The sequence below is a fragment of the Acinetobacter sp. Swhac1 genome, from assembly GCF_013390985.1.
GTDB classification, from domain to species: domain Bacteria; phylum Pseudomonadota; class Gammaproteobacteria; order Pseudomonadales; family Moraxellaceae; genus Acinetobacter; species Acinetobacter towneri.
This window is the reverse complement of sequence record NZ_JACASN010000011.1, coordinates 1-57,671: the sequence shown is the minus strand read 5'-3', so window position 1 is coordinate 57,671 and position 57,671 is coordinate 1. Positions and strand designations below refer to the sequence as shown.

Sequence of the window (57,671 nt, the reverse complement as noted above, 5' to 3'; positions counted from 1 at the left end):
GTCAGCGTAAAAAACAGGGTAAATCTGCTGCAAATTTAACGCAATATTTAGATTTGGTGGCTTTGGGCACCTATGCCGATGTCGCTAGTCTGGATTATAACAACCGTATTTTGGTGGATGCAGGCTTGAAACGGATACAGCAGAATTTATGTCGTCCTGGGATTAGCGCATTGCTGGATTTGGCAGGACGTGAACCCGCACAGCTCAAAGCGCAGGATTTGGGTTTTGTCTTGGGGCCACGTATCAATGCTGCAGGGCGCATGGAAACCATGGACATTGGAATCGAGTGTTTACTGGCAGCGGATATGCAAAGTGCCTATGCTTTGGCGCGTCAGTTAAATAGTTTGAATCAGGAACGCCGTCAGGTTGAAGGGCAAATTAAACAAGATGCGCTGGCAGAGTTGGAAAAGCTGCAGTTAGATCAAAGCGATTTACCGCATGCCTTGATCATGTTTGAAGAACATTGGCACCAAGGTGTGATTGGAATTGTTGCAGGACGCTTAAAGGAACAGTTTCATCGCCCTGCGATTGTATTTGCTGCCGATGAAGATGGTGAGCATATTAAAGGCTCTGCCCGTTCAATTGAAGGGGTTCACATACGTGACACCATTGAATTGGTCGCAGAGCAATATCCATATTTGGTCAGTCATTTTGGTGGGCATGCGGCTGCGGCAGGTTTGACCATTAAAAAGGCGCACTTTGCAGAATTTAAACAGGTCTTTGAACAGATCATTGCGCAAATGGATGCGGATTTATTTCATGCTGTGCTATGGACAGATGGTGAATTGCCGCAAGAAGCTTTTGATTTACACACGGTAGATTTATTACAGCATTTGGCGCCGTGGGGACAAAAGTTTCCGCAGCCTGTGTTTGAGGGACGGTTTAAAGTGGTTGATTTTAGATGGTTGAAGGACAGTCATTTAAAATTGCGTTTGGCATTGGACAATGGGCAAGTGGTTGATGCGATTGCGTTTGGTGCTAAAGATAAATTTGAATTTAACCCGATGCGGGATGATGTGCGTTTGGTTTATGAGTTAGAGCGCAATGTGTTTAATGGCAATGTGAGTTTGCAGTTGCAGATTGTGCATTTGGAGCAGTAATCCAAATAAAAAAATCCGCTCAAATTTGAGCGGATTTTTTTGCTTTTAATGTAAGGGATTAGAAGCGATAAGCAGCACGAAGACCGAAGACATTTGCATTTTCTTCAAAGTCAATAGAGCCTTCTAGGCTGACTTGTTGATTGAAGAATTTTTTAGCACGAATTTGGAAGGTATCATCTTCACCGTCATCGGTATAACCGAGGCCAATGCTAAATGTTTTGTCGAGATATAGATCAGTACCTAGGGTGAAAATTTCATCATCAGCAAAAATAACGCCACCTTCAAAGTTCATGTCGTATGCACCGACTTGAGTAACATATTTAGCGCGTAATGTTGCATCAGAATCATCAGTATTATCGTTATCAAAACCAGCAATACCCGCTGCAATGAGTAAACCTGAAACTGGAAGGTAACCTAACTCAGCTGTATAACTTGTAGTGTCAAAATCCTCAGAACCATCTTTTTCAATTGTTGATTGACCAATGCTAGCACTTACATAGAAGTCTGTATTTGGAACAAAATATTCAACACCGATACCAAAAGTTGTGCTTTCGGCTACATCAAAATCCATATAACTAATAGCGGCACTAACGTTGCTCGCACGATTTAAAAACGCAGCTTCATTTAATGGTGAGTTCTTCACTTGAACTGGATTAAAGTAAAAAGTTCCATCAAGCGCAAAACCTGTAGACGTATCTGCATTTTCATAATCAGGATCAATCACTAAAAGTGATCCAACAATTTCAGCTTGATACGCATGAGCAGTACTTAAACCAGCTAGAAGAGCAGTTGCAAGCGCAAGTTTTTTAAACATTATTGAGATTCCCTCTGTTATAGAAATATGACTGTTTTGTTACAGTTGTTGCTGATTGTACGGAAAATACTCAGCACGTTAATGCACTATTTCTACCTAACTGCTTTATTTTAGGGCATAAAAAAAACACCCTTCCGAAGAAGAGTGCTGTTTGAATATCTAATTAGGCTAAACTTAGAAGCGATATTTTGCAGCGACACCAAAGCGGTTATAGTCATTGTTGCCAACTTCACCAAAGCCAACACGGCCTTCGAGGCTGATTTGCGGGGTAAAGAATTTACGTGCATTAATACCAAATTCGTTAGTATCACCGTAGTCACGATCTTTACTGTAGTAGTCTACACCTAGACTTAAGGTTTTATCGATGAAGTAATCTGCCGCAAGATTATATTCGTCTAAATCACCAAAACCTGCGCCTGCTTCTAAGTTGATATCTTTACCATTGCTTAGAGAAGTGACATATTTAGCGCGAAGCGTAGGATCGACACCGTCGTCATAATCGTTGTCGTAGCCTTTTAGACCTGCAGCAATTAATAAACCTGGTGCGGGTAAATAACCGACTTCAGCGCCATAAACAGTCTCATCAAAATCGCCACCGCGGTCAAATTTCATATCGTCGCGACCAACATTACCACTCACATAGAAATCTGAGTTAGGAATGTAAACTTCAGCACCTACGCCGTAACGATGACGTTCATCATTACCGACTTCGTCATATTGGTATTTGGCATTTACGTTGCTAGCACGATCAAGGAACGCTGCTTCTGCCAAAGGTGCATTACGGGTTTGTACAGGGTTAAAGTAATAAGTACCATCTACACCGAATGAACCGCTTGAACTGCCGTTGTCTGGATCAATCAGTCCTGCTGATGCACCAATTTCAGCTTGGTATGCGTTCGCAGTACCAGTGATAGCCAAAGCTGAAAGTAGGGCGGATGCGATTGCTAATTTTTTCATGGAAAGTACCCCTCTGAAATCTGGTTAACAGTTAAACTTTTTGTTACAACTTTTAGTCTAGGCGAAAAAAAATCAGCGTCAATCACAGGAAAGTTGCCGCTTTGTTACAAGCGTAAATTTGTGTAATATTTTGAGTTTAAGTGATTGAAATAAAAATGAAATAATTAAATGTTTTGTTTTATTAAAACTATGTGTATTTTGTGAATTTTACTAAAGTTGATCATTAAATCATCAAACTTGTTTCATCTTTGTTTTATTTTGGCGGGTTGAAGCAATTGCCATACACCACTTTTTAAGCATGTTTTCAGCTAAATGTGTCAGGCAAAAACTCAGGGCGATGGATCAGCCATTAAGATAAACATCGGTGTTAATCGAGCATGCTATTTTAGGTTGGATATCATCAGGCTTTCACTTTAAAAGTTTAAAGCGATCTTTATTTTTAACCACATTTAGCATTCAACCTATAAAAGCTGAAAAGTTATGCTGGAATTTACAGCAGGGTAGAAATGCCAGAACAGGTCTGTGCTACAATTATCAGCTAATAAGCTTCATTGTTAATTGAGAGAATTTACGTGGAAATTAATCCTTATCTAAACCAATTAAAAGACTTGAACGAACGTGGTCAAACACTACGGGGGTATCTTTGACTACGATCTGAAAAAAGAGCGTTTAGAAGAGGTTCTCCGCGAGTTAGAAGATCCTGCAATTTGGAATGATCAAAGTCGTGCGCAAGCCATGGCCAAAGAAAAGGGCGAGCTTGAAAACGTGATTCATGTCCTAGAAGGTTTGGCGACACAGTTAGAAGATGCCCAAGCCATGTTGGACTTAGCCGTTGAAGCCGATGATGAAGATTTATTGGTGGATGTGCAGTCTGAATTGACTTCTGCTGAAGAAGAACTGGCGAAATTAGAATTCCGCCGTATGTTCAGCAATCCAATGGATCCAAACCCATGCTATGTCGAAATTCAGGCAGGTTCGGGTGGTACAGAAGCGCAAGACTGGGCATCGATGCTGTTGCGTATGTATATGCGCTGGATTGAACGTCACGGCTTTAAAGCAGAATTGATGGAAGAGTCAGATGGCGATGTGGCAGGGATTAAATCTGCAACCATTCGTGTAGAAGGTGAGTATGCCTATGGTTGGTTGCGTACTGAATCAGGCGTACATCGTTTAGTGCGTAAATCGCCATTTGACTCAGGTAACCGTCGTCATACGTCATTCTCTGCGGTGTTTGTTTCGCCAGAAGTTGATGACAACATTGAAATTGATATTAACCCTGCCGATGTTCGTACCGATACTTACCGTGCTTCAGGTGCGGGTGGTCAGCACATTAACAAAACTGACTCTGCGGTACGTTTAACCCACGCACCTACAGGTATTGTGGTGGCATGTCAGAACCAGCGTTCACAACACGCCAACCGTGACCACGCATGGAAACAGTTACGTGCCAAGTTATACGAACTGGAAATGAGCAAACGTAATGAGGCGGCTCAAGCACTGGAAGACTCGAAGTCAGATATTGGTTGGGGCAGCCAAATTCGTTCTTATGTATTGGATGACTCGCGGATTAAAGACTTGCGTACAGGGGTGGAAACCTCAAATACGGGTGCAGTTTTAGATGGTGATTTAGACAAATTTATTGAAGCCAGTTTGAAACAAGGCCTGTAAGTTTAAATTTACAGGACCCAATAAGTCTGCCCAATTCGGTTGATCTGCTTAAATTGTTTAAACAATTTGTATAAATCGTAAAAAAGCGATATTAATATCGAAAAAATACGATATATTAAAGGCAGCTGCTGAATTGGGCTTATATTTACGAATATGTGTCTGAATGATGGATGTCGATTTAATATTTAAAGCCTTAGCCAATCCTACCCGTCGGCAAATTTTAGAATGGTTAAAAGCACCAGACCAATTTTTGTCGGTAGAAGAGTGTGGCGACTTTAAGCGTGGCGTATGTGCGGGACACATTGAGCGTTTGGGCAAGGTGTCGCAATCGACTATGTCAAATCATTTATCGGTACTGCAACAGGCAGGCCTTATTCGTGCAGAAAAGTATGGGCAATGGTCGTATTTTTCTCGTAATGAAGCACTGATTCAGCAATACATCGAATATTTAAAACACTCACTTTAACTGTGAGATTAGAGGCAAAAATGGCTGAATTAGACTCTCCTTTAGTTTTGGGTGATCTGCATCTAAAAAACCGTGTGGTGATGGCACCTTTAACCCGTAGCCGCGCCAGCGATGACCGTGTTCCAACGCCAATGATGGCAGAATATTATGCACAGCGTGCCAGTGCAGGTTTGATTCTTTCAGAAGCAACGGTAATTTCTGAAGAAGCCAATGGTTATTTAAATACCCCAGGATTGTTTACCGATGCTCAGGTCGAAGGCTGGAAAAAGGTCACTCAAGTGGTTCATGAGAAGGGCGGTCTGATTGTTGCCCAGCTTTGGCATGTTGGTCGTGTATCGCATCCGGATCTGTTAAATGGTGAAACACCAATCTCTGCAAGTGCAGTACAACAAGCGGGTCATGTCAGCTTGTTACGTCCAAAACGTCCATACGTTACGCCACGTCCTTTGGAAGTTTCTGAAATTCACGCGATTACCGAGCAATATAAACAAGCCGCCATCCGTGCCAAAGAAGCAGGATTTGATGGGGTAGAGTTGCATGCAGCCAATGGTTATTTGATTGATCAATTCCTGCAAAGCAAAACCAACCAACGTGACGATGAATACGGTGGTGCTGTGGAAAATCGTGCGCGTTTCTTGTTAGAAGTGATGGACGCCTTAATTGAAGTCTGGGGCGCAGGTCGAGTCGGTGTGCATTTAGCACCACGTGGCGATGAGCACGACATGGGAGATGATGATCCACGTGAAACCTTTGGCTATGTCATGCAGCAATTGGGGCAGCGTAAAATCGCCTTTTTCTTTACCCGCGAATATTTAGCCGAAGACAGCATTTCCCAAGAAATGAAAGTACGTTCAGGCGGTGTGCCATATATCGCGAACATGCGTTTAAGTCGTGCTGATGCCGTGGAATTATTGGCTTCGGGCAAGGCCGATGCGGTGTCATTTGGTAAGGCGTATATTGCCAATCCAGACTTGTATGAGCGTTTATTGGCAGATGTACCTTTAAACGAACTCAAGCTGGAAAACATGATTGGTACGGCCGTTGCAGAAGGCTATATCGATTATCCAACTTTGGCGGAAACACAACACGCTGTAGAATAAAAGCCAGTATAGCGCCACATGCAATTAACATGCGCGTGTGGCTCTGTTATATTTTGCCGATAATCTTTCTTTGGGGCGCATCTTTTGGCTACTCCATTTTGGTATAACGCAGCCTTGGCGCTGTTAAAACCGATTTATCAGTCACGTATTCGTAAACGTGCCGAACATCCTGAGCAATTACAACAAGAACTGCTTGAGCGTTTTGGCCCATTTCAGCCCGCTAAAAATTTACATGCCATTTGGTTTCATGTGGTGTCGGTGGGAGAAACCAATGCCGCGCAACCTCTAATTGAACATTATTTAAAAGTGGGACATCCCGTTTTAGTCACCAATACCACCAAAACGGGGCAGGCACGCGCCAAATCATTATTTTTAAAAGCACCGTATTTAGATTTATTTCAAGCCGTGTATTTACCTGCCGATCAGGTGCATTTAATTCGTGAGTTTTATCAGAAATATCAGCCTAAATTATTGGCACTGGTCGAAACAGAGTTATGGCCAAACTTGATTGATCAGGCGCAGCATTTTCAAGTCCCGTGTTTGTTGATTAATGCGCGGCTTTCGGAAAAATCGGCCAAAGGCTATGCCAAAGTTAAAGGATTGACTCGTGGCATGTTGCAAAATTTGCAGCAACTTTTGGCGCAAGACTCTGCCACACAGCAGCGTTTTATCGCATTGGGGATGCCTGCCGAGCGTACAAAAGTGGTGGGTAATATTAAATTTGATATTACTGCACCAGAAGATTTTGTAGAGCAAGCCGCGCAGTTGCAACAGACATGGCAATTGGTACATCGCAAAATTATTACCCTTGCCAGTACCCATGCGCCTGAAGAACAGCAATTATTGACTGCACTGAAACCTTATTTCGCACAGCATCCTGAACTGTTATGTATTGTTGTGCCGCGCCATCCAGAGCGTTTTGATGAAGTGGCTATGCAGGTACAAAAACTGCAACTTAATATGCAGCGCCGTAGCTTGGCTGAAGCGATTCAACCTGAAACACAAGTGTATTTAGCCGATAGTATGGGTGAAATGTGGTTGTGGTACGCCTTAAGTCAGGCCTGTTATGTCGGTGGTTCGCTGAATGAACCTGGCGGTGGGCATAATATTTTAGAGCCTTTGGCCTTAAATGTCGCCACGGTATTGGGCAAAAATTATTTTAACTTCCAAAGTATTGTGGATGAGTTTGTTGCAGCAGAAGCCGTGTATGTGGTCGAAAATGCTGAACAAGCTGTAAATACGTTAACGCAATTGTTGTTTGAACCTGCGTTACGTGCACAGCTGAATCAAAATGCTCAAGTGATTATGTATAAAAATCGTGGCTCTTTAACTGAGCATATTCACGTGATTAATCAGTATCTTTAAATATGAATATCGTTTTGCTTGACCCGCGACAGACCACAAATGAAGTGTGGTCTATTAGCACCCAGCGGCAAGTGCAGCATTTGCATACGCATGTTGGTGTGCAAGTCGGTGACACCTTGAAAGTCGGGATTCGTGGTGGCAAGCGTTATTTGACCGAAGTGGTGGAAGTCAGCGAGCAGCGAATTCAAGTCAAAGCCCTGCATGAAGAAGCTGTCCCAAAAAAACTGCCTGTGACCCTGATTGTGGCTTTGCCGCGCCCCAAAGTATTGCGTCGTTTAATTATGGATAGCGTGACGTTAGGTGTGGAAAAAATTATTTTACTGCACAGCTATCGGGTTGATAAAAGCTATTGGCAAACGCCATTTTTGCAGCAGCTCGATCAATATGTAACTTTGGGCTTGGAACAAGCAGGCGATACCATTGCACCTGAGATCCAACTTTATAAACGCTTTAAACCCTTTGTGGAAGATGTTTTGCCCGGTTTGATTTCTGCCGATTGTTCTGCTTATGTGGCGCATCCTTATACCGATCAAGCTATGCCACATACCATCCAACATCCATGCAGTATTGTGATTGGCCCAGAAGGTGGATTTATTCCCTACGAAATTGATTTGCTCGAAAAAAACGGCTGCCAAGCGCGGCACTTGGGCAACCGTATTATTCGTACTGAAACCGTTGTTGCTTATGTTTTAGGGCGTTTGTTTAGTGCGGGCTGAATCATCTTCATTGACTGCTGCATCACCACGATAAACTTTCACTTCCTGCACAGGATAAGGAATCGAAATGTGATGTTCGGCAAAAGCGGCAATTACCCGTTCTTGCACTTCACTGATGGATGCTGAAGTGGTGGTTTCCGTCGTATTTACCCACCAACGCACATTTAAATTAATCGAAAAATCGGCCAAGGCAGTGACATTGACGCTAAATGCAGGTTGGCTCAAGATTTTTATGTCACGGTCTAAAATGGCCAAAATAATATCTTTGGCTTTTTGCACGTCATCTTCATAACCAATACCGACCACAAACTCGCAACGACGACGGGTATAAGCCGTATTGACCGTTACCGCACTGGTATACACTGTAGCATTTGGAATCACGATGCGACGCCCATCGGGAGAGCGTAGGAAGGTAGCACGAATCTGAATATCTTCTACCGTACCTTCCATATTATTTACGATGATGTCATCACCAATTTTAAATGGCTCGCCAAGCAAAATCAGTACACCCGACAATAAATTCTGGAAAATATCTTTAAAAGCAAAACCAATTGCAACAGAGCCTAGACCCAAAGCACTCATGAGTTGGCTAGGGGTAAAACCTGGAATCGCAATCACCATCGCAATCAGAAAACCAAAGAAAATAATTGCAGAACTACCGACCCGATTCAGCACCAAAACCAGATTTTGTCGGGTATAGGAACGATTGTTTAGGGTCTTGCGGACAGACCATTTAAATACGCGAGCAAGCAGCCAAAACACAATCAGCACCACGGCTGCAATTATCAAATACGGCACACGCTCCCAAAATCCTTCCATAATTTTGTCGATGGTGGAATAGGCGTCATTGTACTTGGCCGTATGATTGATCACGGTCTGCGTAGTTTTTTCAGTGGCTTCTTGCAACAGTTGAGTGGTGTTTTCAGACACTTCACTGAGTGAGGGTTTTGATTCTGCCACAATAATTCCGAATTCAAAATGAAGTGACTATTTTGCCTGAAAAACTCAATTTGGTTAATGCTGCAACGCTTGCTTGTGAGTATTTTAGACAACTTGGAAAGATGTGATGTGTGTACTATTTTGTAGCACTTAGGCTGCTAGTTATATGTTGTTTTTACTATAAGACAGGGTCGCAGGTATGAATGATTGGCTGCGTAAAAAAATGTTAATACTCACGGTTATTAGACGATATTTTCTTTAAAAATAATGCAATGCGCAGTACAGTGGCATGTAAACCAGAAAAGTATGAATGCAAGAACATAGCATTCGGTCAATGATTTGGCATGCTATTGTTTGTATAAAGTTTATGCGACTAAAGCCGAATGGTGAGCCATAAAAAAGAAAGTTCATACTGTAAATGTGCAGAAATAATAATCAATAACGTGGCATACATCTCGTGAGAGATGCAAGAACATCAAGGAAGTAGCAGATGAAAGACGTATATCCTGTTCCAGATGAATTTAAAAAGACTGCCCGCACCACTGAGGCAGAATATTTTCAACGCTATCAACAATCTATAGATGACCCTGATACTTATTGGGCAGAGCAAGCCCAACGCTTAGATTGGATTAAACCTTTTACTCAAGTCAAAAATACCAACTTTGACCCCGAGCATTTTAAAATTGAATGGTTTGCCGATGGGCAACTGAATGTCAGTGCCAATTGCTTAGACCGTCATTTAAAAGAACATCCTCATAAACCTGCAATTATTTGGGAAGGAGATCATCCTTCTCGACATAAAGTGGTTTCTTTTGCTTCTTTGCATGATGAAACCTGCCGTTTTGCCAACGTACTGAAAAAGAACGGGGTGCAAAAAGGAGATCGGGTGGTGCTGTACATGCCGATGGTTTCCGAAGCTGCGATTGCCATGCTGGCCTGCGCGCGGATTGGTGCAGTGCATTGTGTGGTTTTTGGTGGTTTTTCTCCCGATGCTTTGGCTAGCCGAATTGAAGATTGTCAGGCCAAGTTAATTGTCACTGCCGACTCGGCCATGCGTGGTGGTAAGCCAATTTATTTAAAAGCCAATGTTGATGCCGCTCTAAAAGTAGCAGGTACTGACTGTGTGCAAAATGTGATTGTGGTGCATCGTACAGGCAATCCGATTGAGATGTTGCCTGAACGCGACTTGTGGTATCACATGGAAATTATGTCGGTGAATGATATCTGCCCACCCGAGCCGATGAATGCCGAAGATCCACTATTTATTTTATATACCTCGGGTTCGACTGGAAAACCCAAAGGCGTTTTGCATACCACAGGCGGTTATTTGACCTATGTGAACAGCACGTTTCGAGAAGTCTTTGACCTGAAACAGGATGATGTATTTTGGTGTACCGCAGATGTAGGCTGGATTACAGGGCATTCCTATGTCTTATATGGTCCGTTGTCGAATGGCACATCTACCGTGATGTTTGAAGGTGTACCGAACTATCCAAGTTGGGCGCGCACAGGGCATATTGTCGATAAACACAACATCACCATTTTATATACTGCACCGACTGCCATTCGCGCCATGATGCGGGAGGGAGATCGTTTTGTACGTGAAAGTGACCGCAGCAGCTTGCGTTTACTCGGTTCAGTCGGTGAGCCGATTAATCCCGAAGCGTGGAACTGGTATTACAACGTGGTAGGCGAAGGACGTTGCCCAATTGTAGATACATGGTGGCAAACCGAAACAGGGGGCATATTAATTTCAGCATTGCCTGGTGCAACGCCACTGAAACCCGGTTCGGCAACCCGCCCATTATTTGGCGTGCAACCTGCTATTGTCGATGCCGAAGGTAATGAACTGGAAGGCGCGACCGAAGGCAATTTAATTATGAAAGATTCATGGCCAGGGCAAATGCGCGGTATTTGGGGCGACCCTGCACGTTTTATTGAAGCGTATTTTTCGACCTATCCGGGTGCGTATTTTACAGGAGATGGTGCACGCCGTGATGAAGATGGCTATTACTGGATTACAGGGCGTGTGGATGATGTCTTGAATATTTCGGGGCACCGTTTAGGTACTGCGGAAATTGAAAGTGCCCTAGTAGCGCATGAAGCTGTGGCTGAAGCGGCAGTGGTGGGTATGCCCCATGAGATTAAAGGACAGGGGATTTGCACCTTTGTAACTTTGCAAGTTGGTACACCCGAGTCAGAGGAATTGCGTGAAGAATTAGTCAATTGGGTTCGCAAAATTTTGGGGCCTGTGGCAACGCCTGATGCGCTGCATTGGGCACCTGCTTTACCTAAAACCCGCTCAGGTAAAATCATGCGCCGTATTTTGCGGAAAATTGCAGCGAATGAATTGGATAGTTTAGGAGATACTTCGACTTTGGCTGAGCCGCAAGTGGTGGAGCATTTGATTGCAACGGTGTATGGGGAGAGGTAGGTTAAGGTTACTGTCACTGTACACAAAGAAGTTAGATAAGGTTTGTTTTTTATTTTTTTCGATGAAGTAAGGTGATTGTTTATATCATCTTACTTTATGCGACAACTCGTGTCGTCTTGCTTGGTAATTTGCTTGGGTGATTAAAAAATAACTGTAGAATAAATAACCATCATACAGATGATGTGGAATGGCATGAATATTCTAGGGTTACAGGCCAAGTATCGGCGTTTATATCATGAAAACTCAATTTGGAAATTATTAAGAGCAGATAACGCACCACATATTTTAGCGTTCATTGTTGACTTATTTGCAGAACAAAATGAAGTCCCTTATGGCCGTGCAAGAAATGTCTTGGATGAGTTGATTAAATCTAGTCGTGAGCAGGGTATTTGGCAGACAGAAAATAATGCAGCGCATTATTTAAATCATTGGATTCATTCAGGCTGGCTCAGAGAAATAGATGGCAAGCTGAGTAAAACGGATATTAGCGAAACCGTATTACGTTTTTGTCAGGGCTTGGATGAGCGAGCAACCCATACCACAGCATCACATTTAAGAATTGTGCAGGATGCGGTTCGTGATTTTGTGGTCGCATTGAGTGAAAATATTGAAGAACGAGTGGAGTTGCTCGAACAAAAAAAATTAGTGATTCAAAATGAAATAGATGCTTTGTTGGCGGGTGTTGTTACACAATTAGAAGAATCAGAACAAAAAGAAAGAATACGAGAAATTTATCAACTTGCTTCCATTCTTACAGGCGATTTTAGACGGGTCGAAGATGAGATTCGTCTACGAGATAAAGAGTTGCGTCTAGATATGATTAGTGGTGCTTATTCACGTGGAGAAGTATTGCTGAGCTTAATGGAAAAAGAGCAGTTGCTTGCCCAAAGTGATGCAGGCAGTGCTTTTGATGGGTTTTGTCAATTACTTCAGGATCAAGATCGTTCTACTGAGTTTAGAGAGCAGTTACGCAGTATTTTGAATCATCCTATTGCACAACAATTAAGCGAATCTCAACGTAAATATTTAGGTCAGTTAATGCGTGAGTTAGGACGCGAAAGTAGCCGAGTTTTCCAAGTCCGACGTCGTACAGAAGAAGGTTTGAGAGCTTATATTGAAAGTGGTGCAGCATTGGAAAACCGTTTGATTGATCAGTTGTTGTCGGAATTAGAAAAAAATGCAGTGGCATTGTTGGAATCGGAGTGTGATTTAAAAACAGAAGTACAAGTGGATTTAGCCGTGGGTTCCATCCAGCTGAATTCGCCTGAAAGTCTTGCTTTAAAAAGTCCCACAGAACATATGGATACACGTGAGGTCGAAGAGCAACAAAACAAGACTGAACCTAGTGATCAGATGCTGAAGTACTTAGACAATGTACGGGTTCGTGCTGTTGCTGAAAAAGTATATCAAACGCTCGCACAGAAAGGGGTGATGAGTATTGCCCACTTAACACATGAACATCCTTTACAAGCGGGGCTTGAAGAACTTGTTGCTTATTTGCGTATAGCAAAAGCCATTAAAGCACCACAAATGCAGCATACCGAGCAAGTTGAACTTAAGGATCGTTCAGGTGTGCATTTGCAGGCCAGTATTCCAGTGTATTACTTGAGTGCAGATTTATTTCCCAAAAATATAGATGAGCTGGCACTTTAAGGAGATCGAGATGCAATCAGAAAATAAGATACAACAGCATGACAACTTCTTTGAAATGGTACGCAGACCATCTTCAAATTCAGAGAAAAATATAGAAATCCAAGCTAATCAGCCTGTAGAAGATTCGTTTCCTACAACTGGGGCAGAGGAACAACATGCAGATAATCAAACAGAGATGGAGCATGCTCAGGATCGTGATACAGATGCGCTTATGCCACATGCAGCCCGACGCGTATTGGTCTATCTCATGCGTCAAGGGGTTATTCTTGCAGCAGAAAACTTAAAACTTTTTGATTTATTGTGCCGATATGAAGCGGAAATTCGTAGACATTTGGCAGAGGTTTATATCCAGTTGGTTTTGGATGCCAAGAAAGGTGTAGCTTATATCATCAATCTCGAAAGTATTGAGGATGAACAGGAAGATGAGAACCAGCCTTTAGATGATTTTCCTGTAATGATACGAAAACGAACTTTGACTGTATATGACACCTTAATTTTACTTATTTTGCGGAAGTATTATCAGGAGCGGGAAACTGCGGGTGAGCAAAAAATTATTATTGATGTTGAGCGAATCCAGAGCAGTTTAATTCCATTTATTCCTTTAACGAATCATGACAGCAAAGATCGTAAAAAGCTAAATGCAGCATTAGAAAAATTTATTGAGAAAAAAGTATTAACGGGACTGCGTGGTGAAGAAGGGCGTTATGAAATTACGCCAATTATCCGCTATGTCGTGAATGCCGAGTTTTTACAAAGTTTATTATCTGAATATCAACAATTAGCAGCAAAGGCCAAGTTGCAGCAATCCGAACAAGAATATGGAGAATCATCATGCAAGAAATGACCCTCTCAACTTTATTTGCACAAGGCCAAATTCGCTTGTCAGAAATTTCAGTATTTAACTGGGGCTCCTTCCATAACTTGCATACCGCACGTATTGATCCTGAAGGGACACTTATTACGGGAGATAATGGTGCAGGTAAATCTACCTTTATTGATGGTTTAATGGCATTGTTACAACCTGCAAGTAAAGCTAGTTTTAACGTAGCAGCTGCGCAGGGCGATCGCTCAGACCGTACATTACTCTCTTATATGCGTGGTAGTTTTGGTTCAGAACATGATGGGGCTGGAACGCGAGTAAAAAATAAGCGTGAAAAAGCAGTGACAACAGCATTAAGAGCGCTATATACCGCTGATGACGGTTCGATGATTACTTTAATTGGATTGTTTTGGGTTGGACAAGGTCAACATTCGCTGAGTGAAGTGAATCGTTTATATATGATTGCAAGTCGTAATGTGCAACTGACTGAAGTGTTAGAAAAATTTGCAGACGGTAATACTCGCCAGCTAAAACAACATTTTAATCCTAAAACAGATGCACGCGTGCATTATTTTGATAGCAAATTTGAAGACTATCAGGAGATGTATCGTAAATATTTATTTATGGATAATAAAAATGCACCTGCGTTGTTATCACGTGCTTTAGGCTTAAAGAAAATTGATGATTTGACTAAATTAATTCGCGAGTTGGTTTTAGAACCAAGCCAGGTTCGTGCTTTGGCACAGACTGCAGTAAATGAGTTTGCTGACTTAGAGGCAAACTATAAGCATTTGGTAGATGCGCGTGAACAAGTCCTACATTTACAGAAATTACCTGAGTTAGCTGTTCAAATAACAGCGTTAACTCTGCAACTGAATAATCTACAGCTCGAAAAACAAGCTTTTCCTGCATATTTAGGTGAATTGTATGTTCAGTTTTGGACTGAAAAAATACATCAGCTGGAGCAAGAGATACAGCGATTACATACGCAGTTTAAGCAATTAGAACAACAAGAACATGATGCGGAAAAACGACAAGAGCGCTGCCATGAAGACTATTTACAAGTCGGCGGTAATCGGATTGAAAACTTACAAAAAGAGCTAGAACTGATACAGCGTCAGTTAAAGCAATTAACCATAGAGGCATCGCGCTATCAGGAAGATGCTCAGCAATTACAATTGCAAGATGATTTAACCGAGCAAAATTTAATTGATAACCAAAAAATAGCCCATGAGCAGCTTCTAAATATTGGGCAAGAGAAAACCCAACGACAAGATGAGTTTGCTCAAGTCAGTAGCAAATACGCACAAACGCAACAGCAACTGAAAGAAACTCAAAGCGATATTCAGGAAATAGAAACCAGACCTAATAGTAATATTCATGATGTACATTTATTGCGTTTAAGAGATGAGCTTAGACAGCATTTAGATTTTGATGAACATGAATTAATGTTTATTGGTGAGCTCATTGATGTAAAAGAGGCTGAAAAAAGCTGGCAAGGCGCAATTGAACGAGCATTAGGTGGTTTAAAAACAACGTTATTGGTGCCGAAAGATCGTTATTCGATGGTCACTCAATGGGTGAATGCGCGTCATAATAAAACCCATGTGCGTTTACAGGTGATCCATCTTGATGCTACAGAAAGTGTGTATTTTAAAGAAAATGGTTTTCTGCGGAAATTGGTTTGGCGAGAGCATCCATATCGTGATTGGTTAAAACAACATCTGCTTCGCTTTGATCTGCAATGTGTGGCAGATACAACAATCATGAATACAACGCCTTTTTCTATGACACAACAGGGCTTAATTCATCGTGAGCAAGGTCGTTTTGAGAAAAAAGATCAACAGCGGATTGATGATCGAAAAATTTGGTGTTTGGGATTTTCCAATACTTCACGTTTAAATTTATTAAAGCATGAAGCGAAACAACTTGAGGTACAGTTGGAACAGTATGCCTTGAGTGTTGCACAATCGCGTAAGGTGCTAGATCAGGTAACACAGCATAAGAGTTTGTGGGAGCGAATGTTACGTTACCAATGGGAGATGATAAATATTCCTTATTGGACAGAGCGCCAGCAACAGACTAGCAATGACTTGCAACATTTACAACAGGCAGATACCAATATTGAACAAGCTCGACAACGTTGGGAGCTTGCAAAAGAGGAATTAAAACAACTACAGGAACATAAAGGACAGTTACAACACACTTGGGGGAAACTCAAACAGAAACTCAGTGATGCAGAAACACAACAACAACAAGCGCAAAAGGCAGCAAACCAAGGTGTCCCAGAACAAGCCAGAGAACTGTTGCTACAGCGTATAGGAGAAACACCTTGGTTGGAGGATGCTTATCTTACTGCTGTGGAAAAAGAGCTAGAGCGTTTAATTGAACATACCAGCAACCAAAATACCTCAGCAAAAAATAGCGCAACGTACATTATTGGTCAGTTTCGTGGCAAGGATAAATGGTCACATATTGCATTACAACGTGAATGGGCAGTTGGTTTGGCCGCATTGGATGATTGCGTTACCTATTTTCATGAACTAGAAAAGGAAGGTTTGCCTGCCTTAGTTGAACAGTTTGAACAGCGTCTGCAAAAACATACCATGCAGTCTTTAAGTGTGATTCAGAATCGCCTTGAGGCAGATAGAGAAGAAATTACTGACCGTATTGCCATAATTAATCAGGTTTTACGGCGTACAGAATTTAAGTCTGGCAGCTATCTAAGACTAGGATACAAAAAGGAAAAGTATCCACACGTCATAGATTTTGAGCAAAAACTAAAATGGGTCGTATCTAGTATTAATAGTATTGAATATGAACAACGTTTTAAAAAGTTAGCTGAATTAATTTCTATTTTAGAAAAAGCGAGTAACTCGGTTACAGCGCATACTTTTGAAAGCCAGCGTTTACTTGATCCTCGTCATCAAATGTCTTTCTATGCAGAAGAAGTCGATTTGGCTACAGAAGAAATACGAGATGTTTTGGAGTCATCGAGTGGTAAATCTGGCGGAGAAAAAGAATCATTTGCTGGAACCATTGTGGCAGCGAGTTTGGCTTATGTATTAACACCAGACGGCTATGATTATCCAATCTACAGTACAGTGTTTTTAGATGAAGCTTTTTCAAACACAGCTGAAGCGGTTAGTCGTCGAGTACTCAAAGTATTTAAGGCGTTGAAAATTCATGTTAATTTAATCACACCTTATAAAAACTTAAATTTAGCGCGTGAGTCAGCACGTTCTTTATTAATTGCCGAGCGAGATATTGAGAAACATGAAAGTCATTTATGTGAAATTACTTGGCAGGAAATTGATGAAAAAATGGCGCAAAAACAACAGCAACTGCATAGAGAGGCACAACAGCTTGGGGTGCAGTTAGATGCCTAAAATTGAGAAGTGGGGATTACTTCCAAATACCGTTTTGGGTGTTTTGCATAAAAAAGAATGGGAAAATCGTCGAAATTTAAAGCAGCGGTTGTTAAATCAACGTCCTTTTCCAATCGAAATTTCACTGAAAGTGCCCACAGACCAACAAGCTAGAGATAACTTGGGGCATTTTCATGCTTTTTTTAAAGCGTGGACAGATTTTGCTTATCCTGAACTGGTTGAATGGCAAGAACGGCAGTATCGACAACTTTCAGAACAACGTGTTCCAGTAAAGTTACGAATTTTTTCTTTACAGCAGCTTACTGAGCTTTTAGGAACAGAGCAACAACTTGAAAACTGGTTGGATAAAATATCCAGCTTTTTGAAGCAGTCTTTTGTGCATGATCGTCATCAGCACCGTTTATTTCAAACTTTAATTCATCATTTAGAGCAGATAGAACGCTATAGCCAACAAGAATGGCAATGGTTGATTCAGCTGATTGAACAGCTGAAACCGAATATGGGGGCAGGGCTTTATTTAAGGGCCTTGCCATTAAGCGCTGTAAACACGAAGTTTCTTGAGCAGAACTTATTGCTGACGGAGGCAATTTGCAATGTACTTTATGATGATGAGATCGTACTGGCTGGAGGGTTGTTGGCATGGCTAGATTGCTTAGATAGCCCCAAAGGTTGGTTGACGATCAAACCCGTCTGCCCAAATGTGCAGGAAAAATTGGGAGGACTCCCCGTTTTTCAATTGTCCACAGAGGTGCTAGATCAATTTGAGTTACCTGCGGAACGAATAATTGTAGTTGAAAATATTCAGTCAGGTTTAGCGTGCCCTTACTTGGAAAATAGTATTGTGGTTTGTGGTGGGGGTAAAAATATTACATGGATGAAGGCCAAGTGGTTACAGTATAAACAGGTTTTTTATTGGGGAGATATCGACTCTGAAGGTTTAAATATTTTAAGTATGGTTCGGCAAAAAATTCCACACGTGATTGCTTTAATGATGGATGAAGCCACAGTTTTACAGTTCCAAAATCATATGGTGGATGAACCAGACTCTATTTTTAGTGAGCCACAATATCTCACTGCTGACGAGTTAAAATTATTTCATGATTTGCGTGCACAGACATTTAAAAATAGGCGTTTAGAGCAAGAGCGCATTTCGGTTGATTGGGTGCATCGTTATTTAGAGTTACTTTGAAAATTAATTTGATTGATAATAAGGGGTGTAATGTTTAAACCATCTGGGCGATGGCAAACTTAAACGCATCATTTCATCTGAACTGGTCGCACTTCTAAACCATCTGGGCGATGGCAAACTGCAATTGTGATAGCTTCATAACTTTTCCTTACTTCTAAACCATCTGGGCGATGGCAAACCATGTGACCACTCCCGCTTTAGTTGCTATTGCCTTCTAAACCATCTGGGCGATGGCAAACATGTAGATGTGCAATATTTTAGCCACTTGAATCTTCTAAACCATCTGGGCGATGGCAAACTGATCTAAAAGTATCAGGGCCGATGATGCTTTCTTCTAAACCATCTGGGCGATGGCAAACATCCTAGTGGCGCAACACACAAAGACGTAGATCTTCTAAACCATCTGGGCGATGGCAAACGATTGAGCAAGCATGTAAATACGCTGCATTGTCTTCTAAACCATCTGGGCGATGGCAAACCGTCTAATCTTAGGGCTTTCAATTTCCCACATCTTCTAAACCATCTGGGCGATGGCAAACCAATTGAGCCAATATTTGCGGGTCAATGTCTTCTTCTAAACCATCTGGGCGATGGCAAACATAAAATTCTTGCTGAATTAAAATATGAAGTTCTTCTAAACCATCTGGGCGATGGCAAACAGCTAAATACAATATCAGTGCACAGACTGTTACTTCTAAACCATCTGGGCGATGGCAAACTTCTAAGCTGGCAAGTCCACACGCTTGATGTTCTTCTAAACCATCTGGGCGATGGCAAACTGGCCACATCATTTCTAAATTTTGGAAGCGGGCTTCTAAACCATCTGGGCGATGGCAAACTTGCTGTTGTGAATGTCCATTCTCAAGCCTTACTTCTAAACCATCTGGGCGATGGCAAACGAGATGTCGCCACGTGTGAGTGTTGCATTTGACTTCTAAACCATCTGGGCGATGGCAAACGGCATCGTGTCTGAAACGAAGCAAGCCGCTGCCTTCTAAACCATCTGGGCGATGGCAAACAAGACCAAGCCACATAATGCTGTGGTGTCGATCTTCTAAACCATCTGGGCGATGGCAAACACGCCTGCCCCCAACGGCTTAAAAGACTTGTGCTTCTAAACCATCTGGGCGATGGCAAACTTTTTGGTGTGTTGCCTGTGCTAATTCAAGAACTTCTAAACCATCTGGGCGATGGCAAACCGAACAGCAAACCCCACGCAACTCGGCGTGTTCTTCTAAACCATCTGGGCGATGGCAAACGCATTGGCAACACCAAAGATATTGCTGAACTCCTTCTAAACCATCTGGGCGATGGCAAACCATTCGTACCTGTAGGGATTGTCTCGATTATCCTTCTAAACCATCTGGGCGATGGCAAACTGAGCGCGTTAAGCATGATCTCAATTTCTGATCTTCTAAACCATCTGGGCGATGGCAAACGGTAACAGTTATGTGACCTGGTGCATCGGCTTCTTCTAAACCATCTGGGCGATGGCAAACATTCGAAGCTGATAATCCGATTGCTATTGCTTCTTCTAAACCATCTGGGCGATGGCAAACTTTAGTGTGTCGGTCAGCTTATATGGCGGTGCCTTCTAAACCATCTGGGCGATGGCAAACATTGATTTAATGCCTAAAGCGCCTGAGTTTGTCTTCTAAACCATCTGGGCGATGGCAAACGAACCATCAATCCAAACTGGTACATTGATGTACTTCTAAACCATCTGGGCGATGGCAAACAGCCAATCGTGCAGAAATTACCGCCAAAGACTCTTCTAAACCATCTGGGCGATGGCAAACAAACCCAAAATTTCAGAATCCAGCGGGATGTACTTCTAAACCATCTGGGCGATGGCAAACGAAGTTGTTATGGCGGGTGAAGCGCAAGACAACTTCTAAACCATCTGGGCGATGGCAAACAAAATGTGTATGTTGAGAAATTCTATAAAAATCTTCTAAACCATCTGGGCGATGGCAAACTAGAACTTTTATCATAAAAAGCTCTAGATAATAATGATATAGGTTTTTAAAGAGTGAAAATAGATCAAAAAAACAAAAATCAATAAACTTTTGAAATCATTTGATTTTATTGCATAGCTCAGAAATGAAGTTAAACATATAGTCTAAGACATCCTGATCTTGGCAGGATTCAATCAGTTGCATTCTAAACTCTTTTTGATTATGTCCATTTTTGGCAGAAATAAACGCTTGTGGCATAACAAAAGCATCTTTTACTAAATCTGCAATATCGAAAACTAAACCACCACGACGTGTCTTACCGTGCAAAATAGGTAAGGCAAAACTTATTCCCATACCATTTAGTGTGACAGAAGCATAACCATAAGCAATGTAATTACCATGATCTAGATAACTATTGGCAATATCACGTAAGGACTCATGCGACCCTTTTCCTTCCTCACGGCTAAATTCAAAATTTAAACCCGATGCAAGTTGTTTATAGAGACTTTTTGCCCAACGGCCTTCGGCTGCTAATAATTCTGTTTGATTATTTGCCAAATCAATATCTTGTAGAAAACGTGTCATAGCAATGGGGTCAAGCGATATACCGTGTTGTATTAAGTTGATATTCTTTTTCCATGCTTTTTCAGTAATAGACACACGTTCGCTTAGTAAAACTTTAGCCATCAGTAAGCGAGCATCATCTTCAAGCCAAGCTCTCATCCACGTTTGCATATATTCGGTTGGGCGATATTCACTTTGTGGTGCGAGGAAAGTGAGATCAAGTGATGAAAAGAGAGGAGAACCGCCTGAACCACAAAATCCAACCATAACATTAGATTCTGCCAAACGACGGGCGGCAGCATCGGTTAAGGAGCTGCCTTTACCGAGCAATAAGAACGCCGTATTTTTTTCAGGAATATTATAAAAATGTTCCATCGGTTGAAGGTTATCCGTCAGATACACAATCCGATCATCTTTGAGCATGACACGTACCCGCTCAAGGTAAAATACACAGGCTCGTTTAGATAACATCAGAGCACGACTGCGTTGCTGACGGAAATCACTCATTTTTATACCTCAAACACAGGTAATGCGAAAGCGTGTTGTTTTCGTGCTAGGCCATACCCATCAGGTAAACCACTTTTTAACACGTTAACATCCTTGTAATTTTCAGGAAGTCCAAAATTTTCTTCCTCAAAATTAATATCAAAAATCTCAATAGGAACCGTAAAACTTTGCCCAGTACTTTGACTAATGACCTTAAAGTAAGGAAGTTTCTTGGCTTTATTAAAGCGTTTGGTGTGTAAACTTTCTCGTTCAGGATAATTCTTTAAAAAATTGGGTTCAGCTTTTAAGGTTGGTAATCGAAAACGAAAATAACAGCGCCAACCCGTCACCTTTGCTATAGGTACAGCAACAGGATGATTGAGTACAGCATAGTCCCTGATTTTCCAATGACCTTTAATGCGCTCAACTAATTGATCTAAATCATCTTGTTCCGATGCAAAAATACGTAAAACATCATAATTTGGTGTTATGGGATAATTATATTTTGCTTCTTTGGTCAGCATTTTTCGTTGCTGGCGTGGTGAAATTTCTAAAGCTAAGGCAAATTTTTCTGGCATTTTTCGAAAAGCACCATGCACAATACTGTAAATTTGATTGCGCAGATGGGTGAGGGTAAGCTCACCATCATCCGCACTGTCTAAAATACGAATATCAAGATAATAGTTGGGTTGCATATTACTCTCCCTCAGAGTAAACGCCGCCACGAACTAAGCAGGCTATTAAGAACATACCTTTATCGCTATTTGGGTCTAAACTGCGAATTTCTTTTAAAATATCAAAAGCAGAATCTTTTTTCTTTTTGTCTACACGGAAAAAGTCCTGTGCGTCTAGGCTTGCGCCATTTGGCTCTACAGGAATTGGTTTACTATCATTTTCTAAAAATTTGTCATACCAAGTATCAATGGTGCGTAAGGCATTACCAATTTTTTGGTCACGAATCGCTGCTTGTCCTAAAAACTGATTGTCTTTGGCTTGACGTTCAGGGCGGATAGGATTGAGTTGATACAGTGAGCGCGAAAAACCTTTTGGTTTTTCTTCAAGATAGTTTTGTGATGGAAAGACTTCAACACCACCCATGCCAAAATCTACAATCGCTTCAATATGTAATCCTGAATTGACATCACCTTGCATGCCTCTGACTAAGATATTGGCAATTTTATTTTCACTTTCAGAAACATCATCAAATGATTTTAGGCTGTAATCCAAAGCATTAAATTCAGCAATTAATTTATAGCTTTTAGTCGTCTGACTTTGATCATGTTCAATAATTTCGCTGACTTTAATCGAAATATGTTCTGCAACGCTGCGATTACGCCATAACCAACGTCCATTCACAATGTTGCGGACATAACGACGAGCAACTTCTTCAATCCCTTCGCTATTTTTAGCCTTTTCGATAAAATCCTTGAAACTTGCGCGAAAATCTTTTTCCTCTTGTTTGTCTGCACCTGCTTTGGATGCTGAAGCAAATAAAATATGATCTAAGTCGATGAAACGTAAACTCCATTTGACTAGAAGCTTAGCATCGGGCAAAAGTTTCGCCGATTCTGTCATTTGAATATTGGAAACTTCACGGGCGACAGAGTTACCCGAAGCAGCACCTTTATCTTTATTGCCTGCCACGTTTTGAGTACCACGAATACCATGATACATTACATGTAGCGCATCTTCTTTGCCATCAGCATGTAAATGGTAGAAGGCAGCATCACTGATTAATGTCCCGCGTTGTAAAGAAAGGCTGCCTGGTAATTTTTTGAAATTTTCAGATGTAGACATGATGTTTATTCCTTATAAATGTCAATTAGTTGTTGAACTGTTGATTTTGTTGCAATAAAAAAACGTCATCTTGAATCCAGTGATACGACCATTGGATTTGTTCTAAATAGTCATCGGGATAAATTGATGTTTCAAGGCGGATTTCATTCAAGATTGAATTAAGTGAGTGATACTGAATCAAGCCTGTTAAAGGTTCTGCATAGGCATGCTGTGTTTCATCCTGATCATCGGCATGGCGAATTCCAGCACGATCAGCAGTTGGTTGTTCAAGTAAGGCATAACCTAAAGTTGTTGCAGAAAGCCATGCTAAGTTTTCATTCGGTAAATGTTCTAAAATAGGTGTATCACTATTTTTAGCTTGTGGACGATGCGCTAAAAGTTGGCTAAAGGCTTGCAAACGATTTACTTGATATGCTTTTTGATAGGCGGTTAATAAATCATTCCTATCATGAATTAAAAAGCCAGAGCTGATCTGAGCCAAGGCATCTTCAGCATCATTAAAATCTTGAATTTTCCCAAACTCGAGAATATGACCGCCTGCAAATTTACTTCTTTTGATAGTTTGAACTAATGTGTCTAGATCTGGACGTCTAGCGTCAAATTCAATTACTAAACTGAACAGCAAATGACAGCTTGCAGTAGGCTGTAGTGAAAGCGCATATTTATTTTTTGATGAGTAATCTGTTTTACCAATGAATGTCGCGCCGCGTCGTTGTGCTGGAGTGAAGCGACCATAAGCTTCTCCACCAAGTGGTTGTATATCATGGTGCACATAATAAAAGCCGAGATCTTCTTCATCAATTTGACGCGCAAGGTGATGGCTAAACATGGCAGCAGCCATCAGTGGAGCACCACCCATAATTAAGCCATTGCTCTGAAAATTTGCTGCTTGCACTTTAATGTATGGAATAACGACGAAGTAACTCATTTTAAAAGCTCCTGAATACGACGTGAGAGGAAGCTTTTGGCATCAGCTTCCGATAGGCTAATATCAACCGTATTTTTAATCTCTTTTTTCCAGTAACTGTGTTTCGTGATTCGTCTTGCTAAATCATCTGCAAAAAACTGTTGCCAATCTTCAAATTGTTGCAGTTCAGGATTAATTAAGCCTTGAGCGATCAGAGATACACGCGGATGGCTCCACCTCGATTTTCTCTCCAACACTTTTAAACTAGGCAAATCATTTGCAACAGACTTTAAAATTTGGAGGATGTCTTGCCCTTGTTGCAGAACATCATCGACAACTTTCTGAATAGTGGTTAATTCTGCTGCACGTGTTTGCATATTTGAAAAAGGGGCGTGTATGCCATGTTCATGGAAGCCCACCTTTAAACTTAGTTTTTGTTGTTCAATCAAGGATTTTGCATATTCAGTCAATTCCTGATACATCGCTCGATTGATATAGGCATTTGAAATTTGGTAATCAAAGCCTTTATAAAAATACTGAAAAGCAAGGCGTGTTTCAGGATCTTGAGTAGGTGAGTCAAGAACAAGAGGACGTTGCATGGATCGGACTAGACTTCCGACGTTTTGCGGATTTGATCCGCCAATACCAAATACAGCTGTCTTAATATTCTTCAGTTTTGTATTTTTACCTTCTGCTTTACGTTGTTCTTTAAGTGCATCAACTTCAGTATTAATCAGTAAATTCAGACCTGCTGCTGAAAGTGGGCTGATGGATAGATACTCATTATTTTTAGGAATGAGTAATTGACGCATGCGAATATCAATAATATCCAACCCTGCAGTAAATGGTTGTTCAAATATCTTGTTTAAATGTGGTTTAAGCAAGGCCACGTTTTGCTTAAATTCTTCATCTGCTTCGGACAGCTCTTCATCTAATTGAGCTGCTTTGACGACTTTAAATAAAGTTGCAGTTTTACCTGCATTTGCTTGGTAGTCGGTTGGAACAAGAAAATCATCAGCAAGTAATGTTCGTGCTGAAATATAAGGTAAGTTTAATGCATGGCTTTGCGCAAGGCGGATACCGCCTTTTTCAATATTTGAGTTAACGGTTTTTAGGCTGTAATGAACAGATTCAGCCAAGGCTTGCTGATAAGAATTTTCCTCTGTATCTTTTGTCATAATGCATCCTAAGTTATTAAAATATATTTGTTTAGAGTATTAATAGCGGATGAAATATTTATTATCAAATGCTATTTTTAGTTAAACGACATGATGTGTCGCAGAGATGCGATTAAATCCAATGAATAATTATATCCATCCAATATGCATACAATTTTTATATCCGCTTGTGAAAAACGCGCTTTAAAAAAGACCAGAGCTGTTTTAGATAGCTATGCAATTCGCACTGGGCAAAGTTCATGGCAGGCACCTATGACCATGGAAGGACTTAAAGAAATTCGCAGTGCACTGAAAAAAACAGCAACACGTCAAACTGCTGTAGCAGCTTATGTGAATTATGGTATGCGCAGAATGAAATTGGTTTGGGTCGTAGGTTCTAAGCATCGTTTTAATTTAGAGGGTGCTTATCCAGTTGCTTCGACATGTAAACAACAAAAGCAGCTGCAAGTGCCTGAATGGGTTCGAGCAGCAAGTTTACTTGCAGGTGCTGCAGGTGATGTACATGACATTGGTAAGGCTTCTCAGCACTTTCAAAGCAAATTAAGTCCTGCGATGGCAGGGCAGATGCTCAAAGATGATGTACGACATGAATGGTTGTCGATGAAACTATTGCAGCAAATGCGTAAAAATAACTGGAATTGGCCAGAAGCATGGAAAAATATTGATCGTAACTTAACAGATTTAACCCTGGGCGAACGTACTAAGATAAGAAAACAATTTTTGCTGAATGAATTAGAAGCCGTGGATTATTTGGTGGTGACGCATCATGGCTTATTGGGAGATAACAACTGGTATCCAAATGCGGATTTGCATGTCAGGGAAAAACATCCTCGTGTAGAACAATTCACCTGTGCGGGTGATTTAAATGACAGCATATTTAAAAGTCACCAAAACCGTATGGCCCGCTTAGCGAAAATGACCCAAGCAACGGAAGATCAACAGTTATATTGGAAAGCTTTAGCACTACATAGCCGCGCAGCACTCATTCATGCAGACCATACCGTTTCTGCGGAACAGTTTTCTGAAACAAAACCTGAAAATGTCAGCCTATTTGCCAATACAAAGATAAAAAATAGTCCACAAGGCAAAAAGGAGCGAATGCAAGATCAACCTCTGGATTGGCATTTGCAGCAGGTTGGAGATCGTGCTGCGTATATCGCCACAAAAATGATGACAGATTTGAATCTTGCTGGTTTAAGTGAACAAACGGTTGAGTTTATCTGTCAGCCTTCTACTTTACCCAGATTTCAGTGGCAAAATTTGGTTGCTCATGCCTTACAAAAGCAAATCAATAAAATGCCAGATACCCCTTGCTTATTGCTGAATATTGCAGGAACGGGGAGTGGTAAAACCAGAATGAACCTGCGTGCAGCATGTATATTAAGACCGAATGATCCACGCCTTGCCATTGCACTGAATCTTCGCTCATTAACGTTACAGACTGGTGATGCACTTAAAAGCTCCATGAATCTGTCGGATGATGAAATTGCCGTGATTATTGGTGATCATGTCAGCCAAAAGTTATTTAATGAAAGTCGTGCAAATGCGTCTGTGGCTGATGAAGATGAAAATTTACCAGAACCTGTATTTGATGCTTATGCACAGGATCAAGACTTACCACAGTGGTTGCATCCTCTATTTACTAAAATAGTCAAAGGAAAAAGGGGAGTAGATAAAGTTGCTCAAAATGTTTTAGCCTCGCCTTTATTGGTATCCACGATTGATTATTTAATCGCGGCAGGCGAACCACACCGACAAGGGCATCATGTTAAAGCGTTGCTCAGAATTATGAGCAGTGACCTGATTTTAGATGAAATTGATGGTTATGAACCTAAATCATTAATCGCTGTATTGCGTTTAGTCCAATTGGCTGCAATGTATGGTCGTCATGTCATTTGTTCATCTGCAACGCTTTCAGCAACAGTAGCAGATAGCATTTACCGCGCTTTTGAATCAGGAGTCGAGCTTCGCGCAGCCTTATATAAGGAACCACAAAAATTTATTGCAGCGATTGCAGACAATGAATTGAAGCCTAAAATACTGGTACAAAAAAGCCATGAACCATCAGTATTTAATCAGGTTTATCAACAGCATTTAGATGAGTTGCAGCACGTTCTTACGGTTAAAGCAGAACAGCCATATCGTTTGGCACGTTTAGCCAGTATTGAAAATCCTTCTGTTGATCAATGGAAAAGGACGATTTTGGAGCAGACAGAAGCTCTACATCAACAACATCGATGGTCACTTAAAAAACAGGACAAAAAACTTTCATTTGGTTTAATCCGTGTGGCAAATATCAAGCATGCTATTGATTTAGCAAAGCATTTATCAGGCCGACTGCCACATGCACAGATTGCTTGTTACCATGCTCATGATTGGCTAATCTCACGATTCCACAAAGAAAAACGACTCGACTTTTTGCTCACACGGCATAAAAATGGCACAAAACGTCCAACGGGAAATGAACATATTTATACGGATGAAGAGATATTAAGTATCGTTCAGACCTCTAACGCTATAGATATTCCATTGATTGTGATTGCAACGCCTGTAGAAGAAGTTGGGCGCGATCATGATTTTGACTGGGCGATTATTGATGCTTCAAGTGTGCAGTCGATAGTTCAGACAGCAGGGCGTGTTAATCGACATCGTTTAAATATTGTGCAACATCCCAACATTGTGATTCCACAATTTAACTATAAATACTGTGCAAATAAAGATAGGACTCAGCCAAAAAAGCAGGCGGTATTTAATCGGCCTGGTTATGAAGGTTATGTGGACACCAAAAAACAATATAAATCGCAAGATTTATCGCAACTTTTGCCTTGGTCTAATAATGAACTGGTGGTTGATGCCAGACTTAGATTCAATGCCAATACCTGCGACTTTACAAAATATGATGATGAACAAATTCAAAAGTTTAATCAGGACTTTTTTGCTTCAGAAGGTGAACAACTCTTTTCTAATATTCAGGTGAATGCAGCTTTGCTAACGGAACAGTTATATAAAGATACATGTCTAAGAGATATGCAAAATCAGGAAGTATATAGCTTTGATGTTGAGGATGATGAATTATCTATTTATCAGCATTTTCCAGATTCCGTAGAACTGAATATTCAGACTGGAAAATATGAGCAAGCTGTTAAAAGTGTCACTTTTAATATTGAACCAGCTCCTGATAATGCTTGGTTGAGTTTATCACCTGCGCAACTCAAGGAGCTAACATTAGAGTATGGGCTTGCAGTGCAAGAGGGATGTAAGTTGTCTTTGTCTGTTTATAATGACCAAAGCCCGCAGTGGATATACCATCTTGGGTTCGGGGTTTATCACTGATCTGTTATTGATTAAATTTTATATGTATTTCCAGATTGCTTTTGATTAAATCGGATGGTTTATATTCAATTCAATAAATGAATATTATGCTCAATCCTATTTTGGATCATTTGGAGAGTTTCAGATCTAATTTGTTCAGGTAATAGATCATGAGCAATCTTCGTAAATCGGCTGGCAACTTCGCAAATTGAGTTAATCATTTCATCAACCTCTTGAATAGAAAGCTCTGCTTCCTGAATGCCCAGTTTGACAATGGCAGACCGAGTAATATCCAGTGCTTCACCCATAATATCCATTTGATGATATCCACCTGGGCCTTCACAGAAAGTAACGTCGTAGGCTGGGGCGAGTTTCCATTGTCCATTTTGAGACATTAAAAACGAAAAGTTTTTGCAATGATCATCTCGATTATTGAACACCACATTGAAAACAGCGCGCTTGAATGCAATCGCTTTTTCGCGAATATCATTGGTACAAAAGTGTGTAGCACGAAGAAAGTTGCTGTAGTCTAAACTCCCAGGTGATTTAAAATCAGCCCCTGTAAAGGCAGCTAAACTTTGCATAGGGATGCGCATGCCATCGCAGCGGTCAAATCTTTTTGAGGCAAATGCAGTTAGGCCATTCGGAAGAGTGAAGTATTGGGTGTCTGGGGTGTCAATATGACAATGACGCAAACATTCTGCATAAACAGTTTCAATTGCACAAACTTCAGGATGCTCTTGCTGAGCGGGAAATTTGATCAGCCAAGCTTCATGTTGATGTGAGTGAACTGTTGAGAATTCATTAGTGACAGGATCACGATAAACAAGTGCTTTTGGCCTTGCACCTTGTGGAGACCCGCCCATAATTAATAAATGCTGTAAAAATTCGGCACCTTCTCCTTTGAGAACTTCCTGAACTTCTTGAGCGAGTCTTAGCAATGGAATATTTTCAGCTAATGTTAACTCGGATGCTGAAGGTTCAAAGGATAATGCCCCCATTGCATGTGTACTAATATACGTGAGGCGTTCTAAAGGCCCAACTCGTGCTGGATTAAGTCCATTTTTTTTAAATAAGCGATCCATCAGGAGCATGCCCCAGCCATCGGGTAAGGCATCGTATATAGGGCCTGGTAATCCCATTTGATGTGCAGGAAAGTTCTTTCTTAATGGGTCACCTTTTAGCGGAAGTAGGTAAGATGAAAGCTCTAAACCTTTACTAATTGCTTCTGCGCTGTATTCAAAAGCAATCAATGGTCGACCTGTGATTGCAGTTGAGGAAACTAGTGTGCCCCAAAGCCAATATTCGCCCCATCCATTGTAGTAAACATCAAGTTTTTTGAGCATGGATTCATTTCCTTTTGATACGTTGGCGAGCCGTATTACTCTCATAGCGGAGCATGTCATCTACACTATTTAAATGTGGTTTGAAAAGTTCCTCTAATTCTTTTAATCGGCCGAGCACCATGGCAACACGTACTAAATTTTCAAATGAAACATTTCGACCAGCTTCTAGATTAGATACAGTATTCACACCAATACCCGCACGCGCAGCAACATCTGCCTGAGTCATTTCCAGATAAAGACGTTCTTTACGAAGCCTCTCACATAATAAAGCAACAACTTCTTCAGGTTTTTTGAATATTAAATCCATAATATTGTGTTTTACATTGTGATATCACCATTAAAACACAAAAAAATGGATTTATGAAATTATGCCAGTTGGTCGATAATGAGATGCTTGATTGGCTGATGAGATTCTATTGGATTAAAGAAATCTAATGATTTTAATGCATTTATTTTTTGCAACTACCTACGAATATGTCGTATTTGGGGCCCGAAACTGTGAAATAAAAGATAATAAAGAAAGTATGATTGGGGATAACATAATATAAAATCAATAAAAAAGCCTCAATCTTTCGATTGAGGCTTTTTGAATTTGGAGCGGGAAACGAGACTCGAACTCGCGACCCCAACCTTGGCAAGGTTGTGCTCTACCAACTGAGCTATTCCCGCATGCGGTGTATAATACATGATGCAAAAATAGGGTCAATCATTTTTTGCATGTCATTGTACTGACTGAATAAATAAACAACATTTTTAGAAAATAGTGTGGTTAAATGACTTAGGTTATTTGTTTTTATAAAAGTTTTCATTGTCTGCAAAAGTTTCAATATCGCTTGCTATGCACTGTAGTTATGCGAAAAATAAAAGTATCAGACATAAAAAATCCGCAGTACTAAATTTCTAAAAATGAAGCCGACTGCGGATTTTTTAGGTGATTCAAAATAATTTTATTAAATTTAAATCATTGAATTTAATCAATATTATTCCACTGTTACGCTTTTTGCCAAGTTTCTAGGCTGGTCGACATCTGTACCACGTAAAACCGCCACATGGTAAGACAACAACTGCACAGGAATACTATACACAATTGGCGCATGCAACGCGCTGACCTGTGGTACATAAACCACATGCTGGCGTTCTTTATCTGCAGGAATGCCGCTGTGTTCATCTGCAAATACAAACAGCTCACCACCACGTGCCTGTACTTCTTCCATATTGGATTTCAGTTTATCCAGCATGTCATCTTGCGGTGCTAAAATCACCACAGGCATGTCATTGTCTACCAATGCCAATGGGCCGTGCTTTAATTCACCCGCAGCATAACCTTCTGCGTGAATATATGAAATTTCTTTCAGTTTCAAAGCACCTTCCAAGGCAATTGGGAATTGTGTGCCACGACCCAAGAACAAGCAGTGATTTTTCTCTACAAACAATTCAGACAAACGTAAAATTGCCGTATCATTTTGCAAAGTATCTAAAATCACTTTTGGTGTGTGCCATAAGCCTGCAATAATTTCAGCTGTTTCTGTCGCTGCAATTGCATTTTTCACCTGACCAATTTTGAGCACCAACAGCATTAATGCTGCCAATTGTGTCGTAAAGGCTTTGGTCGATGCCACACCAATTTCAGGGCCTGCGAGTGTCAACAAACTATGATTGGTTTCACGCACCATAGATGAAGTTGCCACGTTACAAATGGTCATGGTGCTAATATTTAAGCCTTTTGCAGCAGCACGTTTTTGCGTATCACGTAAAGCAGCTAAAGTATCTGCAGTTTCACCAGATTGTGAAATGCACACATACAATGTGTTATTCACAATGACTGGGGTGCGATAACGGTATTCGCTGGCAATTTCCACATGACATGGCAAGTTAATTAGCTGTTCAAACCAGTATTTTGCAATCATCCCTGCATGGTAGCTGGTACCGCAGGCAATAATCTGTACCTGTTGAATCTTGGCAAAATCAAGCTCGGCATCTTTCAGGAAATCTTCACGTAAAGCGTTGCCATTCAATGCTTGTGAAATGGTTTGTTGAATTGCTTCAGGCTGCTCATAAATTTCTTTGAGCATGTAGTGTTTATATTCACCCTTCGATGCATTGCTTACAGTTGCATCCAACTCTTTTACAGGGCGTTCAACCGTTTGACCGTTTACAAAAACTTCAATGCTGTCGCGAGTTAAGCGGGCGATATCACCTTCTTCCAAATACATAAAACGGTTGGTGATCGGCAATAACGCCAATTGGTCTGAACTGATAAAGTTTTCGCCAATACCGACACCAATCACCAAAGGAGAACCTTCACGTACCGTGATCAATTCATCTGGATAATCGGTATGGATAATTCCCAGAGCATAAGCACCTTTCAGTTGAGGCACGACTTGCTGTACCGCAACCAATAAATTCGGTGCAGTTTTAAGAGCATGGTTGACCAAGTGCGCAACCACTTCAGTATCCGTTTGAGAGCTGAACATATAGCCTAAAGCTTCTAGCTCATCTTTCAGTTCTTGATAATTTTCGATAATACCGTTGTGTACGACAGCAACATTGCCAGAAATATGCGGATGTGCATTGTTTTCTGTCGGTTTGCCATGTGTTGCCCAACGTGTATGGGCAATACCGAGTGAACCTGTGACTTGAGAATCTAGTACTGCTTGCTCAAGATTTGCTACTTTACCGACACGACGCTCACGCAAGACCTGACCTTGACTAATCAATGCCAAACCTGCGGAATCATAACCGCGATATTCTAAACGCTTTAAACCTTCAATGAGGATATTGGTAATACTACGTTCTGCAACGCCACCGACAATACCGCACATAGGAACTTCCTCTTATTTTTTCAATTTCTGTGGACGTTGATAATTTTCTTTAGTGAACTGTTTAGAACGTTCCACAGCTAAACACTGTTCTGCAACATCACGGGTAATGGTCGAGCCTGCGCCTACCGTTGCACCATTGGCAATGGTGACAGGTGCAACCAATGAACTATTTGAACCAATAAAGACTTGGTCACCAATAATGGTTTTAAATTTATTGGCACCATCATAATTGCAAGTAATCGTACCTGCACCAATATTGCTGCCTGCACCCACTTCGGCATCACCTAAGTAGGTAAAGTGGTTGGCTTTGGAGCCTAAACCAATTTGACTGTTTTTCACTTCAACAAAGTTGCCAATATGCACTTCATTGGCCAATACCGCACCCGGACGTAAACGTGAGAATGGACCAATTTGCGCAGCTTCACCTACAACCGCTTGGTCAAATACGCTATACGGCTGAACTTTAGTGCCCGCAGCAATTTTGGTGTTTTTGAGGATACAACCTGCACCAATTTCTACGCCATCACCCAGTTCGCAATCGCCTTCAATAATTACGTTAATATCAATGCGAACGTCTTTACCTGCAGTGAGATTACCACGTAAATCAAAACGGGTTGGGTCAATTAAATGCACACCTTGTTGCATGAGTTGCTTGGCTTGGAAGTTCTGGAACTCGCGTTCTAATGCAGCCAATTGCACACGGTCATTCACGCCTTCTACTTCAAAAGCCAGTGCGGGTTCTACCGATGCAACTTCTAAACCATCGGCAATTGCCATCGCCACAATATCGGTCAGGTAATATTCACCCTGCGCATTGTTATTGCTCAGTTTTGGCAACCATTCATGTAATTTGGCATTGCTGACGCAGTATATACCCGTGTTGATTTCTTGAATTTGACGCTGTGCTTCAGATGCATCTTTATGTTCAACAATCGCTTGAATTTTACCGTTTTCACGCACAATACGACCATAACCCGTAGCATCGGCAAGGGTGAGGGTCACCAATCCAATTTGGGTTTCACGTGAAACATCGAGCAGCTTTTGTAAAGTTTGCTCTGTAATGCAAGGTACATCTCCCGATAAAATTAGGGATACGCCTTCGTGTGGTAAAACAGGCAAAGTCACTTTGACTGCGTGACCTGTGCCGAGCTGTTCCGCTTGTTCGACCCACTGCACCTGTTCGTGTGCAAACGCATTTTGAACCAAAGTACCGCCGTGACCGTAAATGGTAATAATATGATCGGCTTGTAATTTTTTTGCGGTATCAATCACGTGACCCAAGAGTGGGCGTCCTGCAAGAGGTTGTAATACTTTTGGTAAATTTGAACGCATGCGCGTGCCTTTACCTGCTGCAAGAATAATCACGGTGGTAGACATGTTGAATCCTAGTGATGGCTAAACCAAAGTAAAAGATAAATAAATATAAATACATAATGCGGCCCAAAGACCCGCAATAATATCGTCCAGCATGATGCCAAAACCACCTTCGACCCGACGGTCAATCACACGTATTGGCCAAGGTTTCCATACATCAAACAGTCGGAATAGGACAAAACCCACAATTACCCAGACCCAGCTGATTTGATTGATAAAAATCAGGGGTAAAAAGGTAATCGATTGTCCTGCAAATTCATCCCAAACAATACGACCATCATCATGTACGCCCATAACCTGTGCAGTACGTCCACAGATATATATGCCAACGAGGGACATGATGGCAATGGCAAAAAGGCTTGGAATGAAACCAAGCGCGAACCAAATGGGAATGAACAGTAGGGCAAAGGCCGAACCAAAGGTACCGGGAGCTTTGGGTAGTAGACCTGAACCGAAGCCAACACCACAGCATACAATCAGTCGGTCAGTCCAAGACATGGCTTTGAAATTAATCGCGGGTTTTTGCAAAGTGTTGGTATCCATGAAAATGAAGTGAACGATCTACGCCATTCTGTTCAAAGCTTAAGCGGTTTTGGTTGTTAATTTTGCCAATAATATGAATAGAGGTATTCAGCGGTTTTTGCAAAAGCTGCTGATAATTTTGCGGGCTTATTGTAAAGCATAACTCATAGTCATCGCCACCAGCCAAAGCATATTGCCACTGCTTTTGTTGTGGTAATTCGGTTAATGCAGCATCTATAGGCAGTTGGCTGAGTTCAATACAAGCACCGACCTGAGAGGCTTTGAGAATATGCCCTAAATCTTGTGCCAAGCCATCTGAAACATCAATCATGCTTGAAGCCAGACCTTTGAGTTGTTGTCCAAGTTGACAACGTGGTGTTGGGTAGTCGAGACGTTGTTTTAAAGGATGATCGAGATGATCTAAACCAAAAGCGGCATCACCGACTTGTCCGCTGACGCAAATATAATCACCGACTTGCGCGCCTGAACGTGGAATGGCATGTCCTTGTTCAATCCAGCCTAAGGCGGTAACGGAAATGGTGAGATGCGGGCTTTGTGTGGTATCTCCACCAATTAAACTTACCCCAAATTGATCGCAACAATCATGTAAACCCTGACTAAACCCTTTGAGCCAGTCGTGATCAATTTGGGGTAGGCTCAATGCCAATAATATACTGTGTGGGGTGGCACCCATGGCGGCAATGTCAGATAAATTGACCGCAACCGATTTCCAACCAATCGCATGTGGGTTGGTATCGAGGGGGAAATGTCGTCCAGCGACTAAAGTGTCGGCACAAATGACCAATTGTTGTTGCGGCGGAGGGGTGAGCAGAGCTGAGTCATCACCGACACCTAAATCGACTGCATCGGGACGCGGTCTGTTGAAATAGGTCTCAATAATGGAAAACTCAGCCATACAACAATCGACTCAATACTTTGAATTAGTTGCTTTGTTGCTTTTCTGCTGCACGTAAGCTGTTGGCAAGACGGTCTAATACACCATTGATGTATTTGTGGCTGTCTGCACCACCAAAGTGTTTTGCCAATTCAATCGCTTCATCCAATACCACACGGTATGGAATTTCCAGATGTTGTTCTAACTCATAAGCACCTAAACGTAAGGTGGCGAGTTCAACACCATCGAGGGCTTGAATGTCACGATCAAGAACAGGCACCAGTAATGCATCCAATGCTTCATGATTGGCAACCACTTGAGTCAACAATTCATGATAATAGCCGAGATCCACTTTGTGCATGGCATTTTCCACACGGGTACGTGCTTCAATTTCATGTACTGGATTGTGGCTCATCTGCCATTCATAAATACCTTGCACAGCAAAACGACGTGCTTTACGTTTTGCTGCATAAGTTGCTTGAAGTGTTTGCGACATAGCGTTAAATAGCCTTTAACAAGTTAACCATTTCAATTGCAGTTAAGGCAGCTTCACTTCCTTTATTACCTGCTTTTGTTCCAGAGCGTTCAATTGCTTGTTCAATACTATCCGTAGTCAATACACCGTTAATCACAGGTAAGCCAGTATCTAAACCAACCACACCTAAGCCTTTGGCACATTCGCCTGCAACAAAGTCAAAGTGTGGAGTGCTACCGCGAATCACTGCGCCGAGTGCAATAATGGCATCATAACCATTCGATGCAGCTAATTTTTTAGCCACAACAGGAAGTTCCCAAGCGCCTGGTGCATGAACAACGGTGATATTATCCTCTGATACGCCATGACGTTTCAATGTGTCAATTGCGCCATCAAGCAAATGCTCAACCACAAAACTATTAAAACGACCGACTAAAATCGCATAACGGCCTTCGCTAGCGAGATGTAATAAACCTTCAATACGGCGAATTGCCATAGCAACCTCGATTATTTCTCTGATGTTGGATCTGCGGTGATATATTCCACCACTTCTAAGTTAAAGCCTGATAAAGCATTGAAACGTAATGGTGAGCTGAGTAGCTTCATTTTTTCAACGCCTAAATCACGTAAAATTTGTGCACCCACGCCAATGGTTTGGTATTGCTGTGACAATGCAGCATTGGCTTTGCCTTGTTTCGGGGATTTAAGGCTGTCTAGGGCAGGGCCCAAGTCTTGCAATTGAGCTTGACCAATCCAGACCAAAACACCACGTTCACTGTTGGCAATTTCTTTTAAAGCACGGTCTAAATTCCAAGTTGCCGAACCATCTGCTTTTTTCAGCTTCAGCAAATCACGGGTTGGATTAAAACCATGCACACGTACTGTAGTAACGCCTTCTTTCGGCTCGCCTTTGACCAATGCCAAGTGAATGTCTGGGTTCCCCAGTTCACGGTAGCGATATAAGTCAAAAGTACCATATTCGGTGTCAATGCTTTGCTGATCTAGACGCTCTACAGTTTGCTCATTGGTCATACGGTAGTGGATTAAATCTGCAATGGTGCCAATTTTGAGGCCATGTTTTTCAGCAAAAACTTCTAAATCTGGACGACGCGCCATGGTGCCGTCTTCATTGATAATTTCACAAATTACCGATGCTGGCTCTAAACCTGCCAAACGGGAAAGGTCACAACCTGCTTCGGTATGACCGGCACGGTGCAAAACGCCACCTGGCTGTGCCATGAGTGGGAAAATATGCCCGGGCTGAACAATATCGGCAGGCTTGGCATGTGCAGCGACTGCAGTTTGAATGGTATGCGCACGTTCTGCGGCAGAAATACCGGTCGTAATACCTTCAGCAGCTTCAATGGATAAGGTAAAGTTTGTGCCATGTTGCGCACCGTTGGCATCGACCATTAAAGGTAGGTTCAATTGCTGGCAACGGTCACGACTTAAGGTCAGACACACAAGACCACGTGCATGCGTAATCATGAAGTTGATATCTTCAGGGCGAACGTGGGTTGCGGCAATGACTAAATCACCTTCATTTTCACGATCTTCATCATCCATCAGGATGACCATTTTTCCTGCACGGATATCTGCTACGAGCTCTTCAACAGTATTGAGCGGCATCTACCTTCACCTTCTGATTTGTCTGGAACGACATTTTACTGACATAGACGCATAGTCTAACGCTTTTTGCCCTGTTTTGCCTATGCTTATCATTTGCATTGCGTGACTTATGGTTATACACAGTGCAGCAAGGCTTGCAAAGGGGCGTAAATTGTTATTTTACTGTTTGGTGTAGATTATTTAGGCAGTTGGAGTGCGGTAGGAATTAGAAAAACCAGCAACTGAGCGCATCCAGTAAATCAAGCCTTTAGGGTGAGTGTCGTCACTAGATGCTGTTCCAAATAATAGGATGCTCACTTTAGACAGGATGTGACCAATCCTGTCTAAAGCGCTGTTGCTGTTAGGGTAAAATAAAATTTTGATAAAGTCAGATTGTTTTAACGCTCACGTAAGGCTTCTTTGGCTTTGTTAAATGGCTTGATGAGATAATCCAATACCGTTTTTTCTCCAGTTTTAATATCCACGGTCGCAACCATACCCGGGGTGATGCTAAAATTTTGACCTGCTTTATTGCTCAGTTGGTCGGAATCAGTACGAATATAGACCCGATAATAAAATTGATCTTGTTTGACTTCATCTCGTAAGGTATCGGGCGAAATCACGGTTACTTTGCCTTTTAAGCCACCATAAATTGAATAATCATAGGCGCTAATTTTCACCAAAGCGTCTTGATCAGGGCGAATAAATGCAATATCACGCGGCAAAATTCGTGCTTCGACCAGCAGTTGTTCATCTAGCGGTACAATGGTCATCAGCTTGCCGTTTTGCGGAACGACACCGCCCAAAGTCATCACATCAATTTCTTTGACAATGCCATGTACAGGTGATTTAAACAGCGTGCGGCTCAAGCTATCTGATTTGCCTTTTACCACTTGTGCCTGAGTTTCAATGTCGGTATTGGCTTTGGCCAGTTCTTCACGTGATTTCACATAATACTGATTGCGCACATCACTCATTTGATTGCGTAAATTATTGGCTTCACGTTTTAAACGCAGTACTTCCACCTCACTAGCAGCACCTTTGGCAACCAACGGTTCGGTCATGGCCAGTTCCTGCTCTACCAGTGTCAGAGCTTGTTTTAGTCCAGACAAAGATTCTTCTAAATTGGCGCGGCGTGAGCGATACAATGCTGTTTCTTCATTGACCAGTTGCGGCTCTTTTAATACTTCGGCAGGGAAAGACAAGGCGGTGCCATTCACTTCTGCGCGCAGGCGTGCAGCTGTGGCCTGTGCTGCGAGCAATAATGATGTGGACTCACCAACATTCGAGGCAAAACGCGTTGGGTCGAGTTGTGCCAAAACTTGACCTTGCTTGACAATTTCACCTTCACGGACGTGCAGCTGAGTTAAAATACCACCTTCCAAAGATTGCACAATTTGCTCTTTAGATGAAGGAATGACCTTGCCTGTACCCGTTGTGACTTCTTCAAGTTTAAACACCCATGCCCAAACCAGGAAGACCAGTAAACCAATACAAATCAGCCAGATAAAAACGCTGGATTTAGGTAATTCAGGTTCAAGATCGGTCAGTTTCATCACTCGCTGAGGGTTAAGTTCTTTTTCGCTCATGCTTTTACTCCCGACGCAGGGCTAGCTTTTATCTGAGATTGACTTAAGACCTGATCACGTGGCCCATCCATGACAATTTTTCCATCATTCATGACAATAATTCGATCTACCAATTCCAAAACCGCCCGACGATGGGTCGCAATCACCAAAGTACGTTGTCCTAGCCAGCCTTTTAAATGCTCAATCAATTGTTTTTCGGAAATATCATCAATTGCAGCGGTAGGTTCATCCAGCAGCAAAATATTCGGTTGGCGAATTAATAAGCGTGCAAGTAATAAGGCTTGACGTTGCCCACCTGAAAAGCCAATGCCACCTTCTAAAATGACATGATCCAGTCCTTCTTTTTTGTCTTGCACAAACTGGAGCGCCCCTGTGATTTTAAGCGCATGTAACAGATCATCATCACTGGCCAAAGGCGCACCCGCCTTAGGGTTTATCACTGAAATTAATATTTTTTAAAAGGTAGGTTTGTTGCTCTATCGAATAGCTTTTTGAAAGTCTTTATTTGAATTTATCTTATCCGCTGCAATATGAATTGATTATGGCTGTGGATAATTTTTTGAAACGTGTGCATAACTATTGGATTCAATGTAGTTAGACCATCGTCTTGTTGTATATTCGAGACGTGTTGACAGGGGATGTCATAAAAAATACACACTTTTCTGTGATTTCTTGCACAATAAATGCAAAAAAGTCATATCTTGCATATCCTTAATTGTCTTTGTGTGGTTAGAATATAACAACTGTGCACAAGATCTCTCACGTCTGTTATGAATATATTAATCGTTGATGATCATCCGCTGTTTCGTCATGCCTTAATTCAGGCGGTTCGTTATAGCTTACCGCAAGCTCAAATTCATGAAACTGCTGCAGTGAATGAATTGTATGAGCGTTTGGAAAATGGGCCTGAGCCTGATCTTGTTTTATTAGATTTGAATTTGCCAGGTGCATCGGGCTTTTCTGCTTTAGTGCATGTACGTGCGCAATATCCATCTATCCCGATTATTGTGGTGTCTGCTCACGAAGAAGCATCGATTATTCAGCGTTCTATTGCGCATGGGGCGATGGGTTATATCCCAAAATCGGCACATCCGAGCCATATTGGTGAAGCAATTCGTCAAGTTTTAGAAGGTGAGATTTGGTTGCCGCCAAACTTGGCTGCGAATGTTAACTTTGACCCTCGCGCTGCAGATGAAACAGCTTTGGCTGAACGTATTCAGTCTTTAACACCACAGCAATTCCGTGTATTGATGATGGTGGCAGAAGGTTTGTTGAATAAGCAAATTGCCTATGAATTAGATGTTTCTGAAGCGACGATTAAAGCGCATGTGACCGCAATTTTCCGTAAATTGGGTGTGCAAAATCGTACTCAGGCGGTATTGGCAATCAATGCTTTAAATATTGAAGAAAAGAAAATGTAAGATGTGACTGATCTGTAAAAGATGAGTTTAAAACCGCTATGTTGATCTGGAAGATTGAGCAGTGGTTTTTTATTGGGTGTTTGGTTGATAATGACCTTTTTAAAAAGCTAATTCACTTTAGGATGTGACATTTAGCGTTCAGGTTGTTGATGTGCTTAAAACCTAAAAGGAATATTGTCTTATTCCTTTAGCTGTATGGCATAAACATATTCAGGCTTTCATGTCGATAAAACTGACAAAAATCGACATGAGAGAGTTGTCATGTCGATGACATAAACATATTTAGGTTGTCATGTTGATAAAATGAGTAAAAATCAACATGAGCTGAATAGCATATCAGTTTAATGATAGGCGACATGCCTCTTTTGAGATTCTTAGGCTTTGATTGTATCTGTACCCATAAATCCAATCGTGTGAAGTTGTCCTCAGCGAGAAAACCCGCCACTAATAAGAAATACATAGAAGGACGAATATATTTTAATAGTAATAGATGAATGGTGATTTGAATAAATCATACCTAAGTGAGTAGGGGGCTTCCCCCTATATGGGTTCAACTTTTAGAATTCACGATAACCAAGCCCGCCAGCCGTGATATGTGCTAGATTTCGATCATAGGTAATTATTTGGCTTTCTTTTCCGATGGTTTTATTTTTCTGACTTGAGCATCTGTAAGCATTGCAATGATTCCACAGAATTGGGGGTATAGTTTTGGGGGTAATTTATTATACCCCTAGTTATAACCCCAACTAGATCAAGCTTGCAATAGATAAAGTGGATTGCATTAAACATAAAAAAGGCTTAAACCCTTTAGATTTAAGCCTTTTGCACTACGGTACAGTCCCGTAGAAATCAATTTTGGCGGTGAAAGAGGGATTCGAACCCTCGATACGCTATTAACGTATACACACTTTCCAGGCGTGCTCCTTCAGCCACTCGGACACTTCACCATAGGCGGTGGATAATAACCAAAAAATAGTACAAAGCCAAGTTGAAACATTTGATTTAGAGAAAAACTTTCAGCGTAGTGCTATGATTCTCAAAAATACCGTCTAAATCGAAGACACCTATGCAAAGTACTGCAAAAAAAGCAGCCTTACCCGTCATTACCTTGGCTGCGCTCGGCGTCGTATTTGGGGATATCGGAACCAGCCCCCTGTACGCCTTCAGACAAACTTTTTTAACGGCGCATCTTGCAATTACCCAAGCCAGTGTATTGGGAATTTTATCCCTAATTTTCTGGTGCATGATGCTCACCATCAGCTTCAAATACGTCACCATTATTATGCGTGCCGATAACAATGGCGAAGGCGGGATCATGTCATTATTGGCATTGAACCTGCGCACCACCCGTATTGCCGAAGACAAAAAAATCTTCCTGATCGCACTTGGCTTTATTGGTGCATCCCTGTTCTTTGGCGATGGCATTATCACCCCCGCCATTTCAGTATTGTCTGCCATTGAAGGACTAAGTATTGCCACGCCTATCTTTAATCAATGGCTCGTACCGCTCTCCATTGGTATTTTGGCAGGACTGTTCATTGTGCAGCGTCATGGTACAGGCACGATGGGCAAATTTTTTGGCCCACTGACTTTGCTGTGGTTTTTAGCCATTGGCGGTGCAGGGCTGCTCAGTATCATCCAAACCCCATTTGTATTGGCCATGGTCAGTCCACACTGGGCGTTTAACTTTGTAGTAGAGCAACCCTTTGTTGCATTTCTCACCATGGGTGCGGTGATTTTAACCATGACGGGTGGCGAAGCACTCTATGCCGATATGGGACATTTTGGGCGGATGCCCATTCGCCTCGCGTGGTTTTTAATTGTCTTACCTTGTTTGTTATTGAATTACGCGGGACAAGGCGCATTACTGCTACGCAACCCTGCAGCAATTGAAAATCCGTTTTATATGTTGGTGCCTGAATGGGGCTTATACCCGATGATTGGTTTAGCTACGGCTGCGGCAGTGATCGCTTCTCAAGCGGTGATTACAGGGGTATTTTCAATGGTCAATCAGGCCATTCAATTACGTTATTTGCCTCGCCTGACTGTACGTCACACCTCCGATGTAGAGCGTGGTCAAATCTATTTGCCGTTCATTAACTGGGCCTTATTTATATCGGTGCTTATCTTAATTTTATTATTTGAAAATAGTGCCAGACTTGCCAGTGCTTATGGCGTGGCAGTGACCATGACCATGCTGTGTGGCACGATTTTAATTTCAGTGCTGGCCTATGGTTTTTGGCGTTGGCCGATGTGGAAAGTTGCCCTTTTTGCAGTGCCATTTTTAACCCTAGATTTAATTTTTGTGGCTTCGACCTCGCTCAAAATTGTGTCAGGGGGATGGGTGCCAATTTTAATTGGCGCCATCATGTATACCATTTTAATGACGTGGAAAGATGGTCGTGCATTGGTTTTCAATCGTTTGGAAAAAGATGCCTTGCCAATAGACTTATTCATTCACAGTATTAGTATGGGCAATGAAACCAAATTTGTCCCTGGCGATGCGATTTTCCTGACAGGTACGCCTAACATTGTGCCACATGCCATGTTGCATAATATTAAGCACAACAAGGTCTTACATGAACGCAATATCATGGTAACGGTCATCACGCGTGATATTCCATTTGTGGCGCAGCAAGATCGGATTCAAGTCGAAAAACTGGATGATCGTTTTTATCGGATTGCCATGTATTACGGTTTTAAAGATCAGCCAAATATTCCAAATGCCTTGAAACAAGCCTATGAACAGCTTGAGTTTGAATTCGATATGATGCAAATGAGCTTCTTTATTTCGCGTGATCGAATTGTGCATACGGTGGGCGATGGCATGTCACCGTGGCGTGAAAAACTGTTTATTTCAATGCAGCGCAATACCAGTCCTGTGAGTGATTTCTATCAAATTCCAACCAACCGTGTGGTGGAATTGGGTAGTCAAATCGAAATTTAAAAACTGCTCAATAGATTTTAAAAAACCAGTATTATAAAGTGCTGGTTTTTTATTTTTAGCTCAAGATGGGTCTTAAACAGATCTTATTGTTCCGTATCACTTGGTTGTAGATGGCTTAAATCTATATCGTTTACATCTGCGCCCTGTGCCGCAGGTGCTGTGGTTTCAAGCCGTTCAGTCGTGGGCAGATTGACTGCTGCTTGTTCAGATGCAGCAGGGTTTTGTGGTGCAGCATTTAGCGCTTCTGCGGTGACATCCACATCATCGCCAGCATTTACAGGTAAATCGGCTGAAGATGACAATAATGGCGCAGAGGTGGCTTGTATGTGTTGTTCGCTCACTTGCTCTGCCTGCGCTGCGTGTTGCAGTTCGGATTCAGTCCCGACAGGCATCGTCATCGGTACATTGTCTTGAGCCAGATTGGCTTGTTCGGCTGAAATTTGGTTTGCAGGCTGTTGCGCTATATTTTCTGCTGGACTTGTTAAGTTTGTATCTGTACTCGGTACAATGCGTATCTGACCATTGGCGATTAATTCTTGTAGTGAGCCTGCTTGCCCATTAATCGTGGTGCTTATTTTGACTTTAGATAAACTTTCTAAAGTATCACCTGCTTGAATGGGTGGTTCGGCAAAGGCAGAAATGCTGATACTGCTACCAACCAAAGCACAAGCAAAAAGATGAAAACGCATGTATTTCTCCATCAAAAATCGCAAAAATAAAGTTAAAACCAATTTAAATCGTCAATGACATCCAGCTAGAGCAGCGCAATGCGCTTGGGTGTCGCTGAGCGATGTCTTTAAGGTGTATTTAGCTTGGCAGATTCGCTAAAACGGATGCAATCAAATCTACCAAACTTGATCTAGACTGATGTCAAAAGTGCTTAAAACTCAGGCTGTGTATGGCTTTTGTGGTGTTATGGCGCGGGTTTTGTTTAATTGTTAGACGAACAAGAGGTGCTTCATATACAAGCTGTGAGTGGATTGTTAAGCTCGGGCAAACTCTGCGGATTTAGAGCGAAGTCACAGTAACGGTTATGGCAAGAAAACGGCGCAATTCCAACAACATTTGGACTCAAATTTTCAATCAAAACAGCTTGAAAGTGCTACTCGGTGTAGTGGCAACAGGGAGTTTTGTGATTGCTTTTGGTCAAGAAAAAATTAGCCAGTGGACTTCACTGGTGCCGAGTTCAGGAAATAGTGCTTGCCTAACCCAGTTCTATCGAGAAACGCCGCCCTATTTACTGAAAAATAGCCTGCAAAAAGACAGCTATCCGCTGTGTTTTAATGACTTTAATGTGATGTATTCAGGGGTATCCAAAACCCCGTTATGGGTGGCAGAAGCCTTAACACCAGCGCGTTTGAGTCAGCGGATTCCACGTGAAGATAACTTTCACGAAGAACCGCGCGTCAAAGCCGAGCATCGTGCGACTTTGCTGGATTATCGTGGTTCGGGTTATGACCGTGGACACATGGCACCGAATGCCGACATGACCAACTTGGCAGCCCAGTTTGACAGTTTTTCTTTGGCAAATATGGTGCCGCAAGCCCCTAAAAATAATCAGCAGGTCTGGCGTGAACTTGAAGAAGCTACCCGAGCGGTGGTGACTAAGCAAAAGCAAGATGTGTATGTGATTACGGGGCCAAGTTTTAATGCCAAGCGTCTAAAAACCATTGGGCAGGGCGTTATTGTGCCGACTGCGGTGTATAAAGCTGTGTATATGCCCAAAACAGGCGCGATAGGGGCTTATTACGCGCCCAATAACGACTCGTTACAGGTGCAAGTGGTGAGTGTCTGCTATTTAGAAGAACAGTTGGGCATTAATTTATTCCCACAATTAAGTGAAGAACAAAAGCGCAATACCTATAAATTGCCTTTGACTGCAAATGCTGTAAAAGCCAATACACCGATTGCCTACTCACATTGGGATGCAGAAAGCCAGTGCGCAGAAGATGTATCTGCTGAGCAATTACAAGCCTTGCAAACCGAATTTAAACGCTCAGGCAGTAGTCCTGCATCGGGTGCTAGCATTGATGCAGATACCCAAGATGTAATTGTGAAGCAATTGATTGAAGCTTTATTGCAATATATTTTACAGTTGTTGAAATCTTAAACTGGGTTAAGATGATGGATATTGCATCCTTCATGCTAAGGTGAATTCAATGTTTAAACCGTTTCAAAATGGCACTGAATCACATGCGATTCATGACTTAACCTTAGAAAATGATTTAGATTGCATCAATGTGTATGGCAATTTGCAAATCAGCAAAGATCAGGCGGGTTTACAGGCAGCCAAAGTACTACAGGCTTTTTTGAATGAAGTTGTTGCAACTTTGGAGCAGACTCCGAATCTGCCTGAAAAGTTAGATCGTCCCGAAGCGGGTGAAATTGAAAATCCATTTTTATAATGGATGCCATCTCAAGATATTAAATCTACTTTAATCTGCTCATCTAAGCCATTAAAAAGCCCGCTCAAACGCTTGAACGGGCTTTGTTGTTTTGTGTGTTTTTAGATAAATCCCAGACATCTTGAAAAGCTGTGGATTTAAAGTTTTGAAGATCAGTCTTCAGCTTTTGCCATAGCGCGATACAGCACCGCACCAATCACCGCACCTACAATCGGTGCAACCCAGAAAGCCCAAAGCTGGCTGAGTGCTGCAGTTTCAGCAAAGAACGCCACACCTGTACTACGTGCAGGGTTCACGGAAGTATTGGTTACAGGAATACTGATCAGATGGATTAAGGTCAGTGCCAAACCAATTGCAATTGGAGCAAAACCTGCAGGTGCACGTTTGGCGGTTGCACCCATAATCACCATCAAAAAGCCAGCAGTGAGTACAACTTCAATCATTAAAACTGAGCTAAGTGCGTATTTACCAGGAGATAAATCTCCATAGCCGTTGGTCGCGAAACCGCCTGTGCCTGCAAAACCTGCCTGACCCTGTACAATCAGATACAACACCAGTGCGGCCAGAGTCGCACCAATAATTTGTGAAATAATATACGGTGCGAGTTCTTTGGCTTCAAAACGTCCACCTGCCCACAAACCAATACTGACTGCAGGGTTAAATTGACCACCTGAAATGTGCCCAAGTGCATAGGCCGCGGTTAATACGGTCAGACCGAACGCGAGGGATACCCCCACAAAACCAATGCCCAATTCAGGAAAAGCTGCAGCCAATACCGCACCACCACAACCACCAAATACCAGCTAGAATGTGCCAGCCAGTTCTGCGAAATACTTATTCAATTTGATTCTCCAGTGCTTATTTTTTGAGTTAATTAATCAAACTTCAATTAAATTTATCGCATTTTAGATCGATATTGTGATGAATTTAACACAAATTAAAGTAAAAAGAAGCAATCATGAAGCACGTTGCATCCGCCATTGTTGTGGTGTGTGCTGCGTCCATTGTTTAAACGCACGCTGAAAGGCACTTTGTTCTGAATAACCCAGCAATAGCGCAATTTCTTGCAGACTTAAATGTGGGTCTTGTAAATATTGTTCTGCCAATAAACAGCGTACTTCCTGCATGCGTTTTTGGTAGGTCGTGCCTTGCTGTTGCAAATGACGTTGCAACTGACGTACAGAAATATGTAATTGCTGAGCAATATGTTCAATTTGATACATATTTTTTTGCAGCCCCGTCAAAATGGCTTGCTGTAAACGCTGATCGGTTTGGGTGCTATTCGGTAGCTTTTCCAGTAAGGCTTGCGCCTGTTGCAACAATAAATGCTGTAAGGTTTGATCGCCCTGATGAAAAGGTTTTGCCAGTTCGGAAACAGGCAACAACACTTGGGTAATTGGCTGAGAAAAGCGCACTTTACAATGAAAATACTGCTCATACAGTGCAATATTTTTGGGTGCAGGATGATGAAAATGTACTTCGTGCAGGCAAATATCCTCAAACTGCATAAAGTGCTTCAAAAATTCCATCATCAAGGCAATGGCAATTTCATCGGTTAATTGTGTGGTCATGTGCACGGATAATTCTGACCAACGAATGGATAAGTAATCGTTTTGTGCTTCGACCTGCAATGGGCCACCATCGTAAATCAAGCGATGAAAATCGTGGTAACGCTGTAATGCTTCACCCAGATGATCACAGGACAAGGCTAAATACGCAATGATGCCTAAATGTTTGGGCTGCACGTATTTGGCAATTTCCAAACCCAAAGCAGGTTGTGGTAATTGTTCCTCCAAAGTGCTGAGCAAGTCACGCCAGAGGGCATAATCAAAACGTTCCAGATTTTGAATCTGATGTAATTTTTCTGGAATGGGCAGCTTTTTTGCTTGGTAATAGCACATCAATAAATGCCCTAAGCCACCATAGACCGAGCCCGTATATTCTTTGAATTGTTGCATGTGTTATCGGTTTATTTTTGTCGTCATTTGTCAATGATATTGATTTTTTTGGTCAAGATCTAGTCAATCTCACATGCCTATAGTGAACATCAGAGTCAAGATGTCCTGTGTTTAAGGAGAAATAGCGATGTGGAAAGGATTTCTAGCAGGTTTGGTGGTTGCCAATTGTTTTGAATGGGTGGCACATAAATATATTTTGCACGGAACGCATCGAGCAGGGCAGCGCCGTTATAGCCCTGTGCCCGAAAGCATGAAATCACACTGGGAGCATCATCGTGAAGTGCGTAAAACCAGTTTTCACGATCATGGCTATGTCGAAGGGATTCGCAACTGGCGTACCAAAAATGAAATTGTGTCTTTGGCTGTCGTGGCAACGGTGGCCAGTGGCGTGTTCTATCCTATTTCTAAGGGCATGAGTCTGGCTGCGCTATATAGTGCTGCGAATTATTATTATATTCATCGTCGTGCGCATTTAGAGCCAGAGTGGGCAGTTAAGAAAATTCCGTGGCATTATGACCATCACATGAACAGCAATCAGGATGCGAACTGGTGCGTGACCAAACCGTGGTTTGATTATATTTTAGGAACGCGAGTGATTTCTTCACAGGAACTGCAGGAACAAAACCCTTTAGGGATCACTTTGCCGCATGTTATGGCACAAGGTTTAAACCATTTGTCGGCTGCGTATTTTCCTGCCAAGTGGGTCGAGAAAAAAGTGACGGTGGCAGAACGAGTCGCCTAAACGGTATAGGTGCTCATGACGCTTTAAACTGACTGATTTGGCAAGGCTTGTCGCAAATGGTCAATATTTTTGGTGTTTTTGGTCAATATTTCTGCTGAAATGCTGAATATATTATGTGCAGTGAAATACCTAAGGGTATTTTGAGCGAATTTAATTGTTTATTGCTTTTTTTTATTTATTTTTTTTAAATTTAAAAGATATAAAAACTTCATCGCTGTGGTTTTTTGAGTTAATAGGAGTCTTCGGACTCCTTTTTTTCTGCCTGTATTTTGGGCTAAATAAAAAAGTGTAACCCGAAGATTACACTTTTAAAGCTCAAAAACTAAAGTCTAAAACAGTTTTGTTTTAGAAATTACAAACGCATTTCAATGCCTTGCGCTGCCAAATATTGTTTGGCTTCTGGAATAGTGTGCTGACCAAAGTGGAAAATTGAGGCAGCTAGTACCGCATCTGCACCGCCTTTTAAAATACCATCTGCCAAGTGCTGTAAATTACCTACACCGCCAGACGCAATGGTGGGTACAGTTACACGGTCATTGATGGCACGCATGAGCGCCAAGTCATAGCCTGCCTTGGTACCATCGGCATCCATTGAAGTGACCAATAGCTCACCTGCGCCGTAGTCTGCCATTTTCACTGCCCATTCAATGGCATCAATACCTGTTGGTTTACGACCACCGTGGGTGAAAATTTCCCATTTGTTATCACCCGTTTTTTTCGCATCAATAGCAACTACAATACATTGCGCGCCAAAACGCTGTGAGGCTTCTTGCACAAATTCAGGGTTAAAGACGGCTGCAGAGTTAATGCTGACTTTATCTGCACCTGCATTCAATAATAGGCGAATGTCTTCAACCTTACGCACGCCACCACCAACGGTGAGGGGCACGAACACGGTTTCTGCCATACGTTCTACGGTACGATAAGTCGTATCACGACCATGATGGGTAGCGGTAATGTCTAAAAAGGTGATTTCATCGGCACCTTGTTCATTATAACGACGCGCCACTTCGACAGGGTCGCCCGCATCACGAATATCAAGGAATTGCACGCCCTTAACCACGCGACCATTATCTACGTCTAGGCAAGGAATAATACGTTTCGCTAGCATAAATTTTTCCAATTATTACAGCCGATTATGAAACTCACCCACACAAGCGCTACACCTTGGTAGATGGAGCGGGTATTCTATCAAACTTAGCTCAGGTTTTTCGCAGGTTTTCTATGTCGGTTTATACTCCTTTGACTTTAAAGGAAGTTCAGGTCTTTGCAGCAGCCTATGGATTGGAGGTCTTGGCGCTGATTCCTATTCAAGGTGGTATTCAAAACACCAATTATTTTTTGCGTTGCGACAATCAAAGCGAGTACGTGCTGACCATTTTTGAAGAACTCGACCAACAGGCAGCGGCTGAGTTAATTCCTGTATTGCAGCATTTGGGGCAAACAGGTTTGCCTGTGGCGGTGCCTTTGTCACACTCAGGACAAGCCATTCATCGTTTAAAAGATAAACCTGCGCAAATTGCACCGCGTTTAATTGGGCAGCATCCGACACTGGCAACAGTGGCGCAAGTGGAAGCGATTGCGATTGCACAAGCCAAAATGCATGTGGCCTTACAAAATTTTCCTTTGCAGCGCGATCATGTACGTGATCACGCTTATTGGGCAGGGGTCGCACGCCAATTAAAACCAAGCATGCATGTGGCCGATCAAGCCTTACTGTCCAAACTTTTGGGCTTGTATGAAGCTTTAACCGCAGTCTATCCGCAGCGTCCCAAAGGTTTTATTCACTCGGATTTATTCCGTGACAATACCTTGTTTGCAGATGATCAGTTGCAAGGCATTTTAGATTTTTATGAATTAAATCAAGATGAATTGCTGTTTGATATTGCGATTACGCTGAATGATTTTTGTACCGATTTTCCTGAGCTGAGCTTAAATGAAAGCAAGGCGATTGCATTTTTAAATGCCTACGAAACGGTGCGTCCTTTAACCCAAGACGAAAAAGCTTGTTTGGAACTGTATTTGGCAATGGCGGCAGGACGTTTTTGGTTAATGCGTTTGCAGGTGGCTGCTAAAAATGCGGCAGAAGGGCGGACAGGCGCAGATATTTTGCAGAAAAATCCAGATGAAATGCGGAATATGCTGATTGAACGCTTAAAGTTTGTGACGGCTTGAGGGATATAGCACATGCGTGATCAAGGGCGTTTAGTCGAATGGTTTGATGAGCAGGGTTATGGGTTTATTCAGCCGAATGACCGTCAAAAAGATCGCGTGTTTTTACACATTAGGGACTTTGCTCGACAAGGGCCACGTCCCATTGTGGGCTGTGCCTTGGAATACACCGTAACTGTGGATGAGCGTGGACGTTACCGAGCGCAGCAAGCGGTGTATTTAAAAGCTTCACAGACCAAAGCAGCAAAGGCAGCTGCTATGAGTGCAAAAACATCCAACAGCACGCAAAAAATGCAGCCGATGCAAATATTGTGTGTGGCTTATATTGTTGCTTTGGCTTTGCTGACGCTGTTGGGATTGCTCAGCGGTATGTTGTTATTATTCATCAGTTTGATGAATGCGCTGAGTTATTGGCTGTATGCACAAGATAAAGAAGCTGCACAGCAGGGCGGGCGTCGTATTCCTGAAAATAACTTGCATATTGTAGCTTTTTTAGGGGGCTGGCCTGCAGCATGGTTAGCACAACAAAAATTACGCCATAAAACACAAAAACAACCCTTTGGTAAGATTTATTTTTGTACGATAGGCTTAAATATCTTGCTGATTTTATGGTTAATTTCTCCGCTGAATCAGCTTAATATCTAATTGGGAATATTGTTCCAGTAACAGGCTTATCAGGTGCATTATGTCAGACGCAGAGCAATCATATTCAGTAGATCAAGACCCACATCGCTTATTGACCATGATTTTATATGTGCTGTATATCGTGGCGATTTTTTCTGCGGGGATATTGGCCGTGATTGCCTTAATCATCAACTATTTAAAACGTAGTGATGTACAAGGTTCAATTTTTGCCAGTCATTTTACTTGGCAAATTCGCAGCTTCTGGTGGTATCTGTTTTGGAATATTGTGGCATTTGTGCCTTTCTTTTTGCTGTTCTTTATTGCAGATGCGCAAAGCTTTGCCAGTATGACTTTGGCTGCGACACTTTTCTGTATCGCAGTAGTTGCTATTTCATGGTTATGGATGGTTTACCGTGCTATACGCGGTTTAATTCGTGTGAATGACAATTTACCGATGTATCACTAAATCCACATTCGTTGGTCTTTTAAGATATTTTGAGCATCTCACCGAAATGCTGTTTATTCAGCTTTTTGGGATGATGTGTTTCGTTTTAAAAATTTTGGTCGCCATTCGCTGACCAGCACGCCTAAAACCACCAGTAGTCCCCCGAACAACGCCAAAACGGCTAAGCGCTCGCCTGCCAAACGTCCAATCAATGCGGCCCAAACAGGCTCACCTGCATAAATAATAGCAGCTTGCGCAGGGTCTACTTGTCGTTGCGCCCAGTTCATCACCAATTGAATCACGGCACTGGCAATGCCTAAGCCGAGCAAAACAGCAAGGAGTGACCACTGAAATTCGGGCAATTGAGTTTCTCCAACCCATGGTGCAATCGCAAAACACAATAACGATGCACAACCCAGTTGGATGAGGGTAACGCGCTTTAAATTGACCCGATTGGCAAAATAGCTAATTAAAATAATTTCAAAGGCAATCGCAATTGAACCGATTAAAGTAATGGCTTGTCCAAAACTTAACTGAATTGCGCCTAAGCCATTGCCTGTTAAAAAGACCAAGCCTACAAATGCCAAAATAGCACCCAACCAAGTCATGACATGCGGACGTTGATCAAAGCATAACCACAGCAATAGCGGTACAAGCGGGACATACAGCGCCGTTAAAAAGGCCGATTCGCTACTGCTGATACTTTGTAAGCCAATGGTTTGAGTGACATAACCTAGCGCAATGACTGCGCCTATGGCAAAGCCTGCATAGAGTTCATCGATGCTAAAACCACGTAAGCTTCGCCATGAAATCAGCCCCACGGCCAACGTGGCTGCGGCAAAACGTAAGCCTACAAACAGTACTGGACTGCTGAAGTTCAAACCGTATTGCACGGTAATGAAGGTTGCACCCCAAATTAAGGTAATCAAAATGAGCGCCAGTTGCGGGGCTTTGCTGCGAAGCATTGGTGAAAGCTGAGACATAGAACCAGTGGGAGATGAAGAAAACTCAAAATGAGTAAAATAAAATCAAAATAAAAAAGAGGTCCGCAGACCTCTTTAAAAATACGCGGCAGAATTACAAAGATTGCTCATCTAAAAGCAACTGTGCCTCACGCAGGCTTAACGTGCCTTCGTAAATTGCACGACCTGTAATCGCACCTAAAATGCCAGGCTGACCTTTTAGGTTGCGTACGTCATCTAAATTGGTCACACCGCCAGAAGCAATCACAGGTAAGCCTGAATATTGCGCCAAGTTTACGGTTTGTTCTACGTTCACACCTTGCATCATGCCATCACGGGCAATATCGGTATAAACAATGCTAGATACACCTGCATCGGCAAAACGCTTAGCTAAATCTGTTGCCTTCACGTCTGTGACGTTGGCCCAACCATCAGTAGCCACCATGCCATTCATGGCGTCAATGCCGACAATGATGTGTCCTGCAAATTTCTTGCAGGCTTCTTCTACAAAAGCAGGATCTTGAACGGCTTTGGTGCCAATAATCACGAACGATACGCCTGCATCTAAATAGTGTTCAATGGTTTCGAGTGAACGAATACCGCCACCAATTTGAATTGGGAGATCGGGTTGTGATTTTGCAATCGCTTCAACCACAGGTTTATGAATTGGCGTACCTGCGAAAGCGCCGTTTAAATCGACTAAATGCAAGCGACGTGCGCCTTCATTTACCCAATGTTGTGCTGTCGCCACTGGATCGTCAGAAAATACAGTATCATCTTCCATACGACCTTGTTTTAAACGAACACATTTGCCATCTTTCAGGTCAATTGCAGGGATGATCAGCATGCTTTCGCTCCTTGCCAAAAACTTATTGAATTCAATCTGTGCATCTTAACAAAGTATTGTTAAATATCTAAGCATCTGTTGTAGGTTTTGTTTTAGAGGGACGAATCCGCAATTTGAGTGAACTGTTTGGGATATGCTCGGGCAATAGACCCAAACGCCCCAATTCTTCAAATATCAACACAGGTGCGTAGGCATCGGCGGCAGCATAGGCAATTTGTGCTTCACTGAGCTGTTTGCATGCCCAGTTTGAGGTGCTGATACTTCGGCTTTTAGGGAAATGAACGTGAAATAATAATGCCATGGCATTTTTAAGCCCAAGCGGACTTTTAAAACCAAAACTGCCAAAACATTTGGATAGTTCAATCACGCTATTCAGTTGTATACCTTTTTTACGAAATAAATGGGCATCATTTTTCAGCCCAAAACCTACTTTAATTTGATCGCGATTGGCAAAAACTGGCTGCAAAAATTGCCAAATGTCATCATTGAGCTGAAATAGATAGGCTTTTTCTAAGGTTGCGAGCTGAATTAAATGCGGGCCTGTAGAAACTTCGCCTACATTAAACGTGGGTTTAGATTCAGAATCGAAACCCAAGACAGCTGCGGTTTTCAGTTCAGCTTCAATTGCTAGACATTGCTCTAGATTTTGAATCAGTACAATATTTTGACGCGCAATATTTTCAAACAGTGGCAATTGCCGAATTTCATCAGGGCTAGGCAGGGTACGCAGACGAGTGAGATCCATAACATTCAAAGCGGTAAAGAAGCGGTTTTAGCCTAAAGCGTTTTGCGGAATTTGGCAAAGTTTAAAAGATTGAAAATGCTGTGCAGGACAAAGATTGCAGCGAATATCCTGAAAAAATAGCCCAATAGATGGGCTATTTCGAAATATCAACCAAGTGGAATATTTTTGCTTAGACGTTGCTGAATATACCTGACAAGAAGCTGCCAATAATCGCCAAAATCATCAGCACAATAAAAATCCAAGCCAGTACTTTTTCCCAACCTGCAGTTTCACGTACCGCACCATAGCTATTTTGACGATCATCGCCAGGTGCAAATACCAAATATAAACCCATAATAATATTCACCAAAGGCACCAAAATCAGCAAAGATAACCAGCCAGTATGATTGCGGTCATGCAAGCGGCGGATGGTGAAAATAAAGCTAAAATAGAACGCAACGATATAAATGATCACGAGCAAGATCATGCCGATGCCCATAGAGCCAGAGCCGAGCTCTAGCAATAAATTGGGTGCAACAACGGCAATAATTGCAATCAGTACTGCAAGCCCCAAGCTGAGCAAACAGTTCCACGCTAAAAATGATAATCGACCAAAACGCCCCGCTGCACTGAGTGCAGAATCTTCTACATATTGACTCATTGTTGTAATTCCTAGATTTTTTGAATTTTCTGTCGCATACCGTATATTTGCTCAAAAATCTTGTGAGATATCTCTCTCACATCGCAAACATAGACCAATTATCGACAGACCCTCAGTTTATTTTGAATAAAAGGTATAAAAAACGCTTTAATTTTAAACACAAATCAATGTGCAATAAAAGTGAAAAACATTCACGCAAAAATAAAGCCGAGATTAACTCGGCTTTATTGATTGAAGCATCCTGAATATTAGATATTCCATTCCACAAAGTTTTTTAGTAACTGCAAACCAACAGTGTGACTTTTTTCTGGGTGGAACTGCGTTGCAAACAAGTTGTCTTGATGCAGGGCTGTACAGAAAGTTAAACCATAATCACAGGTCGCGGCCACGATTTTTTCATCTTGCGGTTCAACATAAAAACTATGCACGAAGTAAAAACGCGCATCTTGTTCAATGTTGTTCCACATAGGGTGGCTCGGGTCACGTTGATGTACCTGATTCCAACCCATGTGTGGCACTTTTAAACCTGCTACTTCAGGAAAGCGTTTGACTGTACCTGCAAAAATGCCCAGTGCATCTGCTCCGCCATTTTCTTCGGAATGTTGCATCAGCGCCTGCATGCCTACACAAATTGCAAGTACAGGTTTATTAAAGACCGCGTTGCGTACCACGTCATCAATGCCAGCTTCATGCATGCCTTGCATACAATCACGCATAGCACCCACACCTGGAAACACAATTTTATCGGCTTGTGCAATCAGTTTTGGGTCATTGGTCACATCTACCGTTGCACCCACATGCTCTAAAGCTTTCGCTGCAGAGTGTAAATTTCCCATGCCATAGTCAAGAAGGGCAATTCGGGTCATTAGAGTGTTCCTTTGGTTGATGCCACTGTATTTTCAGCACGCGGATCGACTTCACATGCCATGCGTAAAGCACGTGCAAATGCTTTAAATACGCTTTCAATTTGGTGGTGGCTGTTTTTACCTTTGAGGTTGTCGATGTGCAGTGTCATTAATGCATGGTTGACAAAGCCTTGGAAGAATTCTGAGAATAAATCCACATCAAAAGTACCAATACGTGCGCGGGTAAATGGAATATCCATAAATAAACCCGGACGACCCGATAAATCGACAATCACACGGCTTAAAGATTCATCAAGTGGTGCGTAAAAGTGACCGTAGCGTCGTAAACCTTTTTTATCGCCCAAAGCTTGAGCAAAAGCTTGTCCAAGCGTGATACCACAGTCTTCTACAGTGTGGTGATCATCAATTTCCAAGTCGCCATCACAATGAATATCAATATCAAACAAACCGTGTCGCTTGATTTGATCAATCATATGGTCTAAAAATGGAACTCCAGTGTTGAGTGTGCCTTGACCCGTACCGTCCAGATTCACACGAACTCGAATTTTAGTTTCGTTGGTATTTCTCACCACTTCACTGATACGTTGGGTCATAGACACGTTCCTCAAAAAACGTCAAAAATGATTGATGTAAAATGTTTTCGCTGTGACGAAGTCTCAGCATATTAGATTGCTCAGGAGGGTTAATCAATGCCTATTACCGTACATGCCTATACTTCACTGGAAAATACCGAAGTGCGCAGCCAGCTTGAGCGACTGTATGATACCAGCCCTGAATTTGGCGATGGGCAAGATGCGGTAAGCCAACTTGAGCAGAACTTGGCTCAGTATACCCTACTTTACACGGCAGAATTTAATACTAAAGTGATTGGTGCGATTTGGTGCACAGGGCAAGATGATCATCGTACGCTTGAATATATTGTGGTGCATCCTGCAAACCGTGGTCGAGGTGTGGCAGATCGTTTGGTGAGTGAGGTGTGCCGTATGGAAGAAGCCAAAGGTGTGCAGCACTTTCAGCCGGGTTGTGGTGCGATTCATCGTTGTTTGGCGCATTTGGGTAAGTTGTGAGTTTTTAAAAAGCTGACGTTGTGTCTGTCTTTTCAGTTTATCCGTATAGGTCAAAATTAAATTAGTATCGAAAATCCCTTCTCTTGCGCCATATATGGCTCAGGGATGAGGAATATCTTCCGTAAGAGGATGATGGGGGATTGAAGTATGGTTTTAATCGGATTTGTGAAAGAAGTTTATCCACTGGAGCGAAAAACCTCGTGGTTCAGCACGAGGATATAAGCGACTGGAGTAAACCATATGAACGACACGAAATGTCGTTTTAAATACTTGTACTATAGTCACTATTAAGAAAAATACTGTTAAAATAATTGGATGAAGACACTCAAATTACGCATAAAAGACAAACATTGCAAGGTGCTAAATCAGTTAGCATCCGAAGTAAAT

General features: G+C 42.0%; 49 protein-coding genes, 2 tRNA genes, 1 pseudogene and 1 CRISPR repeat array (1 of these 53 running past the window's edge). Of the genes and pseudogenes, 21 read left to right on the top strand and 31 right to left on the bottom strand.

Annotation, left to right across the window (positions count from 1 at the left end):
* Positions 1-1,100: the 3' portion of a single-stranded-DNA-specific exonuclease RecJ gene (gene recJ / locus HX743_RS07635; protein WP_178318895.1), read on the top strand. Its footprint begins 604 nt before the window's first position; only the last 1,100 of its 1,704 coding nucleotides appear in the window; its start codon lies beyond the left edge, outside the window; it ends in the stop codon at positions 1,098-1,100.
* 58 nt (positions 1,101-1,158) lie between these two features.
* Here recJ and HX743_RS07630 read toward each other — a convergent pair whose 3' ends face one another.
* Positions 1,159-1,914, bottom strand: coding sequence for a putative porin (locus tag HX743_RS07630; RefSeq protein ID WP_178318894.1), 756 nt, complete (start codon positions 1,912-1,914; stop codon positions 1,159-1,161).
* A 174-nt stretch (positions 1,915-2,088) separates the two neighbouring features.
* Positions 2,089-2,871, bottom strand: a complete 783-nt coding sequence (locus HX743_RS07625; protein ID WP_168381588.1) for a putative porin — start codon at positions 2,869-2,871, stop codon at positions 2,089-2,091.
* A gap of 572 nt (positions 2,872-3,443) precedes the next feature.
* On the opposite strand from HX743_RS07625, the gene prfB reads away from it, so the two are divergent.
* The 5 genes from prfB to HX743_RS07600 all read left to right on the top strand — a co-directional run bounded on the left by prfB (position 3,444) and on the right by HX743_RS07600 (position 8,186).
* Positions 3,444-4,539, top strand: a protein-coding gene (gene prfB / locus HX743_RS07620) for a peptide chain release factor 2 (RefSeq protein ID WP_104852716.1) whose coding sequence is annotated in 2 segments (ribosomal slippage) — positions 3,444-3,515 and positions 3,517-4,539 — 1,095 coding nt in all. Because the reading frame shifts where the segments join, the coding sequence is not laid out codon by codon here.
* A 166-nt stretch (positions 4,540-4,705) separates the two neighbouring features.
* Positions 4,706-5,005 carry a helix-turn-helix transcriptional regulator gene (locus HX743_RS07615; RefSeq protein ID WP_168417728.1) on the top strand — a complete coding sequence of 100 codons (300 nt, stop codon included), beginning with the start codon at positions 4,706-4,708 and terminating at the stop codon, positions 5,003-5,005.
* Between the two features lie 20 nt (positions 5,006-5,025).
* Positions 5,026-6,105, top strand: a complete 1,080-nt coding sequence (locus tag HX743_RS07610) for an alkene reductase (RefSeq protein ID WP_178318893.1) — start codon at positions 5,026-5,028, stop codon at positions 6,103-6,105.
* 84 nt (positions 6,106-6,189) lie between these two features.
* Positions 6,190-7,470 (top strand): 3-deoxy-D-manno-octulosonic acid transferase, encoded by a 1,281-nt coding sequence (locus HX743_RS07605; RefSeq protein WP_178318892.1) that lies wholly within the window; start codon positions 6,190-6,192, stop codon positions 7,468-7,470.
* Between the two features lie 2 nt (positions 7,471-7,472).
* Positions 7,473-8,186, top strand: a complete 714-nt coding sequence (locus tag HX743_RS07600; RefSeq protein ID WP_178318891.1) for a 16S rRNA (uracil(1498)-N(3))-methyltransferase — start codon at positions 7,473-7,475, stop codon at positions 8,184-8,186.
* Here HX743_RS07600 and HX743_RS07595 read toward each other — a convergent pair.
* The gene (locus HX743_RS07595) at positions 8,160-9,146 is read right to left on the bottom strand and encodes a mechanosensitive ion channel family protein (RefSeq protein WP_178318890.1); all 987 of its coding nucleotides are present in this window, start codon (positions 9,144-9,146) and stop codon (positions 8,160-8,162) included. The two genes, HX743_RS07600 and HX743_RS07595, sit on opposite strands and share 27 nt — an antisense overlap.
* 469 nt (positions 9,147-9,615) lie before the next feature.
* Between HX743_RS07595 and acs the strand changes: the two genes are divergently transcribed.
* The 5 genes from acs (at position 9,616) to HX743_RS07570 (ending at position 18,610) form a co-directional block, all read left to right on the top strand.
* Complete coding sequence (acs, locus tag HX743_RS07590; RefSeq protein WP_104852713.1) at positions 9,616-11,559, top strand: acetate--CoA ligase; 1,944 nt, start codon at positions 9,616-9,618, stop codon at positions 11,557-11,559.
* A gap of 192 nt (positions 11,560-11,751) precedes the next feature.
* Positions 11,752-13,212, top strand: a complete 1,461-nt coding sequence (locus HX743_RS07585) for a DUF3375 domain-containing protein (RefSeq protein WP_070155917.1) — start codon at positions 11,752-11,754, stop codon at positions 13,210-13,212.
* 10 nt (positions 13,213-13,222) lie between these two features.
* Positions 13,223-14,056, top strand: a complete 834-nt coding sequence (locus HX743_RS07580; protein WP_178318889.1) for a DUF4194 domain-containing protein — start codon at positions 13,223-13,225, stop codon at positions 14,054-14,056.
* Positions 14,044-17,421: an ATP-binding protein gene (locus HX743_RS07575; protein ID WP_178318888.1), complete on the top strand. Its 3,378-nt coding sequence runs from the start codon at positions 14,044-14,046 to the stop codon at positions 17,419-17,421. The genes HX743_RS07580 and HX743_RS07575 overlap by 13 nt, the downstream gene beginning before the upstream one ends.
* Positions 17,414-18,610, top strand: coding sequence for a Wadjet anti-phage system protein JetD domain-containing protein (locus HX743_RS07570; RefSeq protein ID WP_178318887.1), 1,197 nt, complete (start codon positions 17,414-17,416; stop codon positions 18,608-18,610). Before HX743_RS07575 ends, HX743_RS07570 begins: the two co-directional genes overlap by 8 nt.
* A gap of 31 nt (positions 18,611-18,641) precedes the next feature.
* Positions 18,642-20,589: a CRISPR direct-repeat array (repeat unit 28 nt; unit sequence CTTCTAAACCATCTGGGCGATGGCAAAC).
* Between the two features lie 96 nt (positions 20,590-20,685).
* On the opposite strand, the gene cas1f is transcribed toward HX743_RS07570, so the two are convergent.
* From cas1f to HX743_RS07545, 5 genes are read right to left on the bottom strand one after another with little or no spacing between them, the layout of a single operon-like run.
* The gene (gene cas1f / locus HX743_RS07565) at positions 20,686-21,639 is read right to left on the bottom strand and encodes a type I-F CRISPR-associated endonuclease Cas1f (protein ID WP_070154190.1); all 954 of its coding nucleotides are present in this window, start codon (positions 21,637-21,639) and stop codon (positions 20,686-20,688) included.
* A 2-nt stretch (positions 21,640-21,641) separates the two neighbouring features.
* On the bottom strand, positions 21,642-22,313 hold the full coding sequence (locus tag HX743_RS07560) for a type I-F CRISPR-associated endoribonuclease Cas6/Csy4 (protein WP_178318910.1): 672 nt from the start codon (positions 22,311-22,313) through the stop codon (positions 21,642-21,644).
* 1 nt (position 22,314) lies between these two features.
* Positions 22,315-23,415, bottom strand: a complete 1,101-nt coding sequence (gene csy3 / locus HX743_RS07555; protein WP_178318886.1) for a type I-F CRISPR-associated protein Csy3 — start codon at positions 23,413-23,415, stop codon at positions 22,315-22,317.
* Positions 23,416-23,440: 25 nt separating this feature from the next.
* Positions 23,441-24,343, bottom strand: a complete 903-nt coding sequence (gene csy2, locus HX743_RS07550) for a type I-F CRISPR-associated protein Csy2 (RefSeq protein WP_178318885.1) — start codon at positions 24,341-24,343, stop codon at positions 23,441-23,443.
* Positions 24,340-25,500, bottom strand: a complete 1,161-nt coding sequence (locus HX743_RS07545; RefSeq protein WP_178318884.1) for a type I-F CRISPR-associated protein Csy1 — start codon at positions 25,498-25,500, stop codon at positions 24,340-24,342. Before HX743_RS07545 ends, csy2 begins: the two co-directional genes overlap by 4 nt.
* A 144-nt stretch (positions 25,501-25,644) precedes the next feature.
* Between HX743_RS07545 and cas3f the strand changes: the two genes are divergently transcribed.
* Entirely contained in the window at positions 25,645-28,833 is a 3,189-nt protein-coding gene (gene cas3f, locus HX743_RS07540) for a type I-F CRISPR-associated helicase Cas3f (protein ID WP_178318883.1), read from the top strand.
* 65 nt (positions 28,834-28,898) lie between these two features.
* On the opposite strand, the gene HX743_RS07535 is transcribed toward cas3f, so the two are convergent.
* From HX743_RS07535 to HX743_RS07480, 12 genes and pseudogenes are all read right to left on the bottom strand, one after another.
* Entirely contained in the window at positions 28,899-30,158 is a 1,260-nt protein-coding gene (locus HX743_RS07535; RefSeq protein WP_131261189.1) for a type II toxin-antitoxin system HipA family toxin, read from the bottom strand.
* Between the two features lie 4 nt (positions 30,159-30,162).
* The gene (locus HX743_RS07530; protein ID WP_070153706.1) at positions 30,163-30,465 is read right to left on the bottom strand and encodes a helix-turn-helix transcriptional regulator; all 303 of its coding nucleotides are present in this window, start codon (positions 30,463-30,465) and stop codon (positions 30,163-30,165) included.
* A gap of 286 nt (positions 30,466-30,751) precedes the next feature.
* Positions 30,752-30,827, bottom strand: a tRNA-Gly gene (locus HX743_RS07525).
* 311 nt (positions 30,828-31,138) lie between these two features.
* The gene (gene glmS, locus HX743_RS07520; protein WP_178318882.1) at positions 31,139-32,980 is read right to left on the bottom strand and encodes a glutamine--fructose-6-phosphate transaminase (isomerizing); all 1,842 of its coding nucleotides are present in this window, start codon (positions 32,978-32,980) and stop codon (positions 31,139-31,141) included.
* Between the two features lie 12 nt (positions 32,981-32,992).
* A complete protein-coding gene (glmU, locus tag HX743_RS07515; protein WP_178318881.1) occupies positions 32,993-34,357 on the bottom strand; it encodes a bifunctional UDP-N-acetylglucosamine diphosphorylase/glucosamine-1-phosphate N-acetyltransferase GlmU in 1,365 nt (454 codons plus the stop codon).
* A gap of 18 nt (positions 34,358-34,375) precedes the next feature.
* Positions 34,376-34,897: a phosphatidylglycerophosphatase A gene (locus tag HX743_RS07510; protein WP_178318880.1), complete on the bottom strand. Its 522-nt coding sequence runs from the start codon at positions 34,895-34,897 to the stop codon at positions 34,376-34,378.
* Positions 34,863-35,792 (bottom strand): thiamine-phosphate kinase, encoded by a 930-nt coding sequence (gene thiL, locus HX743_RS07505; protein WP_178318879.1) that lies wholly within the window; start codon positions 35,790-35,792, stop codon positions 34,863-34,865. The genes HX743_RS07510 and thiL overlap by 35 nt, the downstream gene beginning before the upstream one ends.
* 25 nt (positions 35,793-35,817) lie before the next feature.
* Positions 35,818-36,267 (bottom strand): transcription antitermination factor NusB, encoded by a 450-nt coding sequence (gene nusB, locus HX743_RS07500; RefSeq protein ID WP_004974349.1) that lies wholly within the window; start codon positions 36,265-36,267, stop codon positions 35,818-35,820.
* Positions 36,268-36,271: 4 nt separating this feature from the next.
* Positions 36,272-36,742: a 6,7-dimethyl-8-ribityllumazine synthase gene (ribE, locus tag HX743_RS07495; protein WP_004974350.1), complete on the bottom strand. Its 471-nt coding sequence runs from the start codon at positions 36,740-36,742 to the stop codon at positions 36,272-36,274.
* Between the two features lie 11 nt (positions 36,743-36,753).
* Positions 36,754-37,875, bottom strand: coding sequence for a bifunctional 3,4-dihydroxy-2-butanone-4-phosphate synthase/GTP cyclohydrolase II (gene ribBA, locus HX743_RS07490; protein WP_178318878.1), 1,122 nt, complete (start codon positions 37,873-37,875; stop codon positions 36,754-36,756).
* 377 nt (positions 37,876-38,252) lie between these two features.
* Positions 38,253-39,443 (bottom strand): HlyD family efflux transporter periplasmic adaptor subunit, encoded by a 1,191-nt coding sequence (locus tag HX743_RS07485; protein ID WP_178318877.1) that lies wholly within the window; start codon positions 39,441-39,443, stop codon positions 38,253-38,255.
* A pseudogene (locus HX743_RS07480) lies at positions 39,440-39,877 on the bottom strand (ATP-binding cassette domain-containing protein); the annotation flags it as partial. The gene HX743_RS07485 and the pseudogene HX743_RS07480, both read right to left, overlap by 4 nt.
* Positions 39,878-40,213: 336 nt before the next feature.
* On the opposite strand from HX743_RS07480, the gene HX743_RS07475 reads away from it, so the two are divergent.
* Positions 40,214-40,864, top strand: coding sequence for a response regulator transcription factor (locus tag HX743_RS07475; RefSeq protein ID WP_004974358.1), 651 nt, complete (start codon positions 40,214-40,216; stop codon positions 40,862-40,864).
* A gap of 856 nt (positions 40,865-41,720) precedes the next feature.
* On the opposite strand, the gene HX743_RS07470 is transcribed toward HX743_RS07475, so the two are convergent.
* Positions 41,721-41,811, bottom strand: a tRNA-Ser gene (locus tag HX743_RS07470).
* A 119-nt stretch (positions 41,812-41,930) separates the two neighbouring features.
* Between HX743_RS07470 and HX743_RS07465 the strand changes: the two genes are divergently transcribed.
* The gene (locus HX743_RS07465) at positions 41,931-43,811 is read left to right on the top strand and encodes a potassium transporter Kup (RefSeq protein ID WP_004974367.1); all 1,881 of its coding nucleotides are present in this window, start codon (positions 41,931-41,933) and stop codon (positions 43,809-43,811) included.
* A gap of 83 nt (positions 43,812-43,894) precedes the next feature.
* Here HX743_RS07465 and HX743_RS07460 read toward each other — a convergent pair whose 3' ends face one another.
* The gene (locus HX743_RS07460; RefSeq protein WP_004974369.1) at positions 43,895-44,500 is read right to left on the bottom strand and encodes a hypothetical protein; all 606 of its coding nucleotides are present in this window, start codon (positions 44,498-44,500) and stop codon (positions 43,895-43,897) included.
* Positions 44,501-44,844: 344 nt separating this feature from the next.
* Between HX743_RS07460 and HX743_RS07455 the strand changes: the two genes are divergently transcribed.
* Both HX743_RS07455 and HX743_RS07450 read left to right on the top strand, forming a co-directional pair.
* Positions 44,845-45,921: a DNA/RNA non-specific endonuclease gene (locus HX743_RS07455; protein WP_178318876.1), complete on the top strand. Its 1,077-nt coding sequence runs from the start codon at positions 44,845-44,847 to the stop codon at positions 45,919-45,921.
* A 49-nt stretch (positions 45,922-45,970) separates the two neighbouring features.
* Positions 45,971-46,216, top strand: a complete 246-nt coding sequence (locus HX743_RS07450; RefSeq protein WP_178318875.1) for a hypothetical protein — start codon at positions 45,971-45,973, stop codon at positions 46,214-46,216.
* 152 nt (positions 46,217-46,368) lie between these two features.
* Here the strand turns inward: HX743_RS07450 and aqpZ are convergent, their stop codons facing one another.
* Entirely contained in the window at positions 46,369-47,019 is a 651-nt protein-coding gene (gene aqpZ / locus HX743_RS07445) for an aquaporin Z (protein WP_178318909.1), read from the bottom strand.
* 153 nt (positions 47,020-47,172) lie between these two features.
* Positions 47,173-48,174: an AraC family transcriptional regulator gene (locus tag HX743_RS07440; protein WP_178318874.1), complete on the bottom strand. Its 1,002-nt coding sequence runs from the start codon at positions 48,172-48,174 to the stop codon at positions 47,173-47,175.
* A 127-nt stretch (positions 48,175-48,301) separates the two neighbouring features.
* On the opposite strand from HX743_RS07440, the gene HX743_RS07435 reads away from it, so the two are divergent.
* On the top strand, positions 48,302-48,916 hold the full coding sequence (locus HX743_RS07435; protein WP_178318873.1) for a sterol desaturase family protein: 615 nt from the start codon (positions 48,302-48,304) through the stop codon (positions 48,914-48,916).
* A 352-nt stretch (positions 48,917-49,268) separates the two neighbouring features.
* Here the strand turns inward: HX743_RS07435 and hisF are convergent, their stop codons facing one another.
* Positions 49,269-50,027 carry an imidazole glycerol phosphate synthase subunit HisF gene (hisF, locus tag HX743_RS07430; RefSeq protein WP_004974384.1) on the bottom strand — a complete coding sequence of 253 codons (759 nt, stop codon included), beginning with the start codon at positions 50,025-50,027 and terminating at the stop codon, positions 49,269-49,271.
* 113 nt (positions 50,028-50,140) lie between these two features.
* On the opposite strand from hisF, the gene HX743_RS07425 reads away from it, so the two are divergent.
* The 3 genes from HX743_RS07425 to HX743_RS07415 are packed head-to-tail and all read left to right on the top strand — an operon-like array spanning position 50,141 to position 52,178.
* Positions 50,141-51,091, top strand: a complete 951-nt coding sequence (locus HX743_RS07425) for a homoserine kinase (RefSeq protein WP_178318872.1) — start codon at positions 50,141-50,143, stop codon at positions 51,089-51,091.
* Between the two features lie 12 nt (positions 51,092-51,103).
* On the top strand, positions 51,104-51,733 hold the full coding sequence (locus HX743_RS07420) for a DUF1294 domain-containing protein (RefSeq protein WP_178318871.1): 630 nt from the start codon (positions 51,104-51,106) through the stop codon (positions 51,731-51,733).
* 40 nt (positions 51,734-51,773) lie between these two features.
* On the top strand, positions 51,774-52,178 hold the full coding sequence (locus HX743_RS07415) for a hypothetical protein (RefSeq protein ID WP_178318870.1): 405 nt from the start codon (positions 51,774-51,776) through the stop codon (positions 52,176-52,178).
* Positions 52,179-52,231: 53 nt separating this feature from the next.
* Here the strand turns inward: HX743_RS07415 and HX743_RS07410 are convergent, their stop codons facing one another.
* From HX743_RS07410 to hisB, 6 genes are all read right to left on the bottom strand, one after another.
* The gene (locus HX743_RS07410) at positions 52,232-53,122 is read right to left on the bottom strand and encodes a DMT family transporter (protein ID WP_250316210.1); all 891 of its coding nucleotides are present in this window, start codon (positions 53,120-53,122) and stop codon (positions 52,232-52,234) included.
* 112 nt (positions 53,123-53,234) lie between these two features.
* Positions 53,235-53,966: a 1-(5-phosphoribosyl)-5-[(5-phosphoribosylamino)methylideneamino]imidazole-4-carboxamide isomerase gene (gene hisA / locus HX743_RS07405; RefSeq protein ID WP_154320235.1), complete on the bottom strand. Its 732-nt coding sequence runs from the start codon at positions 53,964-53,966 to the stop codon at positions 53,235-53,237.
* 67 nt (positions 53,967-54,033) lie between these two features.
* The gene (locus tag HX743_RS07400) at positions 54,034-54,711 is read right to left on the bottom strand and encodes a hypothetical protein (protein WP_004974396.1); all 678 of its coding nucleotides are present in this window, start codon (positions 54,709-54,711) and stop codon (positions 54,034-54,036) included.
* Positions 54,712-54,880: 169 nt separating this feature from the next.
* Positions 54,881-55,351 (bottom strand): DUF805 domain-containing protein, encoded by a 471-nt coding sequence (locus HX743_RS07395; protein WP_004974398.1) that lies wholly within the window; start codon positions 55,349-55,351, stop codon positions 54,881-54,883.
* Between the two features lie 248 nt (positions 55,352-55,599).
* The gene (hisH, locus tag HX743_RS07390; protein ID WP_004974401.1) at positions 55,600-56,217 is read right to left on the bottom strand and encodes an imidazole glycerol phosphate synthase subunit HisH; all 618 of its coding nucleotides are present in this window, start codon (positions 56,215-56,217) and stop codon (positions 55,600-55,602) included.
* Positions 56,217-56,810 (bottom strand): imidazoleglycerol-phosphate dehydratase HisB, encoded by a 594-nt coding sequence (hisB, locus tag HX743_RS07385; protein WP_096902642.1) that lies wholly within the window; start codon positions 56,808-56,810, stop codon positions 56,217-56,219. The genes hisH and hisB overlap by 1 nt, the downstream gene beginning before the upstream one ends.
* Positions 56,811-56,906: 96 nt before the next feature.
* Between hisB and HX743_RS07380 the strand changes: the two genes are divergently transcribed.
* Positions 56,907-57,284: a GNAT family N-acetyltransferase gene (locus HX743_RS07380; protein ID WP_096902643.1), complete on the top strand. Its 378-nt coding sequence runs from the start codon at positions 56,907-56,909 to the stop codon at positions 57,282-57,284.
* Positions 57,285-57,671 lie beyond the last annotated feature (387 nt).

Coding starts and splice junctions, on each gene's coding strand:
- HX743_RS07630 (WP_178318894.1), bottom strand. CDS start 1,914: ATGTTTAAAAAACTTGCGCTTGCAACTGCTCTTCTAGCTGGTTTAAGT.
- HX743_RS07625 (WP_168381588.1), bottom strand. CDS start 2,871: ATGAAAAAATTAGCAATCGCATCCGCCCTACTTTCAGCTTTGGCTATC.
- HX743_RS07615 (WP_168417728.1), top strand. CDS start 4,706: ATGGATGTCGATTTAATATTTAAAGCCTTAGCCAATCCTACCCGTCGG.
- HX743_RS07610 (WP_178318893.1), top strand. CDS start 5,026: ATGGCTGAATTAGACTCTCCTTTAGTTTTGGGTGATCTGCATCTAAAA.
- HX743_RS07600 (WP_178318891.1), top strand. CDS start 7,473: ATGAATATCGTTTTGCTTGACCCGCGACAGACCACAAATGAAGTGTGG.
- acs (WP_104852713.1), top strand. CDS start 9,616: ATGAAAGACGTATATCCTGTTCCAGATGAATTTAAAAAGACTGCCCGC.
- HX743_RS07585 (WP_070155917.1), top strand. CDS start 11,752: ATGAATATTCTAGGGTTACAGGCCAAGTATCGGCGTTTATATCATGAA.
- HX743_RS07580 (WP_178318889.1), top strand. CDS start 13,223: ATGCAATCAGAAAATAAGATACAACAGCATGACAACTTCTTTGAAATG.
- HX743_RS07575 (WP_178318888.1), top strand. CDS start 14,044: ATGCAAGAAATGACCCTCTCAACTTTATTTGCACAAGGCCAAATTCGC.
- HX743_RS07570 (WP_178318887.1), top strand. CDS start 17,414: ATGCCTAAAATTGAGAAGTGGGGATTACTTCCAAATACCGTTTTGGGT.
- cas1f (WP_070154190.1), bottom strand. CDS start 21,639: ATGAGTGATTTCCGTCAGCAACGCAGTCGTGCTCTGATGTTATCTAAA.
- HX743_RS07560 (WP_178318910.1), bottom strand. CDS start 22,313: ATGCAACCCAACTATTATCTTGATATTCGTATTTTAGACAGTGCGGAT.
- csy3 (WP_178318886.1), bottom strand. CDS start 23,415: ATGTCTACATCTGAAAATTTCAAAAAATTACCAGGCAGCCTTTCTTTA.
- csy2 (WP_178318885.1), bottom strand. CDS start 24,343: ATGAGTTACTTCGTCGTTATTCCATACATTAAAGTGCAAGCAGCAAAT.
- HX743_RS07545 (WP_178318884.1), bottom strand. CDS start 25,500: ATGACAAAAGATACAGAGGAAAATTCTTATCAGCAAGCCTTGGCTGAA.
- cas3f (WP_178318883.1), top strand. CDS start 25,645: ATGCATACAATTTTTATATCCGCTTGTGAAAAACGCGCTTTAAAAAAG.
- HX743_RS07535 (WP_131261189.1), bottom strand. CDS start 30,158: ATGCTCAAAAAACTTGATGTTTACTACAATGGATGGGGCGAATATTGG.
- HX743_RS07530 (WP_070153706.1), bottom strand. CDS start 30,465: ATGGATTTAATATTCAAAAAACCTGAAGAAGTTGTTGCTTTATTATGT.
- glmS (WP_178318882.1), bottom strand. CDS start 32,980: ATGTGCGGTATTGTCGGTGGCGTTGCAGAACGTAGTATTACCAATATC.
- glmU (WP_178318881.1), bottom strand. CDS start 34,357: ATGTCTACCACCGTGATTATTCTTGCAGCAGGTAAAGGCACGCGCATG.
- HX743_RS07510 (WP_178318880.1), bottom strand. CDS start 34,897: ATGGATACCAACACTTTGCAAAAACCCGCGATTAATTTCAAAGCCATG.
- thiL (WP_178318879.1), bottom strand. CDS start 35,792: ATGGCTGAGTTTTCCATTATTGAGACCTATTTCAACAGACCGCGTCCC.
- nusB (WP_004974349.1), bottom strand. CDS start 36,267: ATGTCGCAAACACTTCAAGCAACTTATGCAGCAAAACGTAAAGCACGT.
- ribE (WP_004974350.1), bottom strand. CDS start 36,742: ATGGCAATTCGCCGTATTGAAGGTTTATTACATCTCGCTAGCGAAGGC.
- ribBA (WP_178318878.1), bottom strand. CDS start 37,875: ATGCCGCTCAATACTGTTGAAGAGCTCGTAGCAGATATCCGTGCAGGA.
- HX743_RS07485 (WP_178318877.1), bottom strand. CDS start 39,443: ATGAGCGAAAAAGAACTTAACCCTCAGCGAGTGATGAAACTGACCGAT.
- HX743_RS07475 (WP_004974358.1), top strand. CDS start 40,214: ATGAATATATTAATCGTTGATGATCATCCGCTGTTTCGTCATGCCTTA.
- HX743_RS07465 (WP_004974367.1), top strand. CDS start 41,931: ATGCAAAGTACTGCAAAAAAAGCAGCCTTACCCGTCATTACCTTGGCT.
- HX743_RS07460 (WP_004974369.1), bottom strand. CDS start 44,500: ATGCGTTTTCATCTTTTTGCTTGTGCTTTGGTTGGTAGCAGTATCAGC.
- HX743_RS07455 (WP_178318876.1), top strand. CDS start 44,845: ATGGCAAGAAAACGGCGCAATTCCAACAACATTTGGACTCAAATTTTC.
- HX743_RS07450 (WP_178318875.1), top strand. CDS start 45,971: ATGTTTAAACCGTTTCAAAATGGCACTGAATCACATGCGATTCATGAC.
- HX743_RS07440 (WP_178318874.1), bottom strand. CDS start 48,174: ATGCAACAATTCAAAGAATATACGGGCTCGGTCTATGGTGGCTTAGGG.
- HX743_RS07435 (WP_178318873.1), top strand. CDS start 48,302: ATGTGGAAAGGATTTCTAGCAGGTTTGGTGGTTGCCAATTGTTTTGAA.
- hisF (WP_004974384.1), bottom strand. CDS start 50,027: ATGCTAGCGAAACGTATTATTCCTTGCCTAGACGTAGATAATGGTCGC.
- HX743_RS07425 (WP_178318872.1), top strand. CDS start 50,141: ATGTCGGTTTATACTCCTTTGACTTTAAAGGAAGTTCAGGTCTTTGCA.
- HX743_RS07420 (WP_178318871.1), top strand. CDS start 51,104: ATGCGTGATCAAGGGCGTTTAGTCGAATGGTTTGATGAGCAGGGTTAT.
- HX743_RS07415 (WP_178318870.1), top strand. CDS start 51,774: ATGTCAGACGCAGAGCAATCATATTCAGTAGATCAAGACCCACATCGC.
- HX743_RS07410 (WP_250316210.1), bottom strand. CDS start 53,122: ATGCTTCGCAGCAAAGCCCCGCAACTGGCGCTCATTTTGATTACCTTA.
- hisA (WP_154320235.1), bottom strand. CDS start 53,966: ATGCTGATCATCCCTGCAATTGACCTGAAAGATGGCAAATGTGTTCGT.
- HX743_RS07400 (WP_004974396.1), bottom strand. CDS start 54,711: ATGGATCTCACTCGTCTGCGTACCCTGCCTAGCCCTGATGAAATTCGG.
- HX743_RS07395 (WP_004974398.1), bottom strand. CDS start 55,351: ATGAGTCAATATGTAGAAGATTCTGCACTCAGTGCAGCGGGGCGTTTT.
- hisH (WP_004974401.1), bottom strand. CDS start 56,217: ATGACCCGAATTGCCCTTCTTGACTATGGCATGGGAAATTTACACTCT.
- hisB (WP_096902642.1), bottom strand. CDS start 56,810: ATGACCCAACGTATCAGTGAAGTGGTGAGAAATACCAACGAAACTAAA.
- HX743_RS07380 (WP_096902643.1), top strand. CDS start 56,907: ATGCCTATTACCGTACATGCCTATACTTCACTGGAAAATACCGAAGTG.